This is a genomic window from Paraburkholderia steynii (assembly GCF_900100565.1).
GTDB classification, from domain to species: Bacteria; Pseudomonadota; Gammaproteobacteria; order Burkholderiales; family Burkholderiaceae; genus Paraburkholderia; species Paraburkholderia terrae.
On the sequence record NZ_FNDI01000040.1, the window covers coordinates 1 to 57,671 of the forward strand.

Consider the following 57,671-nt stretch of genomic DNA (forward strand, 5'->3'; position numbering starts at 1 on the left):
ATGTTCCATTCGGATCAGGGATGCCAGTACACCAGCAACGCTTTCCGGGCCTTCCTCGGCAAGAACCGCATCACACAGAGCATGAGCCGCAAGGGCAACTGCTGGGACAACGCAGTGGTAGAACGCTTCTTTCGAAGCCTGAAGACGGAGCGCGTGAGACTACGTCCATACCCTGACTATCTCACTGCAAAGTCCGATGTCACCGATTACATCGTGACGTTCTACAACCACGAGCGGCTACATTCGGCGGCCGGCAACATGCCGCCCGCCGAATATGAAGTAACCAGCAAGAAAAGAGGGAAAGCAGAAAAAGTGTCCAGGATTACTTGACCACTTCAGTGCCGCCCTGCACAGGGGCGACGCGTGAACCACGCTAACAAAGCGCGGATGCCAGCGAAAACCCAGGCAAACCAAACCGCTGGCGCAGCAAACACCGCCCTCCGGATGCTAGCGCAAACCACAAGCAAACCACACCGCTTGCGCAGCAAAAACACGGCCCTCCGAATGCCAGCACAAAGGCAAAAACACCAAAACAGCCACTGCCTTCCGCCGACACAGTCAGTTAGCATCCGCACATTCCACCATCAATCGCCCACCATGCAACGCTAACCGGACACAGCGCGCTCTGCTTTAATAAAAGAGCATTTGAATTGCAGGATCAGCTCGCCGTTCAACCCGATGAGGGAGGAATCGTTCGATGCGGCCCATTTTCATCAGTTACCGGCGCGAGGATACGGAAGGCCAGGCAGGTCGCCTGTTCGAATCGTTGCGCGAAGTGTTCGGCGAACACACGGTCTTCATGGACGTCGCGACGATCGAGCCCGGCGCCGACTTCCGGCGCGCAATCGAAACGAACATCGACAAGTGCGCGGTGCTGCTGGCGCTGATCGGCAAAACCTGGCTCACCGTGACAGACCGGGAAGGCAAACGGCGCCTCGACAATCCGAGCGACTTCGTACGGCTCGAAACGTCGTCGGCGCTCAAGCGCGACGTGACGGTAATACCCGTGCTGGTGCAGGGCGCGGCGATGCCGCAGGAAGCCGACCTGCCCGCCGATATCAAGGACCTCGCCTACCGCAATGCCTTCGAGCTGACGCACGCGCGCTGGGACAGCGACATGGAACTGCTGATCAAGACATTGCGCACGCACGCAGCCGACGAACCGGGCGATAGCGCGCCCGCCGACACGCCGCACGCGAAACCCACCCCGAACGCAAACGCTGGCAAGCGTCACACACGCATGTGGACGATTGGCGGCGCGGTCGCGGCCGTCGCGCTGATGGGCGTGGTCGTATTGAAGATGTCGGGGGCCGGACACGAGGCAAAAGCGGACACGACCGTTGTCGCATCGCAGCCTGTTCCAACGACGACGACGACCACGGCGACGCCCGGCAATCAGGCGGGCAAAGGCGATCAGATGGTGTCGAAGAAGGCTTTGCAGCGGGCCGCGCACGATCGCGGCGCGTGCGTCAGGCCTTTCGTCTGGCGCCAGGCAGAACCTCGCGACAAAGTGTGCGTGACGCCCGATACGCAACTGCGCATCCTCGCCGAAAACCGGGCCGCCTCCGACAACCGCACGCCGAACGGCGGCGCGTATGGACCGGACACCTGCAAGCCCGGCTTCGTGTGGCGCGCGGCGTTCGACGGCGACACCGTGTGCGTGACGCCCGAATCGCGGCAGATGACCGCCGACGACAATATGCTCGGCGCTCGGCGAATCGTGCCGTTGCCGCAGTAACGCGCGCGGCGCGTTTCCTCAAGCGCAAAAAAAGCCCCGGATTCTTGCGAATCCGGGGCCAATCCCATGTCAAGGAGTTCTCATGGAGGAGACGGTTTCATATTAACGCCCGCCCGTCCCCCTTCCAACGAAGCCTTTTGCACAAGCAATCCACGCCGCCGGGCGCAGCCGATAACCCTTCCGCCGTTATATCGTTAGAACAAAAAGTCGTTTCCTGCTGGTACGATCGGTCACTAACATGGCGGTTCAGGTCCAGAGGCCCGTTCGCATGGGACACGCCAAACGTGTCGAACATGCACCCGGCCGGCCGCCACTGCAGCAAGGAGCTTGAAGTTGACCCGTTTCGACCAGAACCGCCGCCCGCTCGTGATCGGCATCGGCGGCACCACGCGCGCTGCATCGTCTACTGAACGCGCGCTCGGCTTTGCGCTGCGCGGCGCGGAACAGGCGGGCGCACGTACGCGTCTGTTTGGCGGCACGTTCCTGCACAGCCTGCCGCACTATGCGCCCGAAAGCACCCAACGCACCGCCGAACAGATCGAATTGATCGAGGCCGTCCGTCACGCCGACGCCCTCATCATCGCGACACCCGGCTATCACGGCGGCGTGTCGGGCCTCGTGAAAAATGCGCTCGACACGCTCGAAGAACTGCGTGCCGACGAGCGCCCATACCTCGACGGCCGCGCGGTCGGCTGCATCGTCACCGCGTATGGGTGGCAGGCGGCGGGCTCGGTGCTGACGTCGCTGCGCTCTATCGTTCACGCGTTGCGCGGCTGGCCGACGCCGTTCGGCGCGGGCATCAACACGCTCGAAACGCGTTTCGAATCCGCCGATACCTGCTCCGATCCGAAGGTGGTCGAACAGCTGTCGATAGTCGGCCAGCAGGCCTCGCAGTTCGCGCTCGCGTTCCGCTCGCATCACGCCTCACATCACGCGGACGGCGCATCCGCGGCGTCCGCAACTTCGGCGACTGACGCCGACGAAACGCGACACAAGCGCGTTCTCGCACTGGCGACCTGATTCGCCGCTTCCGCTTGCGCAATGCCACGTGCCGCCTCGAAGCGGCGCGTGTCATTGCGAATGCGCGCTAACGCCTCTTCACTGCTCACGCCGCGCCATCACACTGTGCAGCCGCAGCGCCCCGCTGCGTGCGCTGGCCAACATGCGCCGCAACGCGATCGTGGTCCAAACAACAGACCCGGCTGCCCTCGCCGCCGCATCATCGCGACAACGCACGCGATAACGCCTCATCCAGATCCCCGCAGACCGTTCCCTGGCCGCCCGTGATTTGCTTGCGACGAATGATTGGTTCACGCGCTCCACGGCCCAGCCTACGCTAGTCCCTGCCCGCTTCGATTAACTGATCGCCGTGCTGCGCGCAATCCGTCGCGGGGAGGCGATCGAACATGAAACAGATGAACAGACATATCCGCTACAAGGGCTACGAAGTGGCCCCCGCTGCACAGCGCCTGCCCAACGGGCTCTTCGCTGCGAACCTCACCATCGAGAAAGCCACGGCCGCCAGCGGCGGGCACGCCTATTCGTTCGACGCGCTCGACTATTTCTTCGACGAAGAGCACGCGCTTGCGTATGCGTTCCGGTGGGGCCGGCTGTGGATCGACAGCCATCAGTAAGCACGCAGATCCATTGCAATTTTTGACGCAATGCAGCGCCTAAAGGCGTGCGGCAGCACGGCGCATGCCCGCTCGACGCCACAAATTAACGGGTTATGACAGAATAGGCGGAATAACTGATCACGTTTCCGCCTGACATGTCAGACACCCTGATAACAGATGCAGAGGCCGCTCACGATCACGCGCTGCGCAACTGGACCTTCGATGGCCACGCACGCATGCGTGTCGGCTCCGACGAACACAAGCAGATGTTCTGCCGGATGCTTCTCGAAACGCATAACCCTTACAAGCCGGCCGTTATCGACTGGCCGCAATTGCAGCCCGATGCGCTGAAGCGCATCACCTCCCTGCCGATCTGGGACATCGCCGTGCAAACGGAAGGCCGCGCGTCGATTCGCGTCGCCACGTACGCCGCGCAGGTGCAGGACCCGCTGATACGCGAAGCAATCGAAATGGACGCGGCTGAAGAAGCGCGTCACAAGCACGTTTTGTCGCGACTGGTCGCCGCCTATGGCATCGAGCTCGCGCCCGAGCCGGAGTATCCCGCACCGCGCGACGCCGAATGGGCATGGATGTTCACCGGCTACAGCGAGTGCATCGACAGTTTCTTTTCGTTCGGGCTGTTCCGCTCCGCGCAAACGTCGGGCTATTTCCCGGAAGAACTGGTCGAAACCTTCGAGCCCGTGATTCAGGAAGAAGCGCGCCACATTCTCTTTTTCGTCAACTGGGTCGCGTGGTATCGCCGCACGATGCCTTGGTGGCGGCGTCCGTGGCACTCGCTGCGCGTCGGCGCGATCTGGATCAAGCTGATCTGGGACCGCGTCGCGATTGCGAAGGGCATCGACTCGAACGGCGTCGCGCACGACTCGAACTTCCTGCCCGCCAACAGCTCGACGATCGGCCAGGCACTCTCGACGCGTCAGCTGATCGAACTCTGTCTCCAGGAAAACGACCAACGGATGGCCGGCTACGACAAACGGCTCGTCCGTCCGACGCTCGTTCCCGCGCTCGCGCGCCTCGCGCTGCGCTTCATACGCAAGTAACCCGCGCAGACAAGCAAGCGCGTGAACGTGCCCCGCGCCTGCGCACGCGGGCGCATCCACGACACGTACCAATCGAGGGAGACAGACCACATGCAATGGACCGTCGATGAGCAACTCGCGCTGACGGCAACGCAGGCCGTCGCCGCCATCCAGTCCGGGCGGCTCGACGCGCTCGACTATGTCGCGACCCTGCTCGCGCGCGCCGCCGCGCTCGACACGCTCAACGCGTTCACCGCGATCGACATGGAAGGCGCGCTTGCCGCCGCGAAACGCATCGATGCGCTCCCGCCCGACGAAAAAGCCCGGCTCCCGCTCGCGGGGCTGCCCGTCGTCATCAAGGACAACATCAACACGGCGGGTCTGCTGACCTCGGCGGGCACGCCCGCGCTCGACGGCTTCAAGCCGAAAACCGACGCGCCCTCCGTGCGCAAGCTGATCGACGCGGGCGCGATCGTGCTCGGCAAGACCAACATGCACGAACTCGCGTTCGGCATCACGAGCGCGAATCTGGCCCCGCACGCAGGCGTCGTGCGCAATCCTTACGACCCGTCGCTGATCGCGGGCGGCTCGTCGGGCGGCACGGCCGTCGCCATCGCCGCGCGCGTGTCGCCCGCCGGACTCGGCAGCGACACGGGCGGCTCAACGCGTATTCCCGCCGCGCTGACGGGGATTGCGGGCTTTCGGCCTTCCGTGGGCAACGGCGGCGCCGAGCGCCGCTATCACGACCCGCAGGCCGTCGTTCCGATCAGCCACACGCGCGATACCGTCGGACCGATGGCGCGCACGGTCGCGGACATCGCGCTGCTCGACGGTGTGATTACGGGCGACACCGCGCTGCCCGATGTGCCACTGTCGACGCTGCGCATCGGCTTGCCTGAACCGCTGTGGGCCGAACTGGAACGCGCGACGGAAGAGGTTGCGCGCGCCGCGCTGAAGACACTCGAAGCGGCGGGCGTCACGTTCGTGACCGTCGCGATGCCCGACCTGCTGCAGCTGAACGAGCAGACGGGCGGCCCGATCGCGATCCACGAGGCGCTCGACGATGTGCGCGACTACCTCGTCGCCAACGATGCGCCCGTCCAGACGGTCGGCGAGCTGGCAGCGCACATCGCCAGCCCCGATGTGCGCAACATCTACGACGTCGTGCTGGCAGGCGCGCTGGCCCAGCACTATCCGGACGCGATGAATACTTGGCGTCCGCAATTGCAGCGGCACTATGCGGACACGTTCGCGGCCGAGCGCCTCGACGCGCTGCTCTTTCCGACCACGCGCCTCGTCGCCGTGCCGATCGACGAAGTGAACGGCTCGTCCGTCGTGTCGATCGACGGCGCGCCCGCCATCGACGAAATGACCGCCTATCTGCGCAATACCGATCCCGCCAGCAACGCCGGCATTCCGGGCCTCTCGCTGCCCGCGGGCCTGACGCAGGACGGCTTGCCCGTGGGCATCGAACTGGATGGACCGCTTGGCAGCGACCGCCGGCTGCTCGCCATCGGCATCGCGTTCGAAGCGCTGCTCGGCACGGTCCCCGCTCCGACTATCTGACACCTCATGACCCGACCACGCATCAGGCACCTCGCGGCGCTTGCCGTCGCGCTGTGGACGTCCGGCTGTGCGCTCATCGCCGCCGCTGATCCCAACGCACTCTGGAACATCGTCGACCATCAGTGCGTGCCCGCCGCGCGCGCGTCGGGCGGCGCGGGTTTCTGTACGGCCGTCAATCTGCCCGGACACTACGCGATCCTCAAGGACATCAACGGCAACACGCAATATTTGCTGATTCCGACGGACCGCGTGACGGGCATCGAAAGCCCGAGCGTGCTCGCCGCCGATGCGCCCGACTACTGGGCCGACGCGTGGGCCGCGCGGCAGTACGTCGGCTCGCGCATCGGCCTGACGTTCCCGCCCGATCAACTCGGCCTCGAGATCAACTCGCAGTTCCGCCGCACGCAGAACCAGTTGCATATTCATATGGACTGCATGCAGGACGACATCATCAAGGACCTCGCGCGCTTTCGCACCGTCGAGCCGGGCCAGTGGCACTGGACGAAGCTCGACGGCAGCGCGTACCGCGTGATGCGCGTGCTGTCGCTGACGGGTGACAACGACCCGTTCCGCATCGTCGCGCGTGACCGGCAAGGCAGCGACGTGATGGCGCAGCAGACCATCCTCGTGACGGGCGCCGGGCCGAAAGACAGCGACGGCTGGCTGGTCGTCAACAGCGGCCTCGAACTCGACGACGGCAGCGGCACAGCGGAAGGCATGCTCGATCACGCGTGCAGAATCGGCATGCATCAGTAAAAGCGCTGAGCATTTGTTCAATTCGCACGTATAACAGACGCCAAATCCGCTTTACTCACAAGCTTTGCCGAACAAATTGGTTCGGCGGCGGCGGACGCGCCTTTAGGATCGGTGAACTGCAATACGACCGATCCGCCGATGTCTTTCTATCTCGACGACGCACAACGCCACACGCTCACGCAGCGTCGCAACAGCTTCACATGGCGCACCGAATGGCCGACGTGGCTTCTGATCGGCGCGATCTACGGCGGATGGTTTTTCATCGCGAGTCACGCGCGTGGGTTTGGTCTGAGCATTGCGATTCCGCTGCTCGCCGTGTTCAGCGCGTGGTACATGTCGCTTCAGCATGAGCTGCTGCACGGGCATCCGACGCGCTCGCCGTTCGTCAACGGGCTGATCGGGTTTGCGCCGCTCGCCGTGTGGTTTCCGTATCGCGTGTATCGGGATCTGCATTTGCAGCATCACGATGATCCGCATCTGACGCATCCCGAAGTTGATCCTGAAAGTTATTTCGTTAGTCGTGAGGCTTGGCGGCAGGCGGGCGTGCTGACGCGTGTGCTGCTGATTGCGCGGAATACTTTTGTGGGGCGGCTGCTGCTCGGGCCGGCGTTTTCGATTGCGGCGACTTCGACGCAGGCATTGCGGAAGGTTGCGCGGGGTGATTGGGCTGATGTGCCTGCGTGGGTCGCGCATTTTGTGGCGCTTGCCGGGTTGGTTGTTTGGCTTGATCGTCAGTGTGGGATCGCGCCTTGGATGTTCGTTGCAGGGGTGGGGTATCCGGCGCTGGCGTTGAGTTCTGTGCGTTCGTTTCAGGAGCATCGCGATGCGGATTTGCATGAGCATCGGTCAGTGATCAATGAGGCTGCCTGGTTCTGGCGTTTGCTGTTTCTGAACAATAACTATCACCTCGTGCATCACGACTTGCCGCATGTGCCGTGGTTTGCTTTACGCAAGGTTTATGTCGCGTCTCGTGTGCAGTATGTTCAACGGTCTGGCGGGTTTCTGGTTAAGGGCTATAGCGAATGGGCCAGGCAGTATGCGTTTGCTGTGGCCATGCGGCCTGTGCATGGGGATTTGTCTCGCGGTGCGCGGTTTGGTCGGCCTGCTGCTGCGGCTGCGTTTGACACGTTTTCAGGTGGGTTGCAAGCGCCGTTGCGGGTGACCAGTACGACGCCGGTTGCCAGGCGTGAGGCTCGCGGATCCGCTAATGGCGAACGTGATGCCCCGAGGCACGGTCGATATGAGTCGAGATCGTGATTTTGTTTGGCTTTGTTTTCGCTGGCATCCGCGTTTTGCCTTCGTGGCGCGGTTGGTTTGGTTTTATGGGGTGTTCGCTGGCATCCGCGTTTTGTTAGCGTGCTTCACGCGTCGCCCCTGTGCGGGGCGGCACCTACTTTTCTTTGCCGCCGCAAAGAAAAGTAGGCAAAAGAAAGCGGCTCACACCGCCAGCACGTGTGTTTGCCTGAGGGCCCCCAAAGGTTCTTACGCTTCACACGGCAATCATGTGACCCATGTTCGTTGCCAGCGCTCTTGCGCTGCGCCTCACCCGCTTCATATGTCCGCGTTGCAGCACGCCTTGCCAGACAGTCCACGGCCGCCCAGGTGGCAAACTGTGTGTAGGCCCCTTGTGCTCCACACGCATCACTTCGGACCGATAGCGCATGCGTCCCACCCTGTAAGAGCGCTACCCTGTACGACGCGACAACCTACACACAGTTTGCCACCTGGGCGGCACATACCGTTCGCTGCCGTGAGCCCGTGTACGGGTGTTTGAAGCGGGTGAGACGCACATTCAAAGCGTTGGCAACGCAGGCAAACAGAAAGGCTGCCGTGTGAAGCGTAAGACCCTGTGGGGGCCCTCAGGCAAACACTAGCACTGGCGGTGTGAGCCGCTTTCTTTTGCCTACTTTTCTTTGCGGCGGCAAAGAAAAGTAGGTGCCGCCCCGCACAGGGGCGACGCGCGAAGCTAGATAACAAAACGCGGATGCCAGCGAAAACCCAGGCAAACCAAACCAACCGCGCCACGAAGGCCAAATCGCGAATGCCAGCGCAATGGCAAAAAAACCACCACATTGAATTGACCGAATAAACCGGAACCTCGGCGTTTCCACACGCCCACAACCCGTCACAATCAACCGCATATCGGGCAGCCTTGCACGCGAGGAGAATGCGATCCATGGACTGGAAGAACCTTCTAATCGAATCGCCCGTCTGGCTGATGGCCCGCGTCCATCCGCCACGTTTCGACCCGCGCCGCGACACTCCACGCGAAATTCTCGTGCTCCGGCCCAACGATTTCGGCGAACTGCTCACCACCACCCCGCTCTTCGAATCGCTGCGCAAGCAGTTTCCGTCGACGCGCCTGATCGCCGGTATCGGCAGTTGGGGCCGCCCAATCCTGGAGAACAATCCGTATATCGACGAAATCGTCGAACTCGATGCGCCCTGGAACAACAAGATCGTCGCGGACCGGTCGCACAAGAACGTCTTGCGCTTCCTGTGGAAGTCCCCGCAGATCGCCGCGCTGCGCGCGCGTGGCGGCTTCGACGTCGCGATCGACGTGCTAGGCAGCTACATGGGCGCGCTGCTGATGATGCGGCTCGGCGCGCGCTACCGCATCGGCGTGCGCGGCTATCGCGGCGGCTGGAGCGGCTGTCAGGCCCACGTCGTCTACGCGCGACGCCAGGCCGGACGCGCAGCGCTCGCGCAAGGCGAATTGCTCGGCGCGACAGCGTTGCCCGAAGTGCGGCCGCAACTATTTCTGACCACCGACGAACGCGCACGCGCCACGCAACTCTGGATGACAAACCCGCCAGCAGGTCGGCCCACCGTGCGCATCGTCGCCGGCGTCGGTGCCGGCGTGCCCACCAAGGCGTGGCCCGCGCGCGAGCTGGGCGCGGCGCTCGCGCAAACCGCCCAGGCGCTGGAACAGCAAGGACACGCGTGCGAAGTCGTGATCGTCGGCAGCGCGGCGGATCAGGCCCGCGCGGCCGAGGCCATCGCCGCAGCCGGTCCGGGCGTGTCCGTTCGCTCCGTCGCGGGCGAGGCCCCGATGCGCGTCATGTTCGCGATCGTCGAGCAGGCGGACGTTGTACTGACGAACTCGACGATGCTGATGCACGTGGCAGCTGCGTTCCGCCGTCCAACGGTCGCCGTCCTCGGCGGCAGCATCACGAAACCCGATGTACACGACGCGATATGGGGTTATCCGCCACCCTATCTGAGCGTCACGCCCGAGAAATCCGCCGACGGTCAGCGGCTGAAGGATTGGCCGGAGGTCGGGCGCGTCGTGCAAGCGGTGTTGCAGTCCGTCGCCACGGTGGACGCGCCGCGCACGAGCCTCGACGCTGCGGCCTGACGGCGCGAGCGCGGTTTCGTCGATGATGCCGCTCAGCGTCGTCCGCGCCGTCACGATTGGCGCAACAAGGTGATCGCGTGACGACCCACGCTACCCGCAGACCGATCCGCGTTTAGAATCGCCTGCATGAACCAGATCGCCGCCCTGCCGATGTACAACGTCTCGCCCGCGCTCGCCGCCGACTGGCACGCGCTGCTAGCGGACGTGTTACGCCATGTCGAGCCTCGCGCCGCGATCGTCGAACCGGACGATCTGCACGCGTTCTGGCGACGCCCCGACTTGCTGCTGTCGCAGACCTGCGGTTATCCGTACGTGCTCGGGTTGCACGAGCATGTGCAATTGATCGCGACGCCGCGATTCGATGCGCCCGGCTGCGAAGGCGCGAACTATTCGAGCGTGCTCGTCACGCGTGACGACGCCCCGTTCGACTCGATCGAAGCCTGTCGCGGCGCGCGCGCCGCCTTCAACTCCACCGATTCGAACAGCGGCTATAACGCATTGCGCCACACAGTTGCGCCGCATGCGAAGAACGGCAGGTTCTTCGGCGCAACGCTGGAGACGGGATCGCATCTCGGCTCGCTGCGCGCGATTGCCGAAGATCGCGCCGACCTTGCCGCGATAGATTGCGTCACGATGGCCTTCGCGCGCGACGCGTATCCTGAACTGACGGGCAGCTTGCGCGAAATCGGCTACACGCGCTCGTCGCCGGGACTGCCGTTGATCGCGTCGACGCATGTCGCGCCTGAACAGGCCGACGCACTGCGTGACGCGCTCGACGAAGCCGTCACGGCGCAACCCGAGCGCGCGCAACGACTCAAGCTCAAAGGATTTTCGCGCTTGCCGCCCGAAGCTTACGAAAGCATCCGTCAAATGGAAAACGAGGCGCGCGTAGCGAACTACGCGCGCCTCGCATGACGCTTCGTCGAAAACCCGCGTCTTATTCGACGTCCAGCACCAACAACTGCGCACCGTCGGTGACCTGATCGCCGACTGCGTACAGCACCTCCGCCACCTTGCCGGCTGTGGGCGCGCCGATGGTGTGCTCCATCTTCATCGCTTCCATCACGATGAGCGGCTGCCCTTTCTCCACCACGGCGCCCTGTTCGACCAGCACCGCGATCACCTTGCCCGGCATCGGCGCCGTGAGACGCCCTTCGCCATGCTCGGCATCGGCTGCATGCGCGAGCAGGTTCTGCCATTCGAAGGCGAGCGCGTCGCCGCGGCAGAACACATGGAACGTATCGCCATCGACAAACACACGGCCCGTCACATGCGCATCGCCGATCGTCGCGCCATATTCATGCTTGCCCGCGCCCGTCCACCACTTGAAGGGCTCGGTGCGGCCATCGTGCGTGAGGGTCCGCGTCTCGCCGTCGCGCGAGAAAACCACCGCAAACGCAGCCTCTTTCTCGACGTCGCGCCAGTTGAGCGTCTGCGTATAACCGCCGTTCAGGCGCCAGTGCGATAGCGCATCCCACGGCGACGCGCCGTGCGCGACACCGCCTTCTCGCGTCAATAGCGCGCCGCATGCAAGCGCCAGCGCTTCGAGGTACGGCTTCTTCACAGGCGCGAACAACGCATCGTGATGACGCTCGATCAACCCCGTATCGAGATCGCCCGTCGAAAACGGCACGCTCGCGACGATACGCTGCAAGAATTCGACGTTCGTATGCGGGCCGACCACCTCGCAGCCGCGCAGCGCCTGGCTCATACGCTTCAGCGCTTCTTCACGGCTTGCGCCATGCACGATCAGCTTGGCGATCATCGGATCGTAGAACGGCGTGATCGTATCGCCCTCGCGCACGCCGCTGTCGATACGCACGGGCGCGCGCTCGCCGCCCGCGCCAAGCGAAAACTCCACGCCTTCCGGCATGCGCAGATGCTTCAACGTACCCGTCGACGGCAAGAAGCCGCGCGCCGGATGCTCGGCGTAGATGCGCGCTTCGATCGCATGGCCTTCGATTCTCAGTTGATCCTGCGCGAGCGGCAGCGGCTCGCCCGCCGCGACACGCAACTGCCATTCGACGAGATCGAGCCCCGTCACCATCTCTGTCACAGGGTGCTCGACCTGCAGACGCGTGTTCATCTCCATGAAGTAGAACTCGCCGCCTTCCGTCATGATGAACTCGACCGTGCCCGCGCCGACGTAATTCACCGCGCGCGCCGCCGCCACAGCGGCCTCGCCCATCGCGCGCCGCACATGCGGCTGCAAGCCAGGCGCGGGCGCTTCTTCGAGTACTTTCTGATGACGGCGCTGCACCGAGCAGTCGCGGTCGAACAGATAGACGGCACCGCCGTGCTTGTCGGCGAACACCTGCACTTCGACGTGACGCGGACGCGTCAGATACTTTTCAATCAGTACGCGATCGTTGCCGAAGCTGCTCGCGGCCTCGCGCTTGCACGACGCCAGCGCGGCGTCGAATTCCTCAGTGCGCGTCACCACGCGCATGCCCTTGCCGCCGCCGCCCGCGCTCGCCTTCAGCAGCACGGGATAACCGATCTCATCGGCCTGGCGATGCAGCAGATCGGCGTTCTGATCGTCGCCGTGATAACCCGGCACGAGCGGCACGGCGGCCGAATGCATCAGCGCCTTCGCAGCGGCCTTCGAACCCATCGCGGCAATCGCCTCGACAGGCGGCCCGATGAACGCGATGCCCGCCTTCTCGCAAGCGTGCGCGAAGTCTTCGTTCTCCGACAAAAAGCCGTAGCCGGGATGCACGGCCTGCGCGCCCGTCGCGATGGCCGCCTCGATGATGCGTTCGACGCGCAGATAGCTTTCCGCCGCCGTCGAGCCGCCGATATGCACGGCTTCGTCGCACGCGGCGACATGCTTTGCGTTCGCGTCGGCGTCGGAATAGACCGCGACGCTCGTGATGCCGAGCCGCTTGCAGGTCGCGGCGACGCGGCAGGCAATTTCGCCCCGGTTCGCAATCAGGATCTTGTTGAACATGAGGTGTCTCGATGGGTGTTGTTCTGTGCCGTGGCGACGTTCAAAGCGCGCGGTTAAACCCGCCACGAAGGCGAGCGCTTCTCAAGAAACGACGCGACGCCTTCGCGCCCTTCCGCGCCCGCGCGCGTCTTCGCAATGCGCGCGGCCGTGTCTTCAATCAACGCCGCGCTGATCTCGCGGCCGGCGATATCGTGTACGAGTTGCTTGCACGCCTTCACCGCTTGCGGTCCGTTCGCGCACAACGTGGCCGCGAGTTGCTGCACGGTTTCGTCGAGCTTGTCAGCGCTCACGCTTTCGGCGACGAAGCCCAGGCGATGGGCCGTCGCGCAATCGAATGCTTCAGCCGTCATGAAGTAACGGCGCGATGCCTGCTCGCCGAGCGCGCGAATCACGTACGGCGCGATCGTCGCGGGAATCAGGCCGAGGCGCGCTTCGGACAGGCAGAACTTCGCGCTATCCACTGCAACGACGATGTCGCACGCCGAGATCAGGCCCATGCCGCCCGCGTAAGCGTCGCCGTTCACACGCGCGATCACCGGCTTGTTGCAGCGGTAGATCGACGCGAGCATGTCGGCAAGACGCATTGCGTCGGCGCGGTTCTCGTCGTCCGAGTAACCGGCCATCTTCTTCATCCAGTTCAGGTCCGCGCCCGCGCAGAACGCCTTGCCGCTCGCCGCGAGCACGACGGCGCGCACGTCGTCACGCTCGTTCAGCGCGCGAAACACCGACGTGAGTTCCGCGATCATCGCTTCGTTGAATGCGTTGCGCACGTCCGGGCGATTGAGCGTGACGGTGGCGACCTGCTGGTCAAACGCAACGGTCAGGTTCTCGTATTGCATGGTCGAAGCTCCTTTCGCTGCGCCGCCGTTACATGCGGAACACGCCGAAGCGCGTGTCCTCGATCGGCGCGTTCATTGCCGCTGACAAACCGAGGCCCAATACGTCGCGCGTCTGCGCAGGATCGATCACGCCGTCATCCCACAAGCGGGCGCTCGCGTAATACGGATGACCTTGATGCTCGTACTGCTCGCGGATCGGCTGCTTGAACGCTTCTTCCTGCTCGGCCGTCCACGTGCCGCCCTTCCCTTCGATACCGTCGCGCTTGACGGTGGCGAGCACGGAAGCCGCCTGCTCTCCGCCCATCACCGAGATGCGCGCGTTCGGCCACATCCACAGGAAGCGCGGCGAATACGCGCGGCCACACATGCCGTAATTGCCCGCGCCGAACGACCCGCCGATGATCACCGTGAACTTCGGCACCTTCGCAGTGGCGACGGCCGTCACCATCTTCGCGCCGTTGCGCGCAATGCCTTCGTTCTCGTACTTGCGGCCCACCATGAAGCCCGTGATGTTCTGCAGGAACACGAGGGGTATCTTGCGCTGCGCGCACAGTTCGATGAAGTGCGCGCCCTTCAATGCCGACTCGGAAAACAGAATGCCGTTGTTCGCGACGATGCCGACGGGATGACCCCAGATGTGCGCGAAGCCGCACACGAGCGTCGTGCCGTAGCGCGCCTTGAATTCATCGAACGCGGAATCGTCGACGATACGCGCGATCACTTCGCGGATATCGAAGGGCTTGCGCGTATCGACGGGAATCACGCCGTAGATGCTCTTCACGTCGTAGCGCGGCGGCTTCGGTTCCTGCATCGTGACGGGCACGTCCTTGCGCCGGTTCAGATTGCCGACGATGCTGCGCGCAGTCGCCAGCGCGTGCGCATCGTTTTGCGCGAGATGATCGACGACACCCGACAGACGCGTATGCACGTCGCCGCCGCCCAGATCTTCCGCGCTGACCTCTTCGCCCGTCGCCGCTTTGACGAGAGGCGGGCCGCCCAGAAAAATCGTGCCTTGATTCTTGACGATGATCGACTCGTCGCTCATCGCGGGGACATAGGCGCCGCCCGCCGTGCATGAACCCATCACGACGGCGATCTGCGGAATGCCTTGCGCCGACAGGTTCGCCTGGTTGTAGAAGATGCGGCCGAAGTGATCGCGATCGGGAAACACCTCGTCCTGGTTCGGCAGGTTCGCGCCGCCCGAATCGACGAGATACACGCACGGCAAGTGATTTTCTTCGGCGATTTCCTGCGCGCGCACGTGCTTCTTCACGGTCACGGGATAGTAGGTACCGCCCTTCACCGTCGCGTCGTTGCAGACGATCACGCACTCCTGACCCGCAATGCGCCCGATGCCCGTAATCACGCCCGCGCCCGGCGCGTCGTCGTGATACATGCCGAATGCCGCGAGTTGCGACAGTTCGAGAAACGGCGTGCCGGGGTCGAGCAGTTGGGCGATGCGATCGCGCGGCAGCAGCTTGCCGCGCGACACGTGCTTGTCGCGCGCGGCGGGACCGCCGCCCAGCGCGAGCTTGCTGATCTTCGCCTTGAGGTCTTCGACGAGCACTTCGAGCGCGGCCGTGTTGGTGCGGAAATCGTCGGAGCGCGGGTTCAACTTCGATTCGATGATCGGCATGTTGTGTTTTCCGTAGCTCTTACATCGTTTCCGCAAACAGCTCGCGGCCGATCAGCATGCGGCGGATTTCGCTCGTGCCCGCCCCGATTTCATAAAGCTTCGCGTCGCGCCACAGACGCCCGACGGGATACTCGTTGATATAACCATTGCCGCCGAGAATCTGGATCGCCTCGCCCGCCATCCACGTGGCCTTTTCCGCCGTGTAGAGAATCACGCCCGCGCAGTCCTTGCGCACCTGGCGCACGTGCGCCGTACCGATCGTATCGAGCTGACGGCCCACTGCGTACAGATACGCGCGACACGCCTGCAACGTGGTGTACAGATCCGCAACCTTGCCCTGGATCAGCTGGAATTCGCCGATCGACTGACCGAACTGCTTGCGGTCGTGGATATACGGCACGACGGCATCCATCACCGCCATCATGATGCCCGTCGGCCCACCCGCGAGCACGGCGCGCTCGTAGTCGAGGCCGCTCATCAGCACCTTCACGCCGCCGTTCAGCTCACCGAGAATGTTCTCTTCCGGCACTTCGACGTTCTCGAACACCAGCTCGCCCGTGTGCGAGCCGCGCATGCCGAGCTTGTCGAGCTTCTGCGCGACGGAAAAGCCCTTCATGCCCTTCTCGACGATGAACGCCGTGATGCCGCGCGGACCGGCTTCGATATCCGTCTTCGCGTAGACGACGAGCGTGTCGCAGTCCGGGCCGTTCGTGATCCACATCTTCGTGCCGTTCAGCACGTAGCGGTCGCCCTTCTTCTCGGCGCGCAGCTTCATGCTGACCACGTCCGAGCCGGCATTCGGCTCGCTCATCGCCAGCGCGCCGATATGGTCGCCCGACACCAGCTTCGGCAGGTACTTTTCTTTTTGCGCCTCGGTGCCGTTGCGGTGAATCTGGTTCACGCACAGATTCGAGTGCGCGCCATACGAGAGCCCGACCGATGCCGACGCGCGCGAGATTTCCTCCATCGCGACCATGTGCGCGGTGTAGCCCATGTTCGCGCCGCCGTATTCCTCGGAGACCGTCATGCCGAGCACGCCCAGATCGCCGAACTTCTTCCACAGGTCCATCGGGAACTGGTCGGTGCGGTCGATCTCGCCCGCACGCGGCGCGATCTCCTTCGCCGCAAACGACGCGAGGCTGTCGCGCAGCATCTCGATCTCTTCACCAAGCGGGAACTGCATACCGGGCAAGTTGCTCATGTGTGTCTCCAGGAGTTCGTGGCGGGCGGGTCACGCGTGTCGTGGCGTATAGCGCCGCCTCGCATCAGGCAATTTTTCTGAGCCGGACTCAGCCGGCTGGTTCGCCGCGCCTTTGGCTTCCATCGTCATTCATACGACATGTGCGGCCGCGCGGCAGTACAGAGCGCATTTCACTCCAGATTTACGTAAGCGTCAATCGGTATTTTTGAGTATCACTCAAAAACCGTGAAGTACACGCTGAATGGGCTGCCAGCGTGGTAGTATCGGCCGCAACGGAGCCCTTCCGCTCCGAAATCTGAACTGGACTCATATGATGGGCGTAGCAAGGGCCGAGGTGTCGGGATCGCGCCGCCAGCCGGCGGGCCGCAAGTCGCAGCAACGCGTGAAGGAGATTCTTCAGGCGGGCCGCGACGTCTTCTCCGAAAAGGGCTACGAACGTGCGACGACGGCGGAGATCGCGCAGCGGCTCGGCATTTCCGAGGCCACGGTGTTCAGCTACTTTCGCGGCAAGCGCGAGCTGTGCGCGCGCGTGATCGGCGACTGGTACGACGAGATCATCGAAGCAATCGAGTCGGGCCTGCCGCGCGACGGCAGCATCCGCCAGCAGTTCGCGTTCATCGTGCGCACGCATTTGCGGCTGATGCTGGTCAACGGCACGGGGTTGTGCGCGCTCGTGCTGTCGGAAGGCCGCACGCGTCAGCACGAACTCAGCGAAGAACTGACGGGCCTGCAGCGCCGCTACACCGCGCCGCTGATGCGCGTGCTGTCGCATGGCCAGCAGACGGGCCAGATCCGCTCGGACGTGCCGCTGCGCCTGCTGCGCTCGCTCGTCTTCGGCCCGATGGAACACGTGCTGTGGGACGCGACGCTCGGCAATCGCCGCACCGATATCGACGCCACGGCGGACCGCCTGATCGACGTGCTGTGGTCCGCCTTGCAGCCGCCCGACGCGTCGCTCAGCGCGCTCGCGCAGTTCCGCCAGGAAGTGGGCGAAGCGGCGCGCCGCCTGGCCGAAGCGGAAGCCGCACATCAGCAGAAAGCGAAGCAGGCCGCGCCCGAGCGCATCAACACAGGCGAAGACGCCTGAGCCTCCGCGTCGCACCAGGCGCCCGGCCGGGTGCGCAACTTGCTGACGATGTTGATGCCAGCAACGCAACCCAAGAAGGCCCGGCCATGTCAACCACGCCCAACGAAGGCGAAAATCCGATCCGCCCCGACCAGTCCGATGTCGTGCAGACCGATCTGCCGGATGTCGGTCCGTCGCAGGACCCGGACGCGCCGCCGCTCGATCCCGACGTCAACCCCGATTACGAAGACGACAAGCCCTAGAACAGGCGCGTTCGTCGACAACATCGAATGCCAGGGAGGGAGGATCATCGTGCAACACGTATTCAACAGAACATGTCAGATGGGCGTCGCGAGCTTGCTGGCCGCGCTCATCTCGACAACGGCACTCGCGCAAGGCGCGCCGCAATCGGTCACCGAGCGCCGCACGGAAGTCATGCAGACGGGCAGCGGCTTTCGCGCCTCGAAGCTCGCGGGAACGAGCGTTTATAACCGCGACAAGGACAAGATCGGCACCATCGACGACCTGATCCTTTCGCCGACCGATCACACCGCGTTCGCGATTCTGTCGGTGGGCGGCTTTCTCGGCATGGGCAAGCACTACGTCGCCGTGCCCTTCAGCGATCTGCAGATCACCGCCAAACAGGTGACGATGCCGGAGGCGACCAAGTCGTCGCTCGAAGCGTTGCCCGAGTTCAAGTACGCGCCGGACTGAGCATGGAAACCTTCGGCCGCTTCGCATCGGACATGCGAAGCGGCCAGTTTCATCGTCATTCCTGGATCAGCGCGGGAATCTCCTCGACTAGCGCGTCGATCGCGCAACGCACCTTCGACGCCATGTAGCGCGTCTGCGGCCACACGACGTTGATCTCCAGCGGCGGCAAACTGCAACACCCCTTGACCAGCGCGAGTTCGCCCGACTTCACGTAGCGCGCGAGCAGCCATGACGGCAGGCGCGCAAGCCCAAAGCCAGCAATCGCTGCGGCGGCAATCGCCTGCACATCGTCCATGCTCAGATGCGGGTTGATGTTCACGCGCATTGGCTGGCCTTCGTCGTCCAGGAAATCCCACTGCGCGAGCGCGCCGCCCCGCGCATACACGATGCCTTCGAGCCCATGCATCTCGTCGAGCGACGCGGGCATGCCGTGCCGCGCAAGATACGACGGCGCCGCGCCGACGCAGGTGTACTGCGCGCCCAGCCGCCGCGCGGCGAGACTTGTGCTGTCGCGCAACTCGCCGATGCGCACGGCGAGGTCGAAACCTTCCTCAACGAGATCGACCATGCGGTCGCTGAACGACATGTCGATCTGCAGCTTCGGATGCCGGCGCGTCAGATTCATCAGCACGGGCGCGACGCACAACTGGCCGAAAGCCAGCGGCAGGCTCACGCGAAGCCGGCCGCGCGGCGCGCGCCGTCCGCCTTCGAGTTCGGCCTCGGCCGCTTCGAGTTCGGCTAGCGCGCGCACGCAACGTTCGTAGTACGCCTGGCCATCTTCCGTGAGGCTCTGGCTGCGCGTCGTGCGATGAATCAGGCGTACGCCGAGCCGCGTCTCCAGACGCGCAATCACCTTGCCGACGGCCGAGCGCGTCAGGTTCAGACGTTCGGCTGCCAACGCAAAACTGCCCGCTTCGACGACCTGCACGAAGGTCGCCACGCCATCGAGCCGGTCAGTCATCGCGCCGCCTGATTGGTTCCGTATAGGCCGCATTCATGGGAATTCACCTCGTCAATCGGGACAGATATTCCCGATATATTACCGCTCATCTATCGCAACGGTATCCATCTCATGCAACCATTTCGTCCGCGCAAGAACACCCTTGCGCTGCTTGCCGCCTGCCTTTCGTCGTTGATGTTCGGCCTCGAGATTTCCAGCGTCCCCGCGATCCTGCCGGCGCTCGAACATCTGCTGCACGGCGACTTCAAGGACATGCAGTGGGTCATGAACGCGTACACGATTGCCTGCACGACGGTCCTGATGGCGACGGGCACGCTCGCGGACCGCTTCGGCCGCAAGCGCGTGTTCATCGTCAGCATTGCGCTGTTCGGCGTTACGTCGCTGCTGTGCGGGCTGGCGACGAACATGGCCGTGCTGATCGCGGGCCGCTTCTTGCAAGGCGCGAGCGGCGGCGCGATGCTGATCTGTCAGGTCGCCGTGCTGTCGCATCAGTTCCAGCAGGGACACGAGCGCGTCAAGGCGTTCGCCGCGTGGGGCATCATCTTCGGCATCGGACTGGGGTTCGGGCCGATCATCGGCAGCGCGACGGTCGCGCTGACCGGCTGGCAATGGGTGTTTCTCGTGCATGCGCCGCTGGCGCTCGCGACCATCGTGCTCGCCATCAGCGGCGTGAGCGAATCGCGCGATCCGCATGCGCAGAAGCTCGATGTTGCAGGCATCGTGACCTTGTCGCTAGCCGTGTTCGGCGTCGCCTTCTACATCACACAGGGGGCAGACTTCGGCTTCGCAAGCCTGCCCGCGCTTGGCATCGTCGCAGCGAGCGCGCTCTGCCTGATCGCGTTCTTCGTCGCCGAGAACATGAGCGCGCATCCGATGTTCGACTTCTCGGTGTTTCGCATCCGCAAGTTTTCGGGCGCGCTGATCGGATCAGCCGCGATGAATTTCAGCTTCTGGCCTTTCATGATCTATCTGCCCGTGTACTTTCATAACGCGCTCGGCTATGACGACCTGCATGCGGGGCTCGCACTGCTCGCCTATACGCTGCCTACGCTGGTCGTGCCGCCCGTCGCGGAACGTCTCGCGCATCGTTATCAGCCGGGTTTCGTGATTCCCGGCGGGCTCTTCACGATCGGGCTCGGTTTCATGCTGATGCTTATCGGCAGCGGCGCGGAGCACGCCAGCTGGATGACGATGCTGCCCGGCTGCGTGATTGCTGGCGTCGGACTCGGCCTCACCAACACGACCGTGACGAACACGACGACGGGCGCCGTGTCGACCGCACGCGCCGGCATGGCCTCGGGCATCGACATGAGCGCGCGGATGATCTCGCTCGCCATCAACATCGCGCTGATGGGGTTCGTGCTGGTGGCGGGCGTCGCTGCGTCTCTGTCGCGCGCGTGGTCAGGCGCGCAGGACGCCGCGCAGATTCACGCGACAAGCGCTGCGATTGCAGCGGGCCATGTCGTCGCGCTCGACGGCAAGATCGCGCACGATGCGCTCGTACACGGCTTCGGCTGGGTGATGCTGTATGGAGGCGTGGGCGCGTGGCTGCTCGCGGCGGCGAGCTTCGTGACGTTCGGCGCGATGACGAACCCGACCCGTTCGAAGCTGCAAGAGGCGCGCGCGGCGACATCGGCGCAACGCACGGATTGATACAAAAAAGCGTGAGCGCGGATGACGCGCTCACGCTTTCCAGACGTGCAGATCAGTAATAAGGATACGGTGCGTAAACGGCGCCCGGCGGGGCATAGTAATAAGGACGCGGCGCGTAATAGACAGGCCCCGGCGCATAGTACGCAGGCGGCGTCGCATAGACGGGCGCCTGCGGTTGCGAGATGGTGTTGCCCTTCGACGTCATGCACTGCGCGTAAGCCGCGTCGTAGCGCGCCTGCAGGCCATATGCCGAGTAAGACGCGCCGTTCGCGCCCGTCGCGCCGCCGACCAGCAAGCCGCTGCCCGCGCCGATTGCCGCGCCGGCACCCGGATTGCCCGCTGCCGCGCCGATCAGCGCGCCGACGGCCGCGCCGCCCAGCGTGCCGACAGCCGCGCTGCCCACCGCGTTGTTGGTGGCCGCCTGCGATGCACCATTGGCGTCCGTGCTGCGGTACGCATAGTCACGGCACGCGTAGTCGTCCTGCTGGAACTGTTCGAGCGGCTCGCCCTTGCGCGGCAGCGCAACCACGCTCGGCCCGCTGGGCGGGATGACGGCACAACCGCCCATTGCGAGCAACACCCCGACGAGGATCGTCGGCATTGCGACCTTTCTTGTGACCTGAGTCTTGTTCATGTTCGTCGACCTGCCAATGAAAAATGCCAATGTCCAATAGAAGAACAATAGTCCAACAGACTTAGACTTGAGTTACGAATGCGTTACTGGATATTTCTGCACTTTGACCTGGCGCAACGCGCAAAAAGTAAAAAAGGGTCAGCGGAATTCAGCTTGAAATCGCAGCCCGATATGTGCATCATGCACATATGCACAATGCACACATTTAGGGGACGCGATGACCCGGCGCATGGAAAATCTGCTCGGCGTGCTCGCCCTTCTGGTGACGGACGAACTGAACGCACAACCCAGCATTCCCGCGCTGGCCGGTTCGACCGCACGCGCAATGCTCAATGCGATCGGCCAGTACCCTGACTCGTCGATCGAACTGCTGCGCGATGCCGTGGATCTCTCGCATCCCGCCGCCGTGCGCGCGGTGGCGGGACTCGTCGACGCAGGCCTCGTCGAAAAAAAGGCGGGCAGCGACAAGCGCTCGGTTGCGCTGGCTCTCACGGCTACAGGGCGCCGCGAAGCGAACCGCTTGCGCGCCGCGCGCGGGCGCATGCTCGAACGCATCGCTGCGAGGCTCGATGAACGCGAGCGCGACGTGCTCGAAAATCTGCTCATCAAGATTCTCTGGAACGAAACGCGCGATTCGCCGCACGCGATGCAGCTTTGCCGCTTCTGCGACGACAAGCCATGCCTGAAGGCGGGCTGCCCCGTCGAGTGCCGCGAACAGGGGCTGCCGATGCCCGAGCGGAGCGCGTCATGAGCGCCGCCAATATAGACGCGATCCGCTTGAACGCTCCGCCCGTGCGCTGGCGCGCAGTGGCCGCGCTGACAGCCGTCTCGACGCTCTCGCAGATCGGCCAGTTCGGCATCGGCTTCATGGTCCTGCCCGTGTGGCTCGCGCATCAGGGGCTCGACGCGCCGCGCGCCGGACTTTTCGCTGCGGCGCAATGGGCGGGCATGTTCGTCGGACTGCTGTTTGCGCCGCGTCTGATCGAACGGATCGGATCGAAGCTGACGGTGTCGCTCGGGCTCGCCGCTTCGCTGATCGCGTATGCATCGTTTGGCGCCTTGTCGTGGCCTGCGTGGATGTTGCCCGGCATGCTGACGGGACTCGGCATCGGCTTGCGCTGGATCGCGAACGAAACCTGGCTTTATAGTCTCGTGCCCGCCGACAAGAGCGGCAAAGTGGTCGGCGTTCACGAAACCTTGATCGCATCAGCGGGCGTGCTTGCGCCGGCGCTCGCGGTCTACGGTGGCGTGAGCGGCACATTGGTGTTCGTGTCGGGTTCGCTGCTGACGCTCGCTGCCGCTGTTCCGTTGTGGCTCACCCGTTCGTCCGCGCCTCAAGCTGTATTGGAGCCACAGGTGGCTCGCGGCAAGCGCCTCGAACTGGGGCCGATCGTTTGCCTCGGCCTCGTTACGATTGCCGTCGGCGGCATCGGAGACGGCGCGCTCTACGGGCTCTTTCCGCTCTTCGCCGACAGCCGCGGACTCACGGCCACGCAAACCGCGACGATGCTCGCCTGCTTCGGTATCGGCGGCATGGTGCTGCAGTTCCCCGTTGGTTGGCTGGCGGATCGCGCCGGTCTCGCGGCAACGGTGATCGTCTGCGCGTTGACCAGCACGGCGGCTATCGTGGCGTTTTCTTTCGCACCGTCCGCGTCGATTGCGTATTTCGGAGCCGCGCTGCTGCTCGGCGGCATGAACAGCGCGTACATCACACTCGGCATGTATGCCGCCGCGTGCAGCGACAAACTGGCAATAACCCGCAACATGCGCTTACTGTCGCTCGCCTTCACTGCATGCTCGATCGCCGGGCCGCTGTTTGCCGGGTCGGCGATGAAGGCGCTCGGCAACGATCTGTTGATGTGGCAACTCGCGATCATGAGCGGCGCGCTCATGATCTATACGCTCGGCATGCGTGAAGGGCACCGGCAGGCGCGGCAGCGCGCGCCTTCGGCCTCTTCCTGATAACCGAGGGGGGCGCGCACAGCGTTTCGTTCAACGCAAACGCACCAGCGTCGACTTCAGCTCCGTGTACTTTTCGAGCGCATGCAACGACTTGTCGCGGCCATTGCCCGACTGCTTGTAGCCGCCGAACGGGAAGTTCATATCGCCGCCTTCGTCATAGCAATTGACCCACACGGTGCCCGCGCGCAGACGCCGCGACACTTCATGCGCCGTCGTCAGGTTTGCTGTCCACACGGCGGCGGCGAGACCGTAGTCGCTGTCATTGGCGATCTGCACGGCTTCGTCGATCGTATCGAACGTGATCACCGACAGCACCGGCCCGAAGATCTCTTCACGCGCGATCTTCGCATCAGGCTTCGGCACATCGAAAACAGTCGGCTCGATATAGAAGCCGCCGCTTTCCTGCTGCACGCGCGCGCCGCCATGCAATAGCTTCGCTTCGACCCGCCCTGCTTCGATATAACCCAGCACGCGATCGAGCTGCACCTGATCGACGATCGCGCCCATCGACGTCTTCGGGTCCAGCGGATTGCCCGGCGCATAGCTGCGCGCTGCTGCCACCAGCTTGTCGAGGAACACGTCCTTGATGTCGCGATGCACGAGCAGACGTGAACCTGCCGTACACATCTCGCCCATGTTGTAGAAGATCGCGCCCGCTGCCGTCTTAGCCGCGCGATCCAGATCCGGGCAATCAGGCAGCACGATGTTCGGCGACTTGCCACCCAGCTCCAGCCACACGCGTTTCAGGTTCGACTGCCCAGCGTATTGCATGATCAGCTTGCCGACATTCGTCGAACCCGTGAACGCGAGGCAATCCACGTCGTGATGCAGCGCGAGCAGCTTGCCAGGCTCGCCGCCACCCGGCACCACATTGAATACGCCTGCGGGAATGCCCGCTTCATGCGCGAGTTGCGCAACACGAATCGCCGTCAGCGGCGATTTCTCCGAAGGCTTGAGCACGACGCTATTACCCGCCGCGAGCGCAGGCCCGAATTTCCACGATGCCATCAGGATCGGGAAATTCCACGGCACTACGGCGGCGACGACGCCGAGCGGCTCGCGCGTCACGAGACCGACGAGATGATGATCCGCGGGCACGACCTCACCGCCGACCTTGTCGATCGCTTCCGCAAACCATTCAACGCAATACACCGCGCCCGGCACGTCGACGCTGGTCGTGTCGCCGATCGGCTTGCCCGCATCGAGTGTTTCGAGCAACGCGAGTTCGTCGAGATGCTCGCGCATCAGCGCCGCCCATTTGAGCAGCTTCGCTTTACGCTGACGCGGATTGAGGCCGGACCAGATGCCTGTGTCGAACGCTTGCCGCGCGGCGCGCACGGCCGCATTCACGTCGGCCTCGCCGCAATCGGCTACTTTCGCAAGGACCTTGCCGTCGATAGGACTCACGCAGTCGAACGTGCGCCCGCTTTCGGCCGGCCGATACTCGCCGTCGATAAACGCGCGCCCTTCGATTGCGAGCGTCGCTGCCTTTTCCTGCCAGTAAGCCAATGTCGTCTTGTCCATCAGGATGCCTCAATGTTATGCGTTCAGCGCATTGCATATGGCATGCGCGATGCGATGCTGCGCGAAACGCGTTGACGCGAAGCGGCGTGCGAAAAAATCAGAAAGTGGGCGGCGAATTGGCCGACACGACTTCGCACACCTGCTGCGCGCTGGGATTGCGAAAACGATGCGGTAAGCGGCTTTCGAAGTAATAGCTGTCGCCGGGGTCGAGCAGCCACGTCGTACTGTCGACGGTCAATTCAAGCTGACCGCTGACCACGACGCCGCCCTCGTGCCCTGCGTGTTGCAACATTTCCGGGCCCGTATCCGCGAGCGGCTGATACACCTCGCGCATGATGCCCATATTGCGATCCTTGACACTCGCGCCCGCCAGATAGAACTCGATCTGCTCATTGCCGAGATTCGGCATCTCCGCGCGGCGCGACACCACGGTGCGGTCGGCCTCGATTTCAAATGTGAAGAATTCGGCGAGACTCATCGGTATGCATTCGAGCAGCTTCTTCAGCGAGCCGACGGAAGGACTCACGCGGTTCTGCTCGATCAGCGAAATCGTGCCGTTCGTCACGCCCGCCCGTTTCGCCAGCTCCCGCTGCGAAAGACCGTGCTTTTTACGGATGTACTGCAGGCGGGTTGCCACTTCAATTGACATCGACGCACTCATGGAAACGGGTAGTACTTCACGAAAAGAGCGGCATACGAATAGCACGCGCGTGTGTTGAATATTCTAATCACTTTAAATTCACCGCCTCTGGGGAAAACCCTGAAAGCGAAACGAAATTTTTACGCATCTACAGGCTTCAAAGTGGACTTTATTGCGCATAGATAGCTCAGGGTAAGCCCTCATCAAACTTTCGTAAAAAGACTTTGACGGCCTTTTTGACTCGTATATCCTGAACTACAGGTCGATGTTTCCTGATTCGATTACTCGCTGCGGCAGCCCGATTCATCGCAGAAGCAGTGGGTAAAGAATGCGTTACGGGTAACAACCTGTCGTCCCGTTTCTTTAAACGTTCGACGCGTTTTCCGAACGGGGCGTTCAATACTTTCAACGTGCCAGTCGAGTGTAATCGTGAGAGTCCGAGGCCCTTTGGTTAGGTGGGATCGTAGTCAGTTCGCGAGGTGTCTTCGCGCTGACAACGCCATCGCCGACGGCAGCAACGGCAGGCTTGCGTTTCGCCGCTTTCTGTCCGTCTTCACGATCCTGTCGCGCCGTTCCGTCCGTCGTCACAACTCCATTTCAGCGCGTGCGTTCATCGCGGTTCATACCGACGAAGTCGCATCGCTCTTGCCCTAGCGCCTTTCCATCTGTCGCTGTCAGGCCCGCTTGCGGGTCGATGCTTCGCACGCGTTATCGCGCTGCGTGTTCGGTTGCGCTCGTCCCCAAGTCGGACACGCGCCGTTGCACGCCTGCGATTGCACGCAGCGGAGCAAACCGGACAGCGTATCTGTTTGCTACGCGCGGCGCGATCCGCTGACGACGCTGCCACGCAAGCATCCTTCCAGTAGCTTTGCGCTCCGCGCATGGCTGCGGAATCGTGCCGCGCGTACGCACACCATGATTTGCCGCGTTCCCGCAGTCAACGACGAATACCAGTTAGTCATGCAAACGAAACCTTTAGTCGGCATCACGGCCGACAGAACGATGATGGGTCTGCATCCTTCGCATGTGGCCGGCGAGAAGTACATCGCGGCAGTGATAGATGGCGCGCAAGCGCTTGCGATGCTGCTGCCCGCGTTGGGCGACAGACAGCCGCCGGAAGATCTGTTCGCGCATATCGACGGCCTGCTTTTTACGGGCAGCTATTCGAATGTCGAGCCGCATCGTTATGGCGGTCACGCGAGCGCGCCCGGCACGCTGCACGACGCCGCACGCGACGCGACGACGCTGCCGCTGATGCGCGCCGCCATCGACGCAGGCATCCCCGTGCTCGCTATTTGCCGTGGCTTTCAGGAAATGAATGTCGTATTCGGCGGGACGCTGCATCAAAGCGTTCAAACGGTGGACGGCTATGACGACCACCGCGAGAACAAGGAAGACGACCTCGACGTGCAGTACGGGCCTTCGCATGCGCTGCATCTACTGCAAGGCGGGCTGTTGCAGAAGCTCGCCAGCGGCGCAAGCGAAGTGCGCGTGAATTCACTGCACAGCCAGGGCGTCGAGCGGCTCGGCGACGGCCTCACGGTCGAAGCCCACGCGCCGGACGGTTTGATCGAAGCGATCAGCGTGACGCATGCGCGCGCCTTCACGCTGGGTGTGCAATGGCACCCGGAATGGAAGCACGCGAGCGACGCGTTATCGACAGCGATCTTCCGTGCGTTTGGCGCGGCGTGCCGCGATCGAATGCGCATGAGGACGGGTTCAGCAGCGGCTGCAAGCGCACATATCTGATCCCCGTTCTGCGCAAAAAAACAGAGAGAACGATCATGCAAGACATTGACGAGTTTCTGAAGAAGCATCACATCACCGAAATCGAAGCGATCATTCCCGACATGGCAGGGATCGCGCGCGGCAAGATCATTCCGCGCAGCAAGTTCGAATCCGGCGAATCCATGCGCCTGCCGCAAGCCGTGATGATCCAGACGGTGACGGGCGAATATCCCGAAGATGGCTCGCTCACGGGCGTCACCGACCCCGACATGGTGTGCGTGCCCGATCCGTCGACGATCCGCATCATTCCGTGGGCCGTCGATCCCACCGCGCAGGTGATTCACGACTGCGTGCATTTCGACGGCACGCCCGTCGCGATCTCGCCGCGCCGCGTGCTGCGCCACGTACTCGATCTCTACAAGGCCAAGGGCTGGAAGCCCGTCATCGCGCCGGAGCTGGAGTTCTATCTGGTCGACATGAACAAGGACCCCGACCTGCCCTTGCAACCGCCCGTCGGGCGCACGGGCCGTCCCGAAACAGGACGCCAGGCGTATTCGATCGAAGCCGTGAACGAATTCGATCCGCTCTTCGAAGACATCTACGAGTACTGCGACATTCAGGAACTCGAAGTCGACACGCTGATTCACGAAGTGGGCGCCGCGCAGATGGAAATCAACTTCCTGCACGGCGACCCGCTCAAGCTCGCCGACCAGGTCTTTCTTTTCAAGCGCACGGTGCGCGAAGCCGCGCTGCGTCATCACATGTACGCGACGTTCATGGCGAAGCCGATGGAGAACGAACCCGGTTCCGCGATGCACGTACATCAAAGCCTCGTCGATGAAGAGACGGGCCAGAACCTGTTCACGGGGAGCGACGGCAAGCCGACGGATCTCTTCAATCAGTACATCGCCGGCCTGCAGAAGTACACGCCCGCGTTGATGCCGATCTTCGCGCCATACATCAATTCGTATCGCCGGCTGTCGCGCTTCATGGCGGCGCCGATCAACGTGCAATGGGGTTACGACAACCGCACGGTCGGTTTCCGCATTCCGCATTCGGGCCCGCAGGCGCGCCGCATCGAGAACCGCATTCCGGGTGTGGACTGCAATCCGTATCTGGCGATTGCGGGCACGCTCGCGGCCGGCTATCTCGGCATGACGCAGCGACTCACGCCGACCGAGCCGCTCACCAGCGACGGCTATGAATTGCCATACCAGTTGCCGCGCAATCTCGAAGAAGGACTCACGTTGATGGGCGCGTGCGAGCCGCTTTCCGAAATCATGGGCGAACCGTTCATCAAGGCGTATCTCGCGCTGAAGGAAACCGAATACCAAGCGTTTTTCCGCGTGATCAGTTCGTGGGAACGCAAGCATTTGCTGCTGCACGTCTGAGTCCGGCGTCATCCGCAAAACAACTGGAGGCAACATGAGTTACAGGACAGAAGAAATCGCTTACGTGCAATCCGCGCAACCGGCCGCGAAGGCGAGTACTTCGCAACAGCTGCGCAGCACGGCTGAATACCGCGCGCTCGATGCCGCGCATCACATTCATCCGTTCTCTGATATGGGCGCGCTCAATCGCGCCGGCAGCCGCGTGATCGTCAAGGCGGAAGGCGTCTATCTGTGGGACTCCGATGGCAACAAGATCATCGATGGCATGGCGGGACTGTGGTGCGTAAACGTCGGCTATGGCCGCAAGGAACTCGCGGACGCAGCGTACAGGCAGTTGCAGGAACTGCCCTTCTACAACACGTTCTTCAAGACCACGCACCCGCCCGTGATCGAACTGTCGGCCATGCTCGCCGAGTTGACGCCCGCGCCGTTCAACCACTTCTTCTATTGCAATAGCGGCTCGGAAGGCAACGATACGGTGCTGCGCATCGTCCATCAGTATTGGGCGACGCAAGGACAGAAGCTGAAAAAGTTCGTCATTTCGCGTAAGAACGGCTATCACGGCTCGACGATCGCGGGCGGCACGCTCGGCGGCATGGGTTATATGCACGAGCAGATGCCTTCGCAGGTCGAGCACATCGTGCATATCGACCAGCCGTACTGGTTCGGCGAAGGCGGCGACATGACGCCGGAAGAATTCGGCCTCGAACGTGCGCGCCAACTCGAAACGGAAATTCTCGAGCTTGGTGCCGAGAACGTCGCTGCGTTTATCGGTGAGCCTTTCCAGGGAGCGGGCGGCGTGATCTTTCCGCCTTCTACCTACTGGCCGGAAATCCAGCGCATCTGCCGCAAATACGACGTGCTGCTCGTCGCCGATGAAGTGATTGGCGGCTTTGGCCGCACGGGCGAATGGTTTGCGCATCAGCATTTCGGCTTCGAACCCGACCTCATCACGATGGCGAAGGGCTTGACGAGCGGCTATATCCCGATGGGCGCCGTCGGCCTGCACGACCGCATCGCCAAAGCGATCATCGAGAACGGCGAGTTCAATCACGGGCTCACCTATTCCGGGCATCCCGTCGCCGCCGCTGTCGCGGTCGCGAACCTGAGGCTGTTGCGCGACGAGAAGATCGTCGAGCGCGTGAAGAACGAAACGGGCCCGTATTTCCAGCAGTCGCTGCGCGAGACGTTCGCGAATCATCCCATCGTCGGTGAAGTGGCGGGCGCGGGACTCGTCGCGGGCATCCAGCTCGCGCAGAACCCGAAGACCCGAAAGCGCTTCGAGAATGGCGGCGATGTCGGCACGATCTGCCGCGACTTCTGCTTCAACGGCAACCTGATCATGCGTGCCACGGGCGACCGCATGCTGCTCTCGCCGCCTCTCGTCGTCACGAAGAGCGAGATCGACGAGATCGTCGCGAAGGCGAAAAAGGCCATCGACGCAACTGCACAACAGCTAGGGCTTTCGTAACGGCAGTCAGACCACCGGCGCGGGCGCCGTGACGCATCGAACGCGACACACGCTCACGCCGGACTTTTACCTTCAAGGGAAATCAACATGAGCGTTTGTCATCTTCGTCATGCGGTCGCGGGGGCCGCGCTGGTAGTCGTGACGGGCATTGCCGCACTGTCGGGCACGGCAGCGCAGGCGGCCGATACCGAACTGAACGTCTATAACTGGTCCGACTACATCGCGAAGGACACGATTCCGAACTTCGAGAAACAGACGGGCATCAAGGTCAAGTACGACAACTACGACAGCGACGACACGTTGCAGGCCAAGCTGCTCGCGGGCAGCTCGGGCTACGACATCGTCGTGCCGACGTCGAACTATATGGCCAAGCAGATTCAGGCCGGCGTCTACCAGAAGCTCGACAAATCGCAGATGCCGAATCTGAAGAATCTCGACCCGACGCTGATGAAGTTGATCTCCGACGCCGATCCGGGCAACCAGTACGGCGTGCCGTGGGCATACGGCACGGACGGCATTGGCTACAACGTGCAGGCCGTGCAGAAAGTACTCGGCGCGAATGCACCTGTCGACAGCTGGGCGCTCGTGTTCGATCCCGCCAACATGTCGAAGCTCAAGAGCTGCGGCGTGTCGTTCCTCGATCAGGCCGTCGACGTCTTCGCCGCGACGCTGCAATACATGCACAAGGACCCGAACAGCACGAGCCCCGGCGACTATCAGGCGGCGTACGAAGTGCTGAAGAAAGTCCGCCCGTACATCACGCAGTTCAATTCGTCGGGCTACATCAACGATCTCGCGAATAACGATGTTTGCGTGGTCGTCGGCTGGTCGGGCGACGTCGGCATCGCGCGGCGCCGCACGCAGGAAGCGAAGCGCTCGTATGAAGTCAAGTTCTCGAACGTGAAGGAAGGCGGCCTGCTGTGGTTCGACGTGATGGTCGTGCCGAAGGACGCACCGCATCCCGAAGCCGCGATGAAGTGGATCAACTTCATTTCCGACGCGAAGAACAATGCAGCCATTACCAACGAAGTGTTCTACCCCACCGCCAATCGCGCCGCGCGCCAGTTCGTCACCCCGGCTGTCGCGCAGGATCAGACGGTCTATCCGGCCGACGACGTGATCGCCAAGATGACGCTGATGAGACCGATGCCGACGGAAATTCTGCGGCTCGAAAACCGCCTGTGGGCGCAACTGAAAACCGGTCATTGAATTTGTGAGTCAACGCCGGTTTTCAGGGACATGAAAGGGAACTGAATGAAACGAAGAGGGATCGCTCGATCCCTCCTCGTAGAGCAGTAGCGCAGTCAGTCTGCGTCTTGCGCGCAGCCCCATGTTTCCCCGATTGCAGCACGACACCTGCGAGCGCTTCGCGCGCCTCGCCAGGGCCCGTTCGTGCCTGCAATCCGCAAAGAACGGTCACATATGAATACGATGCACACCACGCAAGCAGCGAAAGCGGCCACGCAGCCCGCGACGACGAAAGCGAAATCGGACGAGTTCGTTCGCATCGAAAACGTCGTGAAGAAGTTCGGCGACAGCACGGCTGTCGACAACGTCAACCTGAGCATCGCGAAGAACGAACTGTTCGCGCTACTCGGCAGTTCGGGCTGCGGCAAGTCCACGCTGTTGCGCATGCTGGCGGGCCTGGAGACGGCCACGTCCGGCAAGATCTATGTCGACGGCGAAGATCTCGCGGCCTTGCCGCCCTATCGCCGGCCCGTGAACATGATGTTCCAGTCGTATGCGCTCTTTCCGCATATGACAGTCGAATCGAATGTCGCGTTCGGCCTCAAACAGGAAGGTACGCCGAAGAACGAGATCAAAGAGCGCGTCGCCGATGCGTTGAATCTCGTGCAGATGACGAAGTACGCGAAGCGCAAGCCGCATCAGCTATCGGGCGGCCAGCAGCAGCGCGTCGCGCTGGCGCGTTCGCTTGTCAAGCGCCCGAAGCTGTTGCTGCTCGACGAGCCGATGTCCGCGCTCGACAAGAAGATCCGCCAGAAGACCCAACTCGAACTCGTGAACATTATCGAGAAAGTCGATGTCACCTGTGTGATGGTCACGCACGATCAGGAAGAAGCGATGACGATGGCGAGCCGCCTCGCCGTGATGAGCGAAGGCCGCATCGTGCAGATCGGTTCGCCGACGCAGGTCTACGAGTTTCCGAATAGCCGCTTCTCCGCCGAGTTCATCGGCTCCACCAATCTGTTCGAAGGCGTCGTCGTCGAAGACGAACCCGATCACATCTTTGTCGAAAGCGAAGACCTTGAGTCGCGGATGTATGTGAGCCACGGCGTTACGGGGCCGCTTGGCATGCCCGTCGGCATTTCGGTGCGCCCCGAGCGCGTGCGCGTGACGCGCGAGAAACCCGGCGCGGCGCACAACTGGGCGCGCGGCGTCGTGACGGATGTCGCCTACATGGGCAGCTATTCGCTGTACCACGTGCGTCTGCCGAGCGGCAAGACCGTCATGTCGAATCTCTCCAGCTCGCACCTGATGAGCGAAGGTGCGCCCGTCTATAACGACGACGTGTTCGTCTCCTGGTCGCCTTCGAGCGGCGTGGTGCTGACGCAATGAGAAATCCCGCCCAAACCTCTGCGGCGCGACTGGGCGCCGCCTCGAATGCAAGCCCCGCACTCGCATCGTTCAAACAGAGCCTCGCGAAGCTGCTGCCTTCGGGCCGCAGCACCGTGATCGGCATTCCGTTCATCTGGCTCGCGGTGTTCTTCGCGCTGCCGTTCGTGCTGGTGCTGAAGATCAGCTTTGCCGATTTGCGCCTTGGCATCCCGCCCTATACGGAACTTGTCAGCGTCAAAGATGGCGTGGTGCATTTCGCGCTGCAATTGAGCCATTACGCGTTCCTGTTGCAGGACAGCCTGTACGTCGCAACCTATCTCAGCTCGCTGAAGATGGCCGCCGTCTCGACTATCTGCTGCCTGTTGATCGGCTATCCGATCGCGTATTACATCGCGCGCTCGGCACCTGCCACGCGCAACCTGCTGATGATGGGCGTGATGCTGCCGTTCTGGACGTCGTTTCTGATTCGCGTGTACGCGTGGATCGGCATTCTGAAAGACGACGGTCTGCTCAATCACACGCTGATCGCGCTCGGCGTGATTCACTCGCCCTTTCGCCTCTATCACACGGATATTGGCGTCTATATCGGCATGGTCTATTCGTACCTGCCGTTCATGGTGATGCCGCTCTACGCGCATCTCGTGAAGATGGACTTGACGCTGCTCGAAGCCGCCTACGACCTCGGCGCAAAACCCTGGACGGCGTTTACGCGAATCACATTGCCGCTGTCGAAGAACGGGATTATCGCGGGGTCGCTGCTCGTGTTCATTCCCGCCGTCGGCGAGTACGTGATACCGGAACTGCTCGGCGGCGCGGACACGCTGATGATCGGCCGCGTGATGTGGGATGAGTTCTTCAACGACATGGACTGGCCGATGGCATCCGCCGTGACGGTGGCGATGGTGCTGCTGCTGCTCGTGCCGATGGCCGTATTCCAGTACTACCAGGTCAAGGAACTGGAGGGTGCGAAATGACCAAGCCGAACAAGCCTTTGTCCGCCACGGTGCTGACGCTCGGATTTCTCTTTCTTTATATCCCGATCATCAGCCTCGTCGTGTTCTCCTTCAACGAGTCGAAGCTCGTCACCGTCTGGTCCGGCTTCTCGCTGAAATGGTATGGCGCACTGCTGCACGATGACGAACTGCTCACGGCCGCATGGCTGTCGCTGAAGATCGGCTTGATGACGGCGTGCGCGTCTGTCGTGATCGGCACGTGGGCGGGTTTCGTGCTCGCGCGCTTTGGGCGCTTTCGCGGCTTCACGTTCTTCGCGGGCATGATCAACGCGCCGCTAGTGATTCCCGAAGTGATTCAGGGCATTTCGCTGCTGCTGCTCTTCGTCGCGCTGGAACAGATGATCGGCTGGCCCAGGGGGCGCGGCGTGCTGACGATGTGGATCGGCCACGTGATGCTGTGTGTTTCGTATGTCGCGATCATCGTGCAGTCGCGTATCAAGGAACTGAACAGGTCCCTCGAAGAAGCGGCACTCGATCTCGGCGCGACGCCGTTCAAGGTGTTCTTCGTCATCACGCTGCCGCTGATCTCGCAGGCCTTGCTGTCCGGCTGGCTGCTGTCGTTCACGCTTTCCGTCGACGATCTCGTGCTCTCCGCATTCCTGTCCGGCCCGGGCTCGACCACATTGCCGCTCGTGGTGTTCTCGCGCGTGCGCCTTGGCCTGAACCCCGAAATGAATGCACTCGCCACGCTCTTCATCACGGCCGTGACGATTGGCGTGATCGTCGTCAATCAATGGATGCTGATGCGCGACCGCAAGCGCACGCGCGACATGCAGATGGCGTTCGCGATAGCCGACGCCGCCGATGCCCCTTCGACAACCACACGCCCTGCCGTGGCGACCAACACGCTCGATACGGCCAACGCATAAGAAGTTCTTCGCAATACGACAAACAAGGAGAAAATTGCATGAGAAAGAAACTTATCTGTCTGCTGGTAGCGGGGGCTCTGCCGGGTGCCGCTTTTGCGGACTCGACCAGCGCACAGATCAAGGCGCTTCAGCAACAACTGAACGCGCTGCAAAAAGAAGTGAAGGAATTGCGTGCGCAAGTGGCCACTGCGCCTGCAGCGAAGCCTGCTGTGGGCACAGCCACTACGCCCGCATTGGCCGCGGCTCCGGTCGATATCACTTCACCCGATTATGGCCGGGCGCCCGCGAATATCAGCAACGACGACCTGACCACGATCAAGCAGCAGATCGCGAATCAGCAGTTGAAGGTCGATTCGCTGGAAGATGCGGCGCAGACGGGACCGATCGCAGGTCTTTCGGTGACGGGCTATATCGACCCGACGTATATCTATAACCGCGCGCAGAGTTCGTCGTCGTTCCTGTTTGCCAATCACGAGAGCGCGTACAACTACTACAACAGCACGTTCGGCGATCTGTATCTCGACATCAAGAAGACATTCGGTGTCGGGCCGATGGCGCCTTCGGCGGAAATCACGTTGATGCCGAACCGAGGCAACGGCATCACGCTGCTGCAGAACTCGCATGGCGACATTGGCAACAACATCCTGAACACGGCCGTTGTCAACGTGCCGCTGACGGGGTCGACGACGTTCGTCGCTGGTTTGATTCCGAGCTTTGGCGGTTATGAAGTGCAGCAATCGAACCAGATGCTTACGCTTACGCACAACCTGCTGTATGACTTCTCCGATCCAGGCAGCTATGTCGGCGTCGGCGCGAACTATACGGCGGGCAACTGGGCGTGGAAGTTCTTTGTTGGCAATGAACAGTACCGCACGTATGGTGCCGTCACGCAGACGGGCACGAATGCGTTGGGCGATCCGATCACGACGAGCAACAAGATTCCGACCTTTACTGCGCGTGCTGACTATACGTGGTCCAGTGCGTTGGATATCGGTGGATCGTTCAATATTGGACGTCAGACGCTGCCGAGTGCCGTCGATCCGGTGACGGGCAATGTCAGTTATGGCGTGGGCGGTCAGGCGCCTAGCTCGGGCGGGACGTTCTTCTTTGGCGAGGTCGACGCGACTTATACGTTGGCGGATGTGCAGTACAACGCCGAACTCGATTATGGTCAGCAGCAGAATGCGGCGTTTAATGGCGGCCAGGCGCAGTGGTATGGTCTGTCACTGCTCGCGCATCGGAAGTTTAATATGCCTGTGGTGGGCCGCATGGGTGCGACTCTGCGGTATGACCTTCTTGTTAATAGCAAAAACGGTGGCGGCGGCGGTGGGATTGCTTTGAATTCCAATGGTATGGATGTGAATAACGGGTTCGGTATCGGTGCTGATTGTCTAGCAAACTCGAAGGCCAATGGTGGCCTTGGGTTTGAGTGCAAGGGGGCTAATCGTCAGGATGTCGCGCTGGATCTGTTGTTCTTCCCGACGCAGCAGATTACCGTCAAGGTGGAGTATCGCCACGATTGGGCGAATCAGAACGTGTTCTTGCGGAATGATGGGTCTTATAGCAAGTCGAATGATTTGCTAGCTACGCAGTTTATTTACTCGTTCTGAGCGTGGTTTTATGTCTGCGACGCTTCTTGATTTGGTTTGCCTGGGGCGTCGTTGGCATTCGCGTTACAGTGTTTGCGCTATCGCTGGCATCCGCGTTTTGTTAGCTTGGTTCAAGCGTCGCCCCTGTGCGGGGCGGCACCTACTTTTCTTTGCCGCCGCAAAGAAAAGTAGGCAAAAGAAAGCGGCTAACACCGCCAGTTCTTGTGTTTGCCTGAGGGCCCCCACAGGGTCTTACGCTTCACGCGGCAGCCTTTCTGTTTGCGTGCGTTGCCAACGCTTCGAATGAACGCCTCACCCGCTTCGAATACCCGTACTCGCGCAAGCGGCAGCGAATGGTCTCCGCTGCCCAGGTGGCAAACTGTGTGTAGGTTGTCGCGTCGTATAGCGTGGCGCTCTTACATCAAGGCGTGCGCTATCGGTTCGAAGTGAGGCGCGTGTCGCGCTACGGCCTACACACAGTTTGCCACCTGGGCGGCCGTGGACTGTCTGGCACGGCGTGATGCAGCGCGGGCGCGTGAAGCGGGTGAGGCGCAGCGCAAGAGCGTTGGCAACGAACGCGGGTCACGTGGTTGCCGTGTGAAGCATAAGAACCTTTGGGGGCCCTCAGGCAGGAACAAGAATTGGCGGTGTTAGCCGCTTTCTTTTGCCTACTTTTCTTTGCGGCGGCAAAGAAAAGTAGGTGCCGCCCCGCACAGGGGCGACGCATGAAGCACGCTAACAATTCGCGGATGCCAGCGCAAACCTCAAAAAACCAAACCGCCCGCGCCACGAAGGCAAAAGGCAAAACGCAGATGCCAGCGCAAAGACCAAAACACCAACCAACAACTTTCCCGCCCATGCCAGAAAACCTCAACTCCCAGCCTCACACAGCATCGTGGTACGCGGCAACCACCAACGACCACACACACCATCCACCGCTGGAAGAAACCATAACCGTCGACGTCTGTGTAATAGGCGCCGGCCTGACCGGCATCTCAACCGCATTGAACCTCGCGGAACGCGGCCACACAGTAGCGGTGCTAGAAGCATCAAAAGTCGGCTGGGCGGCGAGCGGCCGCAATGGTGGCCAACTGATAGGCGGTTTCGCCTGCGAAATAGACACATTCGCGAAGTACATGCCCGAGAGCGACGTCCAGCGCATGTGGAAAATGGGCTTAGAAACGCTAGACATAGTAAAAGACCGCGTAGCGAAGCACCAAATCGACTGCGATCTAACGATGGGCTACCTCACAGCCGCCAACAAGCCAAAACATGTAGACGCACTACGCACCTGGCGCGATGACGCAAAAAAACGCTTCAACCACGACCGATATCGGTATATCGAACGCGCGCACATGGACCAGTACGTGCAATCATCCCGCTATCTCGGCGGCCTTTTCGACCCGGACAGCGGCCACCTGCATCCCCTCAACTACACGTTAGGCCTCGCCCGAGCAGCCGTCGAAAGCGGCGTTCGCATCTACGAAAACAGTTGCGTCACAACACTACGCAAAGAAAACAGCACCCATCTGATCGAAACAGCTATAGGAACAGTGCGCGCCAGCTACGTAGTACTAGCCTGCAACACATGGCTCGGAGCGCTAGCGCCACAGGTATCCCGAAAGATCATGCCCGTCGGCACCTACGTCATCGCCACGGAACCGCTCGCCCCGGCCCGCGCCGCCGCACTGATGCCCGCGCGCGCCGCCGTGTGCGATAGCCGCTTCGTGCTCGACTATTTCCGCCCTGCTCCCGACAACCGTCTGCTCTGGGGCGGCAAGGTCAGCTATTCGACTTTCGCGCCACGCAATCTGGCCGAATCCATGCGCCGCGACATGCTAAAAACCTTCCCGCAACTCGCCGATGTCAAAGTGGACTACGCATGGGGTGGCTTCGTCGACATCACGATGAACCGCGCACCGCATTTCGGCCGCCTTGCGCCAACCGTCTACTTCGCGCAAGGCTTCTCGGGACACGGCGTCAATACGACCGGCCTCGCGGGCAAGCTGATCGCGGAAGCCATCCATGGCCAGGCGTCGCGATTCGATCTGTTCGGTAAAATCCGCCATCGCGACTTTCCGGGCGGCACGCTGCTCCGCACACCCGCGCTCGTGCTTGCAATGACCTGGTATCGAATGAAGGACTGGCTCTGATGACGGAAACACTCGACCGCCGCGCGGACGCGCTGATCCGCAACTCGTACTACGAAGCCACCGTGTCGCGCCCGCTCGCGGACGATCCAATGCTGGAAGGCTCGCTCGACGCCGACGTCTGCGTCATCGGCGCGGGCTTCTCCGGATTGTCGGTGGCGCTCGAATGCCGCGCGCGCGGGCTTTCCGTCGTCGTTCTCGATGCGCATCGCCCCGGCTGGGGTGCATCGGGACGCAACGGTGGTCAGATGCTCGCCGGCTTTGCGAAAGACGAGATCATCGAAAAACAACTGGGCCTCGAAGGCGCGCGCGCTGCGTGGGCCTTGTCCGTCGATGCCGTCAAGCTGGTACACGAGAGGATCGAGCGCTATGGAATCGAATGCGATTTCACGCCGGGCTTCATGACGGTCGCGACCAAAGCGAAACGCGTCCCCGATCTGCGTGCATGGATGGATGCGGCGACGAACCGCTGGGGTTACCCGCATCTTTCCTGGGTCGATGCTGGCGACATGCGCAAACGCATCGCGTCGGAACGCTATCTGGCAGGCGTCTACGATGCGTTGTCCGGCCATCTGCATCCGCTCAAGTATTGCCTCGGTCTCGCCGATGCGGCGCGCCGCGAAGGCGCGCAACTCTTCGCGCATTCGCCCGTGCTCGAAGTCGTGCGCGGCGCGCGGCCCGTGGTGCGTACCGCGACGGGCGAAGTGCGCTGCCGCTTCGTCGCCGCGTGCGGCAACGCGACGCTCGGCAATGTGTTGCCCGCCGCCGTTGCAGCGCGCATCGCGCCCATCGCGTCGTACATTGTCGCGACGGAATCGCTCGGCAAGGAGCGAGCCGATGCACTGATCAAGAACCGGACCGCGATCTGCGACAACAACTTTTTCCTCGACTACTTTCGCGTGTCGGCGGATCACCGCGTGCTGTTCGGCGGACGCGCGAGTTCGACGGGCGCATCCCCTGCACAACTTACCGGCGATATCCGCAAACGCATGCTCGCCGTCTTTCCGCAACTCGGAGATACGAAGATCGAATTTGCGTGGGGCGGCTTCGTCGATATCACCCGCAATCGCGCGCCCGATTTCGGCGCGATCGATCCGAACTACTTCTATGTGCAAGGCTTTTCGGGTCATGGCGTGGCGCTGACGGGCATTGCGGGACGCGTCATTGCAAAGGCGATCTCAGGCGACACGGCCGCGCTCGATCTGTTCTCGCGCATCAGGCACGCGCGCTTTCCGGGCGGCCCGGCGCTGCGCGGGCCGGCGCTGGAACTGGGGATGCTCTATCACCGGATTCGCGAGCTGTTCTGAATCGCATTGCAACACGGCTTGCACATGACAGACCGGGTTAAGTAAAGGCAGAATGTCCACCTCACCCTCGATGCGCCACACCCGCATTGAAGGCTTACCGTAACCCACAACCCGTTACGACGAGGCGTCGATGACTGCCGTACTCACTTCTGAAATTGCATCGAAATTCGCGGGCCTCGCGCTGGCTCACCTCACGCGCGAGTATCCGAACAAGCTCACGCATTCGCTCGCCGGGCCGCAGGACGTGCAAGGCCCGCGCGAGCTGCACCCCATCTTCTATGGCAGCTATGACTGGCACTCGTGCGTGCATGGCTACTGGTTGCTGTTGCATCTGATCGAACGCTTTCCGGAGTTGCCAGAAGCGCCGCGCATCGTTGCCGTCGTCGACGAGCACTTCACCGCGCAGAACGTCGCAGGTGAACGCGCGTATCTCGACCTGCCGCACAACCGCGGCTTCGAGCGCCCGTATGGTTGGGCGTGGCTGCTCGCGCTGTCGGGTCAGGTCGCATCGTTGAAGCTGCCGCAAGCCGATCGCTGGGCGCAGACCATCGAGCCGCTGACGGCGGCTTTCGTCGAGCGCTTCGAAGCGTTTCTGCCGAAGGCGACGTATCCGCTGCGGGTCGGTACGCATTTCAACACCGCGTTCGCGCTGGCGCTGACGCTCGACTTCGCGCATCGCACGCAGCGCGATTCGCTTGCGCGCCTCGTCGTCGACACGGCGAAGCGCTGGTATCTGAACGACGCCGGATGCCAGGCGTGGGAGCCGTCGGGCGACGAGTTCCTGTCGCCCTCGCTGATGGAAGCGGAGTTGATGCGCCGCGTGCTGCCGCCTGCTGAATTCGCCGGATGGTTCGAGCGCTTCCTGCCCGATCTCGCGCAGCGTCAACCCGCGACGCTGTTCGTCCCCGCCACCGTCACGGATCGCAGCGACGGCAAGATCGCGCATCTCGACGGGCTGAACCTGAGCCGCGCGTGGTGCCAGCGGTCGCTGGCGCGCGCGCTGTCGAATGACGATCCGCGCCGCGCCGTGCTGTTCGAAGCCGCCGACGTTCATCTGGAAACCGCGTTGCAACATGTAGCGGGCGACTATATGGGCGAGCACTGGCTCGCTACGTTCGCTACGCTCGCGCTCGAAGCATAGAGAAAGTAGCGATCGCAACCAGTTCGCCGCGCAATTGAAAATGGCCAGTGTCTGCGAAGACACTGGCCATTCTGTTTTTCAGGTAGCAAACGACGCGCGTTGCCGATCAGTGCGAAATTTCTTCGAGCGCAACGCCGCGCGTGCGCGGCCCCATCACGCCGATCACCAGCATCACGATCGCCATCGCACCCGCGATGAACACGAACACGCCCGTCGACCCGAAGTAATTGAGTACCGACGCAATAAAGAACGCCGTGAAAATCGCCGAGAAACGGCTCCATGAATAGACGAAGCCCACTGCACGCGCGCGGATGCTGGTCGGAAACAGCTCTGCCTGATAGGCGTGATAGCTGTACGACATGATATTGCTGCCCAGCGTCAGCCCGACGCCGAGACAGATCAGCAGCGCGGCCGCCGTCGTCTGACTGAACCACAGCCCGCAGACGATGATGAGCGCCGCCATCGCAACGATCACGCTCTTGCGCTCGTACTTGTCCGCGATGAAAAGCCCGATGATCGGTCCGACAGGCGCCGCGAGCGCGATCACGCTCGAATAGGCAAGGCTCGTCGTCACGGTAATGCCCTGCTTGATCAGCAGCGTCGGCACCCAGTTCGCGAAGCCATAGAAGCCGACTGTCTGGAAGATATTGAAGATGCTCAGCATCAGTGTGCGGCTACGATAAGGCGGCACCCACATGTCGCTGAAACGTCCGCTCGGTGGCACGGGAACGGGCGGCGCAGCCGGCGGCAACGGCTTGCCGTACTCGGCCTCGACCTTCGCTTCGAGCGCGCGCATCACGCGGTCCGCTTCATCGACGCGCCCTTGCTGCGCGAGCCAGCGCGGGCTTTCGGGCAGATTGCGCCGGATCCACCAGACGAACAGCGCGCCGTGCGCGCCGATCAGCACGACCCAGCGCCAACCATCGAGCCCAAGCGGCGCGCGCGGCACCAGCAGCCACGCAAGAAACGCGACGACAGGCACGGCCATGAAGCCCACCGCCTGCTCGCACGCGAACGCACGGCCGCGAATATGCTTCGGGACCAGCTCCGAGATGTATGTGCCGATCGTCACCAGCTCGACGCCGATTCCAAGGCCTGCCTGTGAGACTACAATTACGGCAGTTAAAAAAACAATGCCGACGAGAATTGGTGCGGCGCAACAAAAGCGCAGCGCTCCGCGCGACAACGGGTAGCCGAGGCGAGGCTAACGCGAGTTCCGATCGAAATCCGCTTTTTTAACCCCCAAGGTATGGACCACCCGCATGCAGATCAGGAAGGGTCAGTTGCCCTCCTTGCCTTTGCGGACGATCGTCTCCATCCCCCGGTCAAGCACCTTTTTTCGCGCCTCACGTGCCTTTCGCATCTGAGCTTCGACCGCCTTCTCGACTGAATCTTCCTCGCGGTCTTCCTGTGATGGATGCGAGTCGTCAAAATGATCACTTTTTTCGGGACTGTCAGTACGCTTCGCTACGCGTCCAGAATGAACCCTGCTCTCTGTGTTAACCTCGGTTCGCTCAAGATCTCGCTCAAATGCTCGATCACTGCTCTGTTCTTCTGTCGATACCCTTGAGAATACAGTACGACGGGCGTCTATAAACGCATCGACAATGTGCTGCGGCAACGGCGTGATAAAGGTCTTTTCCCTCTCATGTCGAATGCGCGTCTTCCTGTCCTGTATCTGAGTTCCCCGCTCCACATCCTCCACGAGAAGCCCGTCCCAGCGCTTCGCATCCGTGGAAGAGCAATCCAGCACCAAAATGTCATTAGGGCCTCGCTTCCAGAACAAGATCGTCGGATCGTCAGGATCCTGCAGCGGAGTAATACGCGGAAGCTTTTTTTCATTCCCAAGACATTTCGCGATCTCCATTTCATAAGCTTCTTGGTAGGCTTTGCTCGTAAAATTTGCATCGAGGTGGCGGACTCCGGCCTTGTGCATCCTTCGAGGCTTGAGACGTGGTAGAAGCGCTGTATAAACGTCCACCTCCGAAAATTCTCTATTCTCTCCTCCGCGGCGTCCCAACATTGCGTCATTGAAAAGTTCCTCTCTTGTCGGCTGCACCGACCTTCTGCGAGTGTCCGGAAGATGCCCTTTCAAGACCAGCCCCTGGTTATATTCTTTCGCGGCCTCGTATGCGTAACGAAGAAGTTCACTGCGAGTTATTCGTGCCACCAGCTTTGAGTACCTCCGACGATCCTGCGCACGCTCTGTGCGCTCTCGCGTAAACGCCCCTGGCAAATTCCTCAGACGCCTCGTCAGGATGTTCATCAGCCCCTCGACTGGCCCTTTAGCGCGACCACAGGCGATGGGTGCGACCATGATTCCAATATCGGCTCCATCTGCTGACACGAGCGGTTTGCGGAATTTGTCAGAGTTTCCGGCGCCGCGGTCGATCAGAATGTCGTTCGGCCTGACCCTGAAATTGAACCAGTCTCTAGGTAAGCCCAGCCTACTCATCAGCCCAGATTGTGGGGTACATGCCCGGAACAAGACCGCCCTATACGCATTGGCGCTTTCGCGGCCAGTGGTTATATGAATGGAGAGAATAGTTCCTAAAGCAGCATCCGCTACTATCAATAGTGTGGGACGCCCGATCGGGCGACGCGTAATGGTAGATACGATCTCAAACTTCGCAAGCGTGCCATCAATAATCAGTATGTCGCCCGGTCCCAATGCAAGATCCGCGGTCACTCCGCGACCCGCTGCATATCGGTCCCGCCACTCCCTAGCGCCGACAAGACGTCTCAATTTCTCGGGATTCTTTTTGTATCGTCGCGCGCATGCGGCGAATTCGGCCGCCGTCACCATCTTGGACGTCTTCACCGGAAACCGCGTTCTTGTTCCCTCCGAGATGGCGCCGTTATCTTGATGCCAGAATAGCCGATGCATTACTACGCGAGCGTCTTCGTAGGTGAAGCCAAGCAGAATAACGAGATGCCATACCGCCCACTGAATATGCCTCAAGGCCCATCTGTTGACAGGATAACCTTTTAAAGGACTAGCGGAGTTGCCTTCCTCATATACATTCTTCGCCCCTCGCTTATGAGCTGTTGCTCCACGTTCGCGTTCGCCATCAGGTACATAGGGGCGCAAGGCGACTAGATTGCAGCCGAAATTCTCATAAATCGTAAATAACTTCAAAAGCCTTTGTACACTGACACCCGTTTTCCTCGCCTGTTTTTCGAGAAGTCGGGCGCGATCATGGATATTGCCATAAAAAATCCTTCTTCCCGCTTCCGTGATCAACGGCCCCAAGAGTCGCTGCCGGTATGCCTGAACTTCGCGCGCATATATCTCTTCCTTAATGTCCTCCCTGCTTTCGCTCATTCGAAACGGCCGAATACATTCGTCCTGCTCGATTAGCTGTTGAGATTTGAGCCGCACCTGGATGTCGGCAATCGTATATTTTTTAGCCAGTCGGCTATTCGCCGGCACATTTGAATATACCCGACGAATAAAAACAATACCATTCTTCCGATCAATCCAGACCACCCGGAAATGATGATTGCCACGAATCCCGTTTAACCTGCCGAAGATTAGTTGACCTTCCCAGAGAATGATATCCATGGTGGTACCGCATCGCTGGGTTTAACCAAATGGATCGGATTCCGTGTTCCCACGGGAAACGACAAATCGACAAACAGAAAACCAAAATTTATCGCCGCCGATAAATACTGGTAACACTCATCGGCAGAGATGCTCAACTTTTTACTAACCTTGATAAGATATTCATCCAACATATCCCCTGTGTATGTTCGATAGAAGATTTCACCTAGTGCGGCAGCGGCTGAGATACCCTCGTTGACGTTGTGTCCTTTTCCCCAAAGATAGATTTTCCTGGCCGACTTCCCACATTCGTCCAGCGTCCCATTTCTCGAAAACACTCGATATTCGTATCCAGCAAGTTTCGATTCATTGCGCTCAGTTGCAAGACGTTTTTTGATGTTCCTTTTCGACAGGTCCTCTCGAAGCTTATGCGACAGGACCAGATACTTGGGACATTCAAGCGTGACTCCACTTTTCCGACCCACACTACTCCTTGCCGTCACAAGCACGTCAACGCTCATTACATCTCGTTGTCGTATTTCAGGCATCTCATCCTGCAGCCCTGTTACGTATGCATCAATACGGGCTCTTGCGTGCTCGAGTAGCATTGGATATTGACATCGATAGGCGAGCACATACGGCGAAATTTCCAGCAGCAGTGCCATCGATTTTTCACCCATACCAAGGCAATGCACTTCGCACCCGTTCTTGATACTAAAATAAATGTAATCAGTGGTGAATGCCGAGCTCCTACCGGCCTGAACTTTTGTAAAATAATCCGCACCGTATCCCATACCGAGAGGATCAGCCGGCAAACAACATGGAAATTTAAGTTGATATTCCATGGTGATCTCCAATGATATTTATTAACGATATGAGAAGGAAGACCTATGCACTGCACTTTTTTCTCGTTGCCTCATTGGCCGCTGGTCTCGAATTGAATTTCCTGATCGTTGCCTTACGATACGCAACTGCTCTCTTGTAGGCGTCACTATCAATATATTCTTCATATTTTTTCAGCAGCCGTCGGTCAACCTCTATACCTCTAAATGCCTTGTTCATAATCTCCACGCCTGGAGCTATTGCACTCAACTCCACTTCGGCAAAATCCGAAAGGTACTTCTTTGAAATCGTTTTTAGCCTGTCTTCTGCCATCTGTTGGAAGAGTCCAATCAGCAGCTCCCGGACATATCGCCGCAAGCCCGCTGTTAACCTGAGCACTTCAGCAGGAAACCACGGCGGCATTTCCATAGCGAAACATGCAATTCGTCGCTGCCACATGATCCGACACAGATCGTGCATCTCTTTCCCCCTTGCCACGGGAGGAATTGGTATCTGTCCCAGTGCCATAAGCTTTTCGCCAAGTGACGTATGGCTTTCGAGTACCTCCTGAAGAAGAATCGTACCTACACAGATGACTGGGATATCGGCCTCTACGAGCCCAACCAATAACTCCAACATAGCAACTCTCGGCCGACAGTCGACCCGACTCCAAAGCTGCACATCCTCTACAATTAGCATGCCGATCAAATACGAATTCAAAATGCGAGCCAATCTTGCAGCGTAATCAGTCGACCTCACTATGATCTTGTGAATTTCATCGCCACCTAAATAACGATCAAGTCTGTCCGCAATCGCCATGGCGAGCTGCTTCTGCGTTCGCAAACCCGCCGCATTTATTCTTAATGTCACAATTTGTGGCCACAGGCACGGCTTTCCGTCAAACGAGGTATGAATCCTCCCATACTCCCCCACGTAGCTTTCGAAGCGATCAACCGTACTTGTTTTTCCACTTCCAGTTGACCCGATGATGATTCCACCACCTTGCGGGCCAATTCTCCCCACGCTTCGAGGCCCTGTCTCCGGTCCACCCGAAGAATTACCACATATATAACGCATGAACTCAGCGTTAGACGGCATTAGATATTTATAGGAATTACGCAACATCTCCACAAGTCGTCTAATTGCGATAATGTGCGCGTCCGCCGCCACGAAAACCTCACCCACCTCGAATGCGTATTCCCGTCTAACTTCGAGGGGAAGCCTCGAGAAATTCTTGCTCCGCATGGGCGGAGCGCTTGCCAACGCGGCTTGTGCAGCGCTGTCACTTAAAGGCGCAGGCAGGCAGGTAATCAGTTGATTTCGCTTGAATCGTGGATTAGGTTCGTCATCGCGATAAACAGCAATCTTCATCAGTCCGGATCTGATTCGGTCTGCAACCCAAGGAACGCTCGTCACCTCATTTCCACCGATAACGCGTGAGCTTCTCGTGCGCATAAATCCTCCCAAACATTACAATTTAGGTCACCCCCGACTCCCATTTCAGTACAGTTATGCGTGAAAACAGATAATACAACTTGTAATCCTTGCCTCACTTCCTTGATAATCCGAAAACGAAACCGAAAAAACCAACATACTTACGTCGCGATTTTCAATTATTTTTAATAAAACCATAAAATTGCACTATTCGCACACGGAGTTGTTCGATTGAAACGTTCGAACCCGCGTTTTTCTCGAATCTTTATTTGCAGCGTTTATGGCCACTCCTTTTTGATGCTCTACGCAGGGCAATGATGTGCTTTATTGCTGATGGCTCCCTCCCGCGAGGCGGCAGTCCACCTGCCGCCAGATTCCTCGCTACCTCAACAGGGACTCCAAGGCGTTTCACCTTTTGTTCGGGAGTCAACGTGGGATCATGATCATTTAACATTATGAATCTAACAACCTTGCAAAGATAATACTCCGACGAGTCGATATTTTCCCGTATATACCTCAAAGATTGAGGCAATTTGGATATCAGCGGAGCAATATGTTTAAAACAAGGATACCCCCAAATTAGCCTATTTTTTGTTATTTTTATTGGATATTTATTACCAACCCGCATTCCAATCAAAGATTGACGCATATGACGCATCAACCCTTGATCGATTTTTTTTAGATCCCTTACCGACCAATCCCGCATAAATCCCAATATCATTTTAATCCAATATTCGTCGAAATTCTTGACAACCCCATATTCTTGCGGTGCTTTTTTGGAAAGATCTTGACGAGATCGTGCAGCGTCCGTTTCAACTAATTTTTTCAATACACCTCGACATCTTTCTATCTCACCTTCAGATGCTAAAATCTCAAATTCGGTTGCCGAGTGAATCAAGGACTCCACTCCACCAAAGAAGGTCTCAACAAAAATTGAATTTATCACCAAGCTAGAGACAGGATTACCAGCTCCGTAAAGTGCGGCCGACATTGACATGTTGCCTCTAATTGAAATATTCATCCGCTCAATTAAATTTTCTCCGATTCTGTTATTTATAAATTCAGCTAATGAATCCGTCTTTCTACGCGAGGAGGAAAACGCTTCGCGATAAGCGGAGCCAACCTGCCAACGTGTCACATCACCCGGCCCCATTAGATTGAGAAAATCATTGATAATTATTGACAATCGATATAACAAGTTAAACTCGTCGTTCGAGACTACGCCTATGCTGTTGCGCAAGGCGCTACCGCATTGGCAAATCGTGTCGGGATATCGAATTTTCGAAGTTTTATGTGCACTCCAACGACATTCGCCACAGCCACTGCTGAGCAGACATTTGTGCTTGATGCAAACATATACGCCCTGCATGCAGTGGTGACGATGGACGTAAGCGGCACCATTCTTCTTAATATCTTCGACGACACATTCTGGACAAAAACGGAACTCACTTCTACTGTGTTTCGATGGCAGTCTAGTAGATGTCTCTCCTCGTGGCTTCGGGTCTGCTCGCATCGTTGTCAACGCCTCTCTGTATGTTCGTGCATTGACGAATGGACGATAGGCCAGTATCGGGGTGTGCTCAAGCGGAAGGACTTCGCGATCCTCAATCCCAAGCGCAGCCGAAAGTCGATCCAACCCGTCCGGAAAAACGACAGCGGGATATGAATGCGCACCTGTGCACATCCGCCAGGGGTCGAGCAATGAAGAGAATCCGGAAGCCATCGCAGATCGGGTGAACCATGAAGAGATGGTCTCTTCGGAAAGGAGATGCATCAATATGAACATGCGGCCGGACACCATTTACTCCCGCACCTGCTGAAGAGTCAAATCGAACCACCGAAAAATCACATCAGACCTGCTGCGTTCTTCTCGACATGCTTCCATTGGGCGTTCTGTTTAACAGGTCATCGTTTCCTGTCAGTCTAAGGATGAGTTGGCTTGTTTTTGGCAAATCAGCCTCAAGCATGCGGAAATTCTTCTCGACTGGGTGACCGAGCAGCAGTCTTCGGGCGGTGAGAGGTCGCCATTCGAATGCCGGACCAGACCTCAACAGATCTTTCCGGCTCGTTACATAACTTATGAGTACGGCATCTAATTTGGCCATTCGCGAAGGTCGACTCACCGTATAGCCTACGCGCCGACGACTTTGTGGGGCGATCTGCTCATAAGTATCGCGACTATGACGCATCAGATAACCTGCTGCATAGCGACACCGCATGAGGATTTCCGTCCTCGTCGCACCTGGATTTCTCCTCACAAAGGAACTGACTCTTGCAGCGGCCCTGCTTAGTTTTTCCTCAGAATACCCTTGTCCCCGCGGTAGTCTCCGTGGCGGCGTCTGCTCCTCGCCTGTAGAAGTGAAATTTGTTACCGCGTCTGAGAAGTGATTGAAGCTTTTGAAGAGAAAATCTACTAAAAATGCGGCGCGGAGAACGTCTTTCTGTTGCCCCCCTTCGGAAAGGCACTCAACAAACGATGGGGCATTGCCTGGCACGACTAGCCCCAGGTTCTTGAGCAAGGTTGTTCCGTATCTGAGCGTGAACTGTTCATTCAAAGACACCCTGTCGAGTAACGCTCCCTTTTTGAAACCCAGATCTCGAGCCCTCTGTCGAAAGAGTGCGCCAAGATCACATTCGTCCGCAAAGAATCGACCCGTACTTTGAGCCTCCGACATGATCGTCGCAATTCTTATATGGGTGTCCAGATCTGTGCTGCCATTTTCCAATAAGGGGGTTGCTAGATTCCCACAACTACATTCGGTCGACGGCATTCGTAGTCGACTATTGAACGGCTGACTTTCCTTGCAGCGACCACACCCTATCGTTAGCGAAACGCAATGAATTGGGCAGGCGGCGATGCCCGGATATAACCACTCAATTCTCCAATATGGGAACCCGACGGCTGCTTCGTCGACTCTGGCACACGTCTGGCAATAAGGATAAGTCGACCGGGTTCGATACGGACCTTTCCCCAAGGCCTGATACCACAGGGCTCGGTCACAGCGCTCGCCTTCCTTAATTCGCGTAATCAGGGACTCCCGCTGCGCGTGCATCATTACGAGGTGCATCGGAACCGGTATCGTCGTATGGCCATCGAGAATTTCCTCCGTCGCACCAAGCACGCCACATGTTTCGCGTGCAAACCTCGCGAGGTTTCCCGGTAAAGATCCGAACCGTAAGCGGTTTGTCCCCAAGGTTTCCTGAACCTTTGACGCGAAGGACGGACATTGCTCTATCAGCGTGCTACGCGCGTTGTAGCCAATCGCGGACTCGGAATTCATGATGGGCAGAATCAACATAGCGGTATGTTTCGGCAAGGCGTTGCGGAAGTCCTGCTTTCATCGTTGGTTCGCGCTTGCGCTGCATGCGTCGCAGTCGAAATCGCATTGTCGCCGTGAACGGGATCTGCCAGCGCACTACGGTCACATCCATTGTCGGTTGTACGGTTCATTTCCCACTCCAACGCTGAGCAGCTCTTGTGACGATGATGCCCTTTCGTTTTCAGCACGAAGCGGATTTCTTCTGACACAACATGCAGGAGCAAAGAGTCAAATAGAATGAAGGCCATTGGAAACCCCAAGCGCAACGTCGTTGTCAAGCTGGATGTCCCGTTTCGCACATTCCTCAGCAAAGACCTGTGCGGGAGATTGCCAGTTAAGGGTCTTGCGCGGCGAGAGGTTTAGCTGGATCGCGATTGCGTCGAGTTCGTGCTGCGAGAACACAGATAGATCCGTTCCCTTGATCTGGTAGCGGCGCAGCAGCCCATGGCTGCTCTCCCAGATGCCGCGCTGCGAAGAGTTATGCGGATTGCAGAAGTGGTTACGGGTTTCCGTGGTCTCGGCGACCATCTTATGGGAGGTCATTCTCCTGCCTTGGTCATACGTCATGGTCTGGCGCAAATCCTCCGGCAGGGGTGCAAACGCCGCACTGAGGGCATCGAACTCGGCTTGGGCTGTGCTGACATCGATCTTTATCAGCAACAGGAAGAGGGTACTGCGATCAATCAGCGTGAGCACCGCCGAGCGCTTACCGGCACCCATGATCAGATCCCCTACCCACTGCCCCGGAATCAGCCGCTTGTTGGCCTCGGGTTGGCGCACGCGATCTGCCACGCGATCTGGATTTGTCTCGCCGCTCATGATTGGCTCCCGTCGAACGGATCTATCATCTCCCGATCTAAGGATACGAGCGCAGACTGCGATTTCAAGGTCGAGAACTGACAGCGATCGCCGGTCGCTTCGCCACCGAGCGCAATTTCATCAACTGACCGCTCGGCACTACCACCTAGGTCTTTCGTCGGGAATGAAATAGTGAACAATATTAGTTGCGTACACATCGACTTCATAGTGCTTCACTAACACTACAAAACGGTCCTCTTCTGCAACATGGATGAAATTAGCGCTATGTGTAACGATATTTTGGCGGCTTCATCTCCTGATACAACGCTTGGGAGATCTGAAATTAGCTGAAAACCTTGATGGATGCAGGAGCGAGACGATCTTCGTTCTATAGTGTAAATTGGCTTTTCACTTGACGATCTTCACATTTCTGGTAACAGTAAGCTCTGGTACCTGCAATCGTACAGCTTCACTTTTCGGCCGTTTTCGATCCAATCCGCCCGGCGATCTCTCTCCAATTCCGTGACAAAACTCACCCGACAGATGGCGTAATCGGGTGGTGGATCGATCGCATAGCGTACGGAATAGTTATCGAGAAAAAACAGGGATGGAAGGCACTAAAACGTCGACGCATGTTTCAACATTTTTTGTAACAATCGACCCGATTTTAAATATAAATTTATTTACCTTTGGTCGCGTTTGGATGCAACCGATGCGTTCGCACCGCTCGGTCGTTGGAGCCGTGCTGGTCCCAAGTTTTTAATGGTTAAGCACAACAGGTACCTCGCAGTTGCCGCCCATGGCGAAGCGGAGAACGTTCTGACAGTAACTAGGGAGATGGTGAAAAAACAGCCTTCGCGACCGTAGTGGCTATTTGCCAGCGCCGGAGGCGCCAGCCATCTGCTTTGCCGGCTGTACTTCGTCGCTGTGGAGATAGATCGAAGTCATCGAGATGAACGCAGGGCGAAGATTGTCGCGCACTGCTGCCAGTTCGGCGCCTTCTGAGAATTCAAACGTCGTGTGGGTGTGACGTATCCAATGCGTGCTCGCGCTGCGAAGCTTGAGCGCAAGTGATGGAGGTTCATCCGCAACGAAATCTGCCGCCTGCAGGAAGAGCCGACGCAACACGGCCCACAGACGCAACACTGCAGATTGCCCCATCTGCTTCTCCCTTCTGGTCGCCGACCAGCGGCGGTTATCTGAATGGCCGCAAACAAATGCTGCAACTTCGTGTAGTCAATAGTTTGATGACGATGCCGTTCGGCCCACCCTTGGCGTTCGTTGTCGAACACCACGTCGCAGACAAGTGGCGCGTGCCCGACTTGACAAGAGTGCCCCCGAAAATACGTATAGCGCGCAATCACGCTTTCGGCCTACTCGCAACAGATGGGCCGCGTCGACATAGTCAACCGGCTTCCCTTGGACTACGATTTCCTCACAAGGCGGAGAACGATTCTCTCGGAGGAGCAGAAGATGACAACCGCACGCGAGCGGACCAATGCTGTCGTAGGAACACGGGAGTTCTTGCGGACGCTCGCCTCATCCGGCAACGCAACTCCTGCGGGCGACGTCCAGCGAACCGCGGAACATCTGCTCCGGCACTACCCGCTCGACGGCGACCTTGCGGTTTCGGCTGCGGCGCTCCCCGACCTCTGGGAGGACCCAAACCGACGCACCCGCCGCGGCAGTATGTCGCGCAATTCCGGTGCCGCCAGAAACAGAGGGCCGCAATGACAGACTCGCACGTGCCAGAAGGGTTCCCCCGGGATAACGCACCGCCCGTCGTCTCCGGTGCCCAACCGAAGGTTTGCGCGCGGTTATCGAATGGCGCCTACGTCGTCGGCCAGTCCGATGACGAGCGGCTCGAACGCTGGCTTATTTGTGAGGATCTGGCGCGCCAGCTTGTCGCCGTTGCCGAGAAAGACGCTTTGGCACACCCAGATCAAACGTCATCGCAGACGCTCGGGCGTGTCCGTGCATCGGTCGCGCACAAAGAATGGGTATCGCCCGACGAACTCGCATGGCTCATTGGACGTTTGCAACAACTCCTTGGCTGGTAACAGAGAGGATTGACAGCTCGGCTGTATTCGGCGACCCATCCGACTCAGGAAATCTTCCCGACCATGACGTCTACATCGCGGCTGGCGAATGGCAGGCCACCTTCTCTGGCGAGAAGCCTTCGGGCGCTCGGGGAAATAGTCAAAACGCAACGCGTCAGTTGTGAGCTCAATCTTTTGGACACCGCCGACTATATGAATGTTTCAGTGTCCGACTTGAGTCACCTCGAAGACGGGCAGCCCATCGAGACAGGCGAGCTCATCAAGATATTGAACGAACTGGGTATGGTCATGCTCGTCATGAAGAAGGCCGACGCAATTGATGCGCTGCACGCTATAGGCGAAGATATCGACTGGCCACAAGGCACTGCCGAGCCGCCTCGACCTCGCAAGCAGGCCACTTCGGTTCCTACGAGCCCGGAGAATACGACTCCGACATTGTTCGTAGACTTCGACGGGACGCTTCATGTCGGCGCCTCGTACATCGACGAGAACGAGCAGGTCACGCTTGACACGGGCGCCCCGCTGCTTGAATTCGCGCCGCTGCTCGCCAAGCTTCTCGAACCGTATCCGTCGGTAGAAATCGTGCTAACGACTTCGTGGACACGAAACTTGCCACTTGAGAAGGTAATCTCCTTCCTTCCACCTGAGCTGGCTCGCCGCGTAGTGGCAACGACGCGCAATACTACTGCTCGTCTGGGTTATATGAAAGACGGCACAGACCGCACATACATTATTTGCACGTTCGCGAGCAACAGGCGGCTGACCAGATGGCTGGCCCTAGACGACCGCGCGTACGGTATTGAGAAATTCGAGCGAGTGCCCGGTGAGTTGCAGAACCACTTCGTGTGCCTTGACCCTTCGCGCGGCATCAGCGATCAACGCGCGTTGGACCAAATCCAAGAGTGGCTGGTGAGCATCCACACCACACCGGCCGTGTGACACGAGCACGCCATGCTGAAAGGTCGACCCTACGGGCGTCTCCGAGGAACAAAAGTCGAGAAATGGTACCACCCGTCCGGCGAGGTCCTCGTTCTCTTCATCACAGAAGTAATAGGCAAAATTTTTCCTCTTGAACCCGTTATCCCCTGTATCAGGCAAAGAATTGCTGGTTGTTGCGTGCACGTCTCACACCATCGCGGATTGTGCAAATGAAAACTCCGAATAGCCCCTGGCGGGCACGGACACCCGCTGAGTTGGAAGCCGAAGTCGGGCGCCACTTGAAGACGCATCGCGTGCACAAGAACCTGGACCAAGCTACTGTGGCGGCACGTGCCGGCATCAGTGTGCGCTCGCTGAGGAATCTCGAAAATGGCAATGGATCGTCGTTGCGCACGCTCATTCTCGTGCTTCGTGCCCTTGGCCGTGAGACATGGCTGGACACGATTGCCCCGGTTCCAACCATCAACCCTATCATGCTAACGCGCATGGCTGCGCCTCGTCAGCGGGCAAGTAAGCCGCGGTCGAGTAAATCGGAATAAGCGCACACGATTAGCACCATCATGCGCTTGACAGCAGCCCCTTCGAACATGCTGGTGTGTCCAAAGGGTGCCCGACGAAGATCGGATGAGACAGCGCATTCAAGATTGCGCTCAGGTGGCTCGTTTCGTCGTAGCGCCTGACCTGCTCCTCCGCGTACAGGTCACGCCATCTGGCGGCCCCCGACGGCGGCCAGTTGGTATCAGGCTGCGGGAGAAATTCGGCTATGGCGTCAGGACACATACTGCCGCTCCGCTCCAGTTCATCGGCTAGCGCGACGACTCGGGACCAGATTTCCGGCCGACGCATAGCCTCGCATGTCACATCACACGCATGCTCGAATTCTCTGCGATACGGTAAAAGCTGAGCCAGCCCCGTAGCCTTTTCGACATCGCTTCCAGGATCCACCCATCCTTCTGCCTCCCATACATTGAACTCGATTCTCTCGTAGTGCGCCTCAGCGATCGGTCCTGCCAGAACGCCACAAACACGCCTACGCACAAATCGCTACATCAGCGAGGAACCGCTTGCCACGCGCGGCGCTGAGGGACTGCGCCATCGTGCGATGAACCTGGTTGAACTCGCTCCTGTTCGCCCGATAGGTTGAGCCGTCCCACTCCAGGTACATCGCGAGCCAAGGAGTGTCACACGGCTCGCATACCCCTGCCGCGCCCTCTATTTCCACGCCTTTCCGTCCATGGTAGGTCCATGAATCGCTGCCTTCCGGCGCGACCGCAAGACCGTAGATGGAGGATCCTCCCAAGGCATGAATAACCGCATGGCCGGCTTCGTGGAAACAGGCTGCGCGGCGAAGTTTAGGTGTTAGCATTTCTGAAAATAGGCGATTGAGCTACCGATTAGCCCACAGAGGTTTCGCAGGCGGCTTTGACGCTTCGTGCGGCGCCACTCAAGAGCACCGAAGCCAGACCGCCCCGTCGTTTGCTGCAAACTCGAACATTTCCTTCCAGTGCTTGTAGTAAGCGTAGAACGATTCCTCAAGAATGCCCCTCGCGCGCGCAAGCGGTTCCCAGTATGAGAAGTCAGCGGCGAGCTTCGCCGAGACGACCGGCCCGAAGAAATCGCCACCCCGAAAAATCTCCCGGAACTGCCCAGTCTGATCGGAGCCTGGCGGTCGCTCTTTAAAGTTGGCGAAGTCCGCTAGCTTTTCGAGCTGGTCATAAAATTCGAATCTGCGTCCGAACGTGAACCAGCTATCTTGCGCGTATTCGTATATAGCGCCAGATTCGAGCCCCTCTGCCAGATACGGCAAATCGTGCCTCGTCGGTACAGTAATTACACCTTCGTCGCGGTACCCCTCAGGAAAACCGTTGGCAACTGCGCTCTCCAGCTTTTTCAGCCCTTTACCCGCGACAAACCAAACCTGACCCATAAAAACACCTAGATTAAGAAACTTGTTTTCGAGAAAAGCTAAATCGGAATCTCAAGACCCCACTGGTTAGCAGTGGCATTCCGGAATACATCTCACCGCACGCCAAGATGACTAGGTGAATTTGTATCACCGACGCCGCCACAAAAACAAGTAGTCGAATCAAGAATTTTTCAATTCAAATCCGGGTTCTTAAAATCGAGCATGATTTTAACGGAGATTTTCATCCACCCGAAAATGTGCTGCGTCTCTCGTTCGTTCCCTTTTTATTGCGTAGGCATCGTATGGCCAGAGAGATGCGCCGGAGGAGGCCTCTCCGGCCGAACGAGATCACCTGCCGGCAAGCGCCAGCGACGCGCTTTCGGCGAGCGCTCCTGCCTCACCGTCCGTTGCTCCGACTGAACGCCGCAACCGCCTCCCTTCCGGTAACGCTCATCGTGCTTTCGGGGAAAGACATCATGTTTAAAAACTCACCTTAAATACTTGTCGATTTACTAAAGATCTTGTCGATTTCAAAAAAACAGCTTCCGGATAGTTGATAGCCCTCAAATTTACGTGTTATTGTTAATCCAACCTGCGCACACGAGACAAGGCCGCTCCGATCGGATTTATTGAATTGGGCGACAAAGCTCGACCAAATAATCATTGATTTACAAGCAAGATATTTATGAAACACCACTTTGCAACTATCCAGATAGACGGCTACGACCTGAAGAGCACAGAAGACAGCTATCGGCGATGGCGATTCAAGCGAGAAGACCGGGTTGTGCGGACCGCACCCTCGCCAAAATGCCTGTATGTCACCTCTGCCGTCACTTTGCGAAAGCGCCTTAACGAAGCCGGCTATGACCGTACGTCATTGGAACTTGAGTTTCTGCGATACATGTCGAACGTGTTCACCTCTCAGGACGCGCCGCTGTACTTTTTCGACTACGAGTTCTACTACGGAAAGTACAGCCCGCTACAACGCGCTGAAGCCTACAGGCAAGCGGGACTTAACGATTGGTTGCTCGCCCTAAAGGAAAGTGTGGCCAATGGTTGGGGTCCTCGCAGTAAACCATCCAAGATGGTCGACTCGCCATGCAAGTATGTGGATGTCAATATTCTGATCGACATGCTCGCATCGAACGATGTGGAACTCGACGATCCGATAAAGCCGGAACATGCGCTGGTACCGTTTCCCTGCGTCAGTCTGGACTGTATGGCAGTTGCGATGCTCGAAGTTGTGCAGGACGACGCGGAGTGCGTTCTCGATGTGACTGAACTGGTCGAGAACAACCGAGTATATTCATTCGACGATCTCCTCCCGGCACTCGAAACGAACTACGTGACGACCCGCGAAAAGCTGCGTGACATCTGAGCGGCCTTGTGGCTCGGTTCGCCAGCGTTTTCGACTAACAACGACTGCGACACATCGCGAGCGTAAAGATCGTCATGCGATTCGCGCCCCCAATCGCCGCAGCCCTGAATTACCCAGTGCCTATCAAGAGAATATGACATATCGCGCTTACTACATGTTCGACGGCTATCCGGTTGCGTGGCAAGAAGATAACTACAGCCGTTGGCTCTTCACCCGGGAAGACCGGGTCATCCGGAAAAGGACCAAGGGAGAACGCAACGTTCTCATCCACGATCTGCCGGAGAATCATGCGGAATGGGATGAGCCGGAAACGGACTACCTGTATGTCGTAACCGCCGAGGAGCTCCGACGACGCCTTAGTCTTATCCCCTGCCTCGACC

At 59.8% G+C, this 57,671-nt stretch carries 51 protein-coding genes (1 of these 51 running past the window's edge); 34 read left to right on the top strand and 17 right to left on the bottom strand.

Annotated features, from left to right (window positions below; all coding sequences use genetic code 11):
- From BLT65_RS40940 to BLT65_RS40985, 10 genes are all read left to right on the top strand, one after another.
- Positions 1-330 (top strand): integrase core domain-containing protein (locus tag BLT65_RS40940; protein ID WP_091789502.1); only part of this gene is annotated, 330 nt, incomplete at its 5' end.
- A 367-nt stretch (positions 331-697) separates the two neighbouring features.
- Positions 698-1,738: a toll/interleukin-1 receptor domain-containing protein gene (locus BLT65_RS40945; RefSeq protein ID WP_091789505.1), complete on the top strand. Its 1,041-nt coding sequence runs from the start codon at positions 698-700 to the stop codon at positions 1,736-1,738.
- A gap of 333 nt (positions 1,739-2,071) precedes the next feature.
- Positions 2,072-2,758 (top strand): NADPH-dependent FMN reductase, encoded by a 687-nt coding sequence (locus tag BLT65_RS40950; protein WP_042315205.1) that lies wholly within the window; start codon positions 2,072-2,074, stop codon positions 2,756-2,758.
- Positions 2,759-3,153: 395 nt separating this feature from the next.
- Positions 3,154-3,372, top strand: a complete 219-nt coding sequence (locus tag BLT65_RS40955; protein WP_009769690.1) for a hypothetical protein — start codon at positions 3,154-3,156, stop codon at positions 3,370-3,372.
- Between the two features lie 137 nt (positions 3,373-3,509).
- Positions 3,510-4,415 carry an aminomethyltransferase gene (locus tag BLT65_RS40960; protein WP_091789508.1) on the top strand — a complete coding sequence of 302 codons (906 nt, stop codon included), beginning with the start codon at positions 3,510-3,512 and terminating at the stop codon, positions 4,413-4,415.
- Between the two features lie 90 nt (positions 4,416-4,505).
- A complete protein-coding gene (gene iaaH, locus BLT65_RS40965; protein ID WP_091789511.1) occupies positions 4,506-5,960 on the top strand; it encodes an indoleacetamide hydrolase in 1,455 nt (484 codons plus the stop codon).
- Positions 5,961-5,966: 6 nt separating this feature from the next.
- The gene (locus BLT65_RS40970; RefSeq protein WP_091789514.1) at positions 5,967-6,716 is read left to right on the top strand and encodes a CDP-diacylglycerol diphosphatase; all 750 of its coding nucleotides are present in this window, start codon (positions 5,967-5,969) and stop codon (positions 6,714-6,716) included.
- Between the two features lie 138 nt (positions 6,717-6,854).
- Entirely contained in the window at positions 6,855-7,973 is a 1,119-nt protein-coding gene (locus tag BLT65_RS40975) for a fatty acid desaturase (protein ID WP_091789628.1), read from the top strand.
- Between the two features lie 919 nt (positions 7,974-8,892).
- Complete coding sequence (locus BLT65_RS40980; protein WP_091789517.1) at positions 8,893-10,074, top strand: glycosyltransferase family 9 protein; 1,182 nt, start codon at positions 8,893-8,895, stop codon at positions 10,072-10,074.
- A gap of 126 nt (positions 10,075-10,200) precedes the next feature.
- A complete protein-coding gene (locus tag BLT65_RS40985; RefSeq protein ID WP_091789520.1) occupies positions 10,201-10,989 on the top strand; it encodes a phosphate/phosphite/phosphonate ABC transporter substrate-binding protein in 789 nt (262 codons plus the stop codon).
- 22 nt (positions 10,990-11,011) lie between these two features.
- On the opposite strand, the gene BLT65_RS40990 is transcribed toward BLT65_RS40985, so the two are convergent.
- Genes BLT65_RS40990 through BLT65_RS41005 form a run of 4 tightly spaced genes read right to left on the bottom strand, consistent with a single transcriptional unit; the run spans position 11,012 to position 16,700 of the window.
- On the bottom strand, positions 11,012-13,024 hold the full coding sequence (locus BLT65_RS40990; protein ID WP_091789523.1) for an acetyl/propionyl/methylcrotonyl-CoA carboxylase subunit alpha: 2,013 nt from the start codon (positions 13,022-13,024) through the stop codon (positions 11,012-11,014).
- Between the two features lie 53 nt (positions 13,025-13,077).
- Positions 13,078-13,863: an enoyl-CoA hydratase/isomerase family protein gene (locus BLT65_RS40995; protein WP_091789526.1), complete on the bottom strand. Its 786-nt coding sequence runs from the start codon at positions 13,861-13,863 to the stop codon at positions 13,078-13,080.
- A gap of 28 nt (positions 13,864-13,891) precedes the next feature.
- Entirely contained in the window at positions 13,892-15,499 is a 1,608-nt protein-coding gene (locus BLT65_RS41000; RefSeq protein ID WP_091789529.1) for a carboxyl transferase domain-containing protein, read from the bottom strand.
- Between the two features lie 19 nt (positions 15,500-15,518).
- Positions 15,519-16,700, bottom strand: a complete 1,182-nt coding sequence (locus BLT65_RS41005; protein ID WP_091789531.1) for an isovaleryl-CoA dehydrogenase — start codon at positions 16,698-16,700, stop codon at positions 15,519-15,521.
- A gap of 310 nt (positions 16,701-17,010) precedes the next feature.
- On the opposite strand from BLT65_RS41005, the gene BLT65_RS41010 reads away from it, so the two are divergent.
- From BLT65_RS41010 to BLT65_RS41015, 3 genes are all read left to right on the top strand, one after another.
- Positions 17,011-17,787 carry a TetR/AcrR family transcriptional regulator gene (locus BLT65_RS41010; RefSeq protein ID WP_042315184.1) on the top strand — a complete coding sequence of 259 codons (777 nt, stop codon included), beginning with the start codon at positions 17,011-17,013 and terminating at the stop codon, positions 17,785-17,787.
- A gap of 86 nt (positions 17,788-17,873) precedes the next feature.
- On the top strand, positions 17,874-18,029 hold the full coding sequence (locus BLT65_RS47500; RefSeq protein WP_007743066.1) for a hypothetical protein: 156 nt from the start codon (positions 17,874-17,876) through the stop codon (positions 18,027-18,029).
- Positions 18,030-18,108: 79 nt separating this feature from the next.
- Entirely contained in the window at positions 18,109-18,480 is a 372-nt protein-coding gene (locus BLT65_RS41015; RefSeq protein ID WP_091789534.1) for a PRC-barrel domain-containing protein, read from the top strand.
- A 55-nt stretch (positions 18,481-18,535) separates the two neighbouring features.
- Here BLT65_RS41015 and BLT65_RS41020 read toward each other — a convergent pair whose 3' ends face one another.
- On the bottom strand, positions 18,536-19,441 hold the full coding sequence (locus tag BLT65_RS41020) for a LysR family transcriptional regulator (protein ID WP_042315181.1): 906 nt from the start codon (positions 19,439-19,441) through the stop codon (positions 18,536-18,538).
- Between the two features lie 111 nt (positions 19,442-19,552).
- On the opposite strand from BLT65_RS41020, the gene BLT65_RS41025 reads away from it, so the two are divergent.
- Entirely contained in the window at positions 19,553-21,094 is a 1,542-nt protein-coding gene (locus BLT65_RS41025; protein ID WP_091789537.1) for an MFS transporter, read from the top strand.
- A gap of 52 nt (positions 21,095-21,146) precedes the next feature.
- Here BLT65_RS41025 and BLT65_RS41030 read toward each other — a convergent pair whose 3' ends face one another.
- Positions 21,147-21,728 carry a YMGG-like glycine zipper-containing protein gene (locus BLT65_RS41030; protein ID WP_042315194.1) on the bottom strand — a complete coding sequence of 194 codons (582 nt, stop codon included), beginning with the start codon at positions 21,726-21,728 and terminating at the stop codon, positions 21,147-21,149.
- A gap of 217 nt (positions 21,729-21,945) precedes the next feature.
- Here BLT65_RS41030 and BLT65_RS41035 point away from each other — a divergent pair, with 217 nt between their 5' ends.
- Entirely contained in the window at positions 21,946-22,479 is a 534-nt protein-coding gene (locus tag BLT65_RS41035; RefSeq protein ID WP_091789540.1) for a MarR family winged helix-turn-helix transcriptional regulator, read from the top strand.
- Positions 22,476-23,690, top strand: coding sequence for an MFS transporter (locus BLT65_RS41040; protein WP_091789543.1), 1,215 nt, complete (start codon positions 22,476-22,478; stop codon positions 23,688-23,690). The genes BLT65_RS41035 and BLT65_RS41040 overlap by 4 nt, the downstream gene beginning before the upstream one ends.
- 30 nt (positions 23,691-23,720) lie before the next feature.
- Here BLT65_RS41040 and BLT65_RS41045 read toward each other — a convergent pair whose 3' ends face one another.
- Entirely contained in the window at positions 23,721-25,214 is a 1,494-nt protein-coding gene (locus BLT65_RS41045; RefSeq protein WP_091789546.1) for an aldehyde dehydrogenase, read from the bottom strand.
- Positions 25,215-25,311: 97 nt separating this feature from the next.
- The gene (locus BLT65_RS41050; protein WP_007743050.1) at positions 25,312-25,863 is read right to left on the bottom strand and encodes a cupin domain-containing protein; all 552 of its coding nucleotides are present in this window, start codon (positions 25,861-25,863) and stop codon (positions 25,312-25,314) included.
- Positions 25,864-26,301: 438 nt separating this feature from the next.
- Between BLT65_RS41050 and BLT65_RS48205 the strand changes: the two genes are divergently transcribed.
- From BLT65_RS48205 to BLT65_RS41110, 12 genes are all read left to right on the top strand, one after another.
- Positions 26,302-26,508: a hypothetical protein gene (locus BLT65_RS48205; RefSeq protein WP_039901929.1), complete on the top strand. Its 207-nt coding sequence runs from the start codon at positions 26,302-26,304 to the stop codon at positions 26,506-26,508.
- 306 nt (positions 26,509-26,814) lie between these two features.
- Positions 26,815-27,603 carry a gamma-glutamyl-gamma-aminobutyrate hydrolase family protein gene (locus BLT65_RS41060; protein WP_208545887.1) on the top strand — a complete coding sequence of 263 codons (789 nt, stop codon included), beginning with the start codon at positions 26,815-26,817 and terminating at the stop codon, positions 27,601-27,603.
- A 35-nt stretch (positions 27,604-27,638) separates the two neighbouring features.
- Complete coding sequence (locus BLT65_RS41065; RefSeq protein WP_035996707.1) at positions 27,639-28,973, top strand: glutamine synthetase family protein; 1,335 nt, start codon at positions 27,639-27,641, stop codon at positions 28,971-28,973.
- Between the two features lie 34 nt (positions 28,974-29,007).
- On the top strand, positions 29,008-30,444 hold the full coding sequence (locus BLT65_RS41070; RefSeq protein ID WP_091789552.1) for an aspartate aminotransferase family protein: 1,437 nt from the start codon (positions 29,008-29,010) through the stop codon (positions 30,442-30,444).
- Positions 30,445-30,531: 87 nt separating this feature from the next.
- Positions 30,532-31,653 (top strand): polyamine ABC transporter substrate-binding protein, encoded by a 1,122-nt coding sequence (locus BLT65_RS41075; protein WP_042315172.1) that lies wholly within the window; start codon positions 30,532-30,534, stop codon positions 31,651-31,653.
- A 222-nt stretch (positions 31,654-31,875) separates the two neighbouring features.
- Complete coding sequence (locus tag BLT65_RS41080; protein ID WP_416365567.1) at positions 31,876-33,021, top strand: ABC transporter ATP-binding protein; 1,146 nt, start codon at positions 31,876-31,878, stop codon at positions 33,019-33,021.
- Positions 33,018-33,995 (top strand): ABC transporter permease subunit, encoded by a 978-nt coding sequence (locus BLT65_RS41085; RefSeq protein ID WP_091789555.1) that lies wholly within the window; start codon positions 33,018-33,020, stop codon positions 33,993-33,995. Before BLT65_RS41080 ends, BLT65_RS41085 begins: the two co-directional genes overlap by 4 nt.
- Entirely contained in the window at positions 33,992-34,903 is a 912-nt protein-coding gene (locus BLT65_RS41090) for an ABC transporter permease subunit (protein ID WP_091789558.1), read from the top strand. The genes BLT65_RS41085 and BLT65_RS41090 overlap by 4 nt, the downstream gene beginning before the upstream one ends.
- A gap of 38 nt (positions 34,904-34,941) precedes the next feature.
- Positions 34,942-36,513 carry a DUF3138 family protein gene (locus BLT65_RS41095; protein ID WP_091789560.1) on the top strand — a complete coding sequence of 524 codons (1,572 nt, stop codon included), beginning with the start codon at positions 34,942-34,944 and terminating at the stop codon, positions 36,511-36,513.
- A gap of 836 nt (positions 36,514-37,349) precedes the next feature.
- The gene (locus BLT65_RS41100) at positions 37,350-38,645 is read left to right on the top strand and encodes an NAD(P)/FAD-dependent oxidoreductase (protein ID WP_091789563.1); all 1,296 of its coding nucleotides are present in this window, start codon (positions 37,350-37,352) and stop codon (positions 38,643-38,645) included.
- Positions 38,645-39,949 (top strand): NAD(P)/FAD-dependent oxidoreductase, encoded by a 1,305-nt coding sequence (locus tag BLT65_RS41105; RefSeq protein WP_091789565.1) that lies wholly within the window; start codon positions 38,645-38,647, stop codon positions 39,947-39,949. The genes BLT65_RS41100 and BLT65_RS41105 overlap by 1 nt, the downstream gene beginning before the upstream one ends.
- 130 nt (positions 39,950-40,079) lie before the next feature.
- Positions 40,080-41,090, top strand: a complete 1,011-nt coding sequence (locus BLT65_RS41110) for a DUF2891 domain-containing protein (RefSeq protein ID WP_091789569.1) — start codon at positions 40,080-40,082, stop codon at positions 41,088-41,090.
- 106 nt (positions 41,091-41,196) lie between these two features.
- Here BLT65_RS41110 and BLT65_RS41115 read toward each other — a convergent pair whose 3' ends face one another.
- From BLT65_RS41115 to BLT65_RS41145, 8 genes are all read right to left on the bottom strand, one after another.
- Positions 41,197-42,237, bottom strand: coding sequence for an MFS transporter (locus BLT65_RS41115; RefSeq protein WP_425273206.1), 1,041 nt, complete (start codon positions 42,235-42,237; stop codon positions 41,197-41,199).
- Between the two features lie 132 nt (positions 42,238-42,369).
- Positions 42,370-44,655, bottom strand: a complete 2,286-nt coding sequence (locus BLT65_RS41120; RefSeq protein ID WP_091789572.1) for a hypothetical protein — start codon at positions 44,653-44,655, stop codon at positions 42,370-42,372.
- Positions 44,625-45,479 carry a PDDEXK family nuclease gene (locus BLT65_RS46850; protein ID WP_143036659.1) on the bottom strand — a complete coding sequence of 285 codons (855 nt, stop codon included), beginning with the start codon at positions 45,477-45,479 and terminating at the stop codon, positions 44,625-44,627. The genes BLT65_RS41120 and BLT65_RS46850 overlap by 31 nt, the downstream gene beginning before the upstream one ends.
- A gap of 43 nt (positions 45,480-45,522) precedes the next feature.
- Positions 45,523-46,827, bottom strand: coding sequence for an AAA family ATPase (locus tag BLT65_RS41125; protein ID WP_167306640.1), 1,305 nt, complete (start codon positions 46,825-46,827; stop codon positions 45,523-45,525).
- 328 nt (positions 46,828-47,155) lie between these two features.
- Entirely contained in the window at positions 47,156-48,676 is a 1,521-nt protein-coding gene (locus tag BLT65_RS41130) for a TniQ family protein (RefSeq protein WP_167306641.1), read from the bottom strand.
- Between the two features lie 64 nt (positions 48,677-48,740).
- A complete protein-coding gene (locus BLT65_RS46855; protein ID WP_143036660.1) occupies positions 48,741-49,661 on the bottom strand; it encodes a hypothetical protein in 921 nt (306 codons plus the stop codon).
- Between the two features lie 777 nt (positions 49,662-50,438).
- A complete protein-coding gene (locus tag BLT65_RS41140) occupies positions 50,439-51,113 on the bottom strand; it encodes an IS30 family transposase (RefSeq protein WP_341865851.1) in 675 nt (224 codons plus the stop codon).
- A 765-nt stretch (positions 51,114-51,878) separates the two neighbouring features.
- Complete coding sequence (locus BLT65_RS41145) at positions 51,879-52,154, bottom strand: hypothetical protein (protein WP_143036661.1); 276 nt, start codon at positions 52,152-52,154, stop codon at positions 51,879-51,881.
- A gap of 327 nt (positions 52,155-52,481) precedes the next feature.
- Here BLT65_RS41145 and BLT65_RS48620 point away from each other — a divergent pair, with 327 nt between their 5' ends.
- The 4 genes from BLT65_RS48620 (at position 52,482) to BLT65_RS41165 (ending at position 54,546) form a co-directional block, all read left to right on the top strand.
- On the top strand, positions 52,482-52,742 hold the full coding sequence (locus BLT65_RS48620; protein WP_341865850.1) for a BPSL0761 family protein: 261 nt from the start codon (positions 52,482-52,484) through the stop codon (positions 52,740-52,742).
- Entirely contained in the window at positions 52,739-53,068 is a 330-nt protein-coding gene (locus BLT65_RS41155) for a hypothetical protein (protein ID WP_091789593.1), read from the top strand. Before BLT65_RS48620 ends, BLT65_RS41155 begins: the two co-directional genes overlap by 4 nt.
- 63 nt (positions 53,069-53,131) lie before the next feature.
- Entirely contained in the window at positions 53,132-54,007 is an 876-nt protein-coding gene (locus BLT65_RS41160; protein ID WP_244186991.1) for an HAD domain-containing protein, read from the top strand.
- A gap of 209 nt (positions 54,008-54,216) precedes the next feature.
- The gene (locus tag BLT65_RS41165; protein WP_208545888.1) at positions 54,217-54,546 is read left to right on the top strand and encodes a helix-turn-helix domain-containing protein; all 330 of its coding nucleotides are present in this window, start codon (positions 54,217-54,219) and stop codon (positions 54,544-54,546) included.
- A 905-nt stretch (positions 54,547-55,451) separates the two neighbouring features.
- Here the strand turns inward: BLT65_RS41165 and BLT65_RS41175 are convergent.
- Positions 55,452-55,934: a hypothetical protein gene (locus BLT65_RS41175; protein WP_091789603.1), complete on the bottom strand. Its 483-nt coding sequence runs from the start codon at positions 55,932-55,934 to the stop codon at positions 55,452-55,454.
- A gap of 664 nt (positions 55,935-56,598) precedes the next feature.
- On the opposite strand from BLT65_RS41175, the gene BLT65_RS41180 reads away from it, so the two are divergent.
- A complete protein-coding gene (locus BLT65_RS41180; protein ID WP_091789606.1) occupies positions 56,599-57,291 on the top strand; it encodes a HEPN/Toprim-associated domain-containing protein in 693 nt (230 codons plus the stop codon).
- A 154-nt stretch (positions 57,292-57,445) separates the two neighbouring features.
- Positions 57,446-57,671: the start of a HEPN/Toprim-associated domain-containing protein gene (locus tag BLT65_RS41185; RefSeq protein WP_244186993.1), read on the top strand. The gene runs 557 nt beyond the window's last position; only the first 226 of its 783 coding nucleotides appear in the window; the start codon lies at positions 57,446-57,448; the stop codon falls past the right edge of the window.

What these genes read in the sequence shown, in the direction of transcription:
- BLT65_RS40945 (WP_091789505.1), top strand. Translation starts at nt 698, where the DNA reads ATGCGGCCCATTTTCATCAGTTACCGGCGCGAGGATACGGAAGGCCAG.
- BLT65_RS40955 (WP_009769690.1), top strand. Translation starts at nt 3,154, where the DNA reads ATGAACAGACATATCCGCTACAAGGGCTACGAAGTGGCCCCCGCTGCA.
- BLT65_RS40960 (WP_091789508.1), top strand. Translation starts at nt 3,510, where the DNA reads ATGTCAGACACCCTGATAACAGATGCAGAGGCCGCTCACGATCACGCG.
- iaaH (WP_091789511.1), top strand. Translation starts at nt 4,506, where the DNA reads ATGCAATGGACCGTCGATGAGCAACTCGCGCTGACGGCAACGCAGGCC.
- BLT65_RS40970 (WP_091789514.1), top strand. Translation starts at nt 5,967, where the DNA reads ATGACCCGACCACGCATCAGGCACCTCGCGGCGCTTGCCGTCGCGCTG.
- BLT65_RS40975 (WP_091789628.1), top strand. Translation starts at nt 6,855, where the DNA reads ATGTCTTTCTATCTCGACGACGCACAACGCCACACGCTCACGCAGCGT.
- BLT65_RS40980 (WP_091789517.1), top strand. Translation starts at nt 8,893, where the DNA reads ATGGACTGGAAGAACCTTCTAATCGAATCGCCCGTCTGGCTGATGGCC.
- BLT65_RS40985 (WP_091789520.1), top strand. Translation starts at nt 10,201, where the DNA reads ATGAACCAGATCGCCGCCCTGCCGATGTACAACGTCTCGCCCGCGCTC.
- BLT65_RS40990 (WP_091789523.1), bottom strand. Translation starts at nt 13,024, where the DNA reads ATGTTCAACAAGATCCTGATTGCGAACCGGGGCGAAATTGCCTGCCGC.
- BLT65_RS40995 (WP_091789526.1), bottom strand. Translation starts at nt 13,863, where the DNA reads ATGCAATACGAGAACCTGACCGTTGCGTTTGACCAGCAGGTCGCCACC.
- BLT65_RS41000 (WP_091789529.1), bottom strand. Translation starts at nt 15,499, where the DNA reads ATGCCGATCATCGAATCGAAGTTGAACCCGCGCTCCGACGATTTCCGC.
- BLT65_RS41005 (WP_091789531.1), bottom strand. Translation starts at nt 16,700, where the DNA reads ATGAGCAACTTGCCCGGTATGCAGTTCCCGCTTGGTGAAGAGATCGAG.
- BLT65_RS41010 (WP_042315184.1), top strand. Translation starts at nt 17,011, where the DNA reads ATGATGGGCGTAGCAAGGGCCGAGGTGTCGGGATCGCGCCGCCAGCCG.
- BLT65_RS47500 (WP_007743066.1), top strand. Translation starts at nt 17,874, where the DNA reads ATGTCAACCACGCCCAACGAAGGCGAAAATCCGATCCGCCCCGACCAG.
- BLT65_RS41015 (WP_091789534.1), top strand. Translation starts at nt 18,109, where the DNA reads ATGGGCGTCGCGAGCTTGCTGGCCGCGCTCATCTCGACAACGGCACTC.
- BLT65_RS41020 (WP_042315181.1), bottom strand. Translation starts at nt 19,441, where the DNA reads ATGACTGACCGGCTCGATGGCGTGGCGACCTTCGTGCAGGTCGTCGAA.
- BLT65_RS41025 (WP_091789537.1), top strand. Translation starts at nt 19,553, where the DNA reads ATGCAACCATTTCGTCCGCGCAAGAACACCCTTGCGCTGCTTGCCGCC.
- BLT65_RS41030 (WP_042315194.1), bottom strand. Translation starts at nt 21,728, where the DNA reads ATGAACAAGACTCAGGTCACAAGAAAGGTCGCAATGCCGACGATCCTC.
- BLT65_RS41035 (WP_091789540.1), top strand. Translation starts at nt 21,946, where the DNA reads ATGACCCGGCGCATGGAAAATCTGCTCGGCGTGCTCGCCCTTCTGGTG.
- BLT65_RS41040 (WP_091789543.1), top strand. Translation starts at nt 22,476, where the DNA reads ATGAGCGCCGCCAATATAGACGCGATCCGCTTGAACGCTCCGCCCGTG.
- BLT65_RS41045 (WP_091789546.1), bottom strand. Translation starts at nt 25,214, where the DNA reads ATGGACAAGACGACATTGGCTTACTGGCAGGAAAAGGCAGCGACGCTC.
- BLT65_RS41050 (WP_007743050.1), bottom strand. Translation starts at nt 25,863, where the DNA reads ATGTCAATTGAAGTGGCAACCCGCCTGCAGTACATCCGTAAAAAGCAC.
- BLT65_RS41060 (WP_208545887.1), top strand. Translation starts at nt 26,815, where the DNA reads ATGCAAACGAAACCTTTAGTCGGCATCACGGCCGACAGAACGATGATG.
- BLT65_RS41065 (WP_035996707.1), top strand. Translation starts at nt 27,639, where the DNA reads ATGCAAGACATTGACGAGTTTCTGAAGAAGCATCACATCACCGAAATC.
- BLT65_RS41070 (WP_091789552.1), top strand. Translation starts at nt 29,008, where the DNA reads ATGAGTTACAGGACAGAAGAAATCGCTTACGTGCAATCCGCGCAACCG.
- BLT65_RS41075 (WP_042315172.1), top strand. Translation starts at nt 30,532, where the DNA reads ATGAGCGTTTGTCATCTTCGTCATGCGGTCGCGGGGGCCGCGCTGGTA.
- BLT65_RS41080 (WP_416365567.1), top strand. Translation starts at nt 31,876, where the DNA reads ATGCACACCACGCAAGCAGCGAAAGCGGCCACGCAGCCCGCGACGACG.
- BLT65_RS41085 (WP_091789555.1), top strand. Translation starts at nt 33,018, where the DNA reads ATGAGAAATCCCGCCCAAACCTCTGCGGCGCGACTGGGCGCCGCCTCG.
- BLT65_RS41090 (WP_091789558.1), top strand. Translation starts at nt 33,992, where the DNA reads ATGACCAAGCCGAACAAGCCTTTGTCCGCCACGGTGCTGACGCTCGGA.
- BLT65_RS41095 (WP_091789560.1), top strand. Translation starts at nt 34,942, where the DNA reads ATGAGAAAGAAACTTATCTGTCTGCTGGTAGCGGGGGCTCTGCCGGGT.
- BLT65_RS41100 (WP_091789563.1), top strand. Translation starts at nt 37,350, where the DNA reads ATGCCAGAAAACCTCAACTCCCAGCCTCACACAGCATCGTGGTACGCG.
- BLT65_RS41105 (WP_091789565.1), top strand. Translation starts at nt 38,645, where the DNA reads ATGACGGAAACACTCGACCGCCGCGCGGACGCGCTGATCCGCAACTCG.
- BLT65_RS41110 (WP_091789569.1), top strand. Translation starts at nt 40,080, where the DNA reads ATGACTGCCGTACTCACTTCTGAAATTGCATCGAAATTCGCGGGCCTC.
- BLT65_RS41120 (WP_091789572.1), bottom strand. Translation starts at nt 44,655, where the DNA reads ATGGATATCATTCTCTGGGAAGGTCAACTAATCTTCGGCAGGTTAAAC.
- BLT65_RS46850 (WP_143036659.1), bottom strand. Translation starts at nt 45,479, where the DNA reads ATGGAATATCAACTTAAATTTCCATGTTGTTTGCCGGCTGATCCTCTC.
- BLT65_RS41125 (WP_167306640.1), bottom strand. Translation starts at nt 46,827, where the DNA reads ATGAAGATTGCTGTTTATCGCGATGACGAACCTAATCCACGATTCAAG.
- BLT65_RS41130 (WP_167306641.1), bottom strand. Translation starts at nt 48,676, where the DNA reads ATGTTCATATTGATGCATCTCCTTTCCGAAGAGACCATCTCTTCATGG.
- BLT65_RS46855 (WP_143036660.1), bottom strand. Translation starts at nt 49,661, where the DNA reads ATGCCGTCGACCGAATGTAGTTGTGGGAATCTAGCAACCCCCTTATTG.
- BLT65_RS48620 (WP_341865850.1), top strand. Translation starts at nt 52,482, where the DNA reads ATGACAACCGCACGCGAGCGGACCAATGCTGTCGTAGGAACACGGGAG.
- BLT65_RS41155 (WP_091789593.1), top strand. Translation starts at nt 52,739, where the DNA reads ATGACAGACTCGCACGTGCCAGAAGGGTTCCCCCGGGATAACGCACCG.
- BLT65_RS41160 (WP_244186991.1), top strand. Translation starts at nt 53,132, where the DNA reads ATGACGTCTACATCGCGGCTGGCGAATGGCAGGCCACCTTCTCTGGCG.
- BLT65_RS41165 (WP_208545888.1), top strand. Translation starts at nt 54,217, where the DNA reads ATGAAAACTCCGAATAGCCCCTGGCGGGCACGGACACCCGCTGAGTTG.
- BLT65_RS41175 (WP_091789603.1), bottom strand. Translation starts at nt 55,934, where the DNA reads ATGGGTCAGGTTTGGTTTGTCGCGGGTAAAGGGCTGAAAAAGCTGGAG.
- BLT65_RS41180 (WP_091789606.1), top strand. Translation starts at nt 56,599, where the DNA reads ATGAAACACCACTTTGCAACTATCCAGATAGACGGCTACGACCTGAAG.